The organism is Sphingobium sp. R-21, assembly GCF_049913335.1.
GTDB lineage: Bacteria > Pseudomonadota > Alphaproteobacteria > Sphingomonadales > Sphingomonadaceae > Sphingobium.
In genome coordinates this window covers 57,672-115,342 of sequence record NZ_CP184374.1, presented here as the reverse complement: position 1 = coordinate 115,342, position 57,671 = coordinate 57,672, and the positions used below count along the sequence as shown (strand labels likewise).

The following is a 57,671-nucleotide window of genomic DNA, read 5'->3' as shown; positions in this document are numbered from 1 at the left end:
TTCATCGACGCGATGGTCGATACGCTGCTGGAGGCTTCCGCGCGGGATCGCCGCCCGGAATTCGTTACCCGCGCCATGCTCGGCAAACGCCGCCAGTTCGAACGCGATATTGCTGTGATGCACGACATGGCGGATGCGCTGATGGCCACGCGGCGGAAAGAAGGTCGGGTCGGGCAGCGCGGCGATCTGCTGGATTCGATGTTGACCGGTATCGATCCGGTGACCGGTGGACGCTTGGCTGATGAAAATATCCGCCACCAGCTTGTGACCTTTCTGATCGCAGGGCATGAAACGACCAGCGGCCTTCTGTCGTTCGCAACCCATTTGCTGCTGGAAAATCCGGATATTCTGGAAAAAGCGCAGCAACTGGTGGATTCCGTTCTGGGTGATCGTGATCCAAATCTCGATGATCTGGCGGATTTGAAGTTCATCGAGCAGATATTGATGGAATCGCTGCGCCTGTGGCCCACGGCACCCGCATTCGCCGTCACACCGCATGCGCCCACCATGCTCGCCGGTCTCTATCCGCTCAAGCCGGGAGATGAACTGCTGATATTGCTGCCCGCGCTGCACCGCGATCCGGCAATATGGGGAGAGGATGCGGCGCTGTTCCGGCCGGAACGCTTTGCGGATGGTATGGCAGAACGCCTGCCGCCCAATAGCTGGAAGCCTTTCGGCAATGGGCAGCGCGCCTGCATCGGCCGCGGTTTCGCGATGCAGGAAGCCCTGCTGGTCCTGTCGATGATGTTGCAGCGGTTCGACATAAGCCGCGCCGATCCGGATTATCGGCTCAAGGTCGCAGAAACGCTAACCATGAAGCCGGAAGGATTGCGCATCCGCGCGCGCCGGCGCCAGCCCCCAGGCATCGTGCCCGTGCTGCGAACGCCCTCCGAAACCAGCACCGCTGCCCAGGCGCGGCAATATCTCGGTGCGGACGGGACGGATACACCGCTGCTGATATTATATGGAAGCAATTCCGGATCGAGCCTGGCCTTCGCCCGTCAGATCGTGACTGATGGCGCAGCGCGCGGCTACCGGCCCCGTCTGGCCGCGATGGATGAAGCGGTCGCCGACCTGCCCAAGGATGGCGCTGTCGTGATCGTGACGGCATCTTATGAAGGATTGCCGCCCGACAATGCCAGGCAGTTCGTTGCATGGCTCGATCAGCTGGAGCCGGGCATGCTGACGGGTGGGCGCTTCGCGGTATTGGGCTGTGGCAACAGGCAATGGGCGCGTACCTATCAGGCGATCCCCTCACGGGTCGATGACGCGTTGGAAAGGGCAGGCGCAAGCCGTCTTGTCGAACGCGGAGTCGCGGATGCCGCGGGCAATTTCGTGGAAGCGGCGGAAGCGTGGATGGCAGGATTATGGCCTGCCCTTGCCGAAGCCTTTGGTGGCGGGGAATGCCTGCGGTCTGTGGAGCCGACAATCGAAATGCTGCCCCCGTTGCGGGGGCGTTCGCTGGGCGGTTTCCGGCCCGGCAAGTGCCTGCGCAATGTTCCGCTGACACGGGGGGGAATGCTGGAGGCCGCCAGCGACAAGCGACATTTCGAGATCGCCCTGCCGCCAGGGCTGAGCTACCAGCCGGGCGATCATTTGTCGGTGTTGGCAAGCAACCCCGTGGAGACAGTGAACAGGGCGTTGCACCGGCTCGGACTGGACCCGGACATGCGCCTGGTCGTTCGTGACGATGCGGGGCTGACCCTGCCTTTGCCCGCCAGCGAAGCGGTCAGCGTGCGGGAACTGCTATCGGATTTTGTGGAACTGGAACAGCCCGCGACGATGCCGCAGCTTCGTCTCTTTGCGCAGTCAACCCAATGTCCCCCCGAACGCGCGCGGGCACAGGCCATGCTGGACCCGGCCGTTTTCGAACGGGAAGTCACCGAATGCCGGCTGGGAACATTGTCGCTTCTGGAAAGCCTGCCGTCCTGCAGCGTTGATCTGGCAGCCCTGCTTGCAGTCCTGCCGCCCATGGCGCCCCGCCGCTATTCCATCGCCTCGTCCCCGCTCGCTGACGCCGGACGATGCGCGCTGACGGTATCGATCGTCGATGCCCCGGCTCGATCGGGCAAAGGCCGTCATCTCGGCGTTGCATCCAATTTCCTGGCGCGTCTGGAGGATGGTGCGCAGTTGGCAGTCGCTCTGCACCCGGGGCCGCGCCATTTCCGGTTACCTGAGGACCCGGCCACGCCGATCATCATGATCGCAGCGGGAAGTGGCATCGCGCCGTTCCGTGGCTTTGTGGAGGAACGGGCGCTGCGGCGTGGTGCCGGGGAAACCACCGGGCCGGCGCTGCTCTTCTTCGGCTGTCGCCACCCAGACAAGGACTGGCTCTACCGTGATGAGTTCGCCGCATGGCAAGCCGATTCTGTGGTTGACGTGCGCCCTGCATTCTCCCGCGCACCCCAGGACGGCCACCGTTATGTGCAAGGCCGTCTGGTTTCGGACGCAGCGGATATTGCCACGCTGATTGGCAGAGGCGCCCATATCTATGTTTGTGGAGACGCCATGACGCTGGTGCCTGAGGTTGAGAGGCTGATCGTTGAAATTGCTGGCCGGGCGCTCGATAGGGATCCGGAGCAAGCCTATCGCCTTCTGGTTGACGAGGGACGTTATGCCGTGGATGCCTTTGCCTGAATTTCCCGGAAGGAAGAACGGCGACAAGACGAAGGGAAGGATCAGGACAAGGCATGATGGAACAGGATAATCTGGCCGACCGTGTCGCACCACGGTCGGCATTGAAACAGGAACGTAGCCGGCAAAGGCAACAGGCCCTGCTGGACGCAGCAGAGGAGATGATCGCAGAGGCCGGGCTTGACGGGCTGTCGATGCGAGAGGTGGGCAGGCGCGCTGGTCTGCCCATTGCATCAGTCTATCATTATTTCCCGTCGGCGCCGGCAATGGTTCGGGAACTGGCCACCCGGCAGTTGGCGCGTCTGGGCGCCCTGGTCGAGCATCGCCTTTCCACAGGAGAGGAGCTGGTAAAATCAAACATCGGCATCCAATCGCTCGCGGGGCATATCGTTTCCGATCTGGCGGCCTATCTGGCCGAGGCAAAGGCCGCGCCCGCGATTTGGAATGCGCTTCGTTCCAACCCGGAACTGCGCCTGCTCGACCGCGCCGACACGATCGAAAATGCCCGCAATCTCGCTCCCTTTCTGACTGCTCTTGATCCGGGCGTGTCTGGACAGGTGGCGGAAGCTCTGGCGATCGTGATTCTTGAAACGGTTGCAATCAATCTGATGTTCGCGATGGAATGTTCCGAACCGCAGCAGGGCGCTCAACTCGCCGCGTTGCGGCTTTTCCTTTCAGCGGCGATCCGGGGGCTGGCGCAGGGAGAGGCGTAAACCAGTCCGGCGCTCGTCAACAGCAGGGTGCGATCAGCATGATGGGGCCTGGCCCTCTATCCTTCAAATGCACCGGGTGTCTGCTCCAGCGAAACTGTGTCCGTTATCATCGACCGAGGCGCAACATTCCCAAAATCGAGCGAACGGCGTGAAGGTGAAGCTGAAGGGCGGCGGGCAAGGAGGTGCGTCAGGGTAACACGACCTTTGGCGACGATACTCATATGCGCCCCGACAAGCGCTTCGCGCGGGCCGCAGCGATATTGTTCGTCGATGCGGCGGTGTGATTGCCGTACGCGAATAATCTGCCAGCTTCGACGCCCCCTGCAGAATTGCCTTGTTCGGCGCGAGGGCCGCGACAAGCCGCTCCAGCCGGGCATCGCCAGGCTCCAACTCCTTTATCCGGCACGCCTGATCGACCTTCAGCCCGCCATGTCCTGGCGCCACGGATGCAGCGCCGGGTCCGGAGTGTGGATTGGAAGGCGTAGGAGAAGCGCTCCGACTGGTGCCTTGACAATTAAGAATAGTAGTGATAGCTACTATATTCTGTTCAACGGTCTGGTGTTCCCATGATTAAGCCTCGCGATATTCGATTCCCGCTTGATTCCGCCCTGAGCTCCGACTGGAATGGGTCGGACTGGTTCCGCACCGCCTTCTTCAATGCGATGTCGATCCTGTTTCCCTATGGCGAGAAGTCGTTCATCGACAGCGTTCGCGCCAACGAGAAGGCAGCGACAAGCCCAGCCCTGAAGGCTGCGGTGCGGGGTTTCATGGCGCAGGAATATGTCCACCGCCGAGAGCATCAGCACTTCAACGAAGAATTGTGCGTCGCGCGGGGTTATAGCCTTGACTGGCTGGAAGCTGCGATCCGGAGCGATTCCGAGGAATTGCAAGATCTCGACCCACTGTTCTGGCTGGCGACGACTGTCGCATATGAGCATCTGACCGCAACGATCGCGGGCGGCATTCTTGGCCGGACAAACTGGCTTGACGGCGCCGATGCCGGGATAGCCAAAATGTGGCGTTGGCATGCGATCGAAGAGATCGAGCACAAGAGTGTGGCCTTCGATGTCTATCTGGCTGCGGGCGGCACCCACGCAATGCTGCGAAAGGCCATGGTTTTGATGAGCTTCGAGTTCCTGGTACGTTTCCAGACGCGCAGCCTGTGGCACATGTATCGGCGCGATCGCCCTCCCCTGGGTCGGACATTGGTGCAGGCTGCAAGGTTCCTGTTTGGCAAGGGCGGGCTGATCCGTGGCAATTGGCGCCACTACTGGGCCTTTTTCCGCAGCGACTTCCATCCCGATCACATTGACGACGTTGTCATCCTGAACCGCGCGATTGCGGCTGACGGTCTGGCGCATACATGATTGCCAGGGGCTGACCTTGCGCGCGCCTCTCCGGAGAGGACAGGATGTATCGATCGACCGATCATGCACTATTGTGCCGTTGGAGAGCTTCGGGTTCGATTTGCGCAACGACAATCCACCCCGCCGCGTCAATGTATCGGCGAGCAGAGCATGTGAGGTGGTCCCGCCATTTTGGACAGGTTTTCGTCTGTTTTGCTTTCGGTCTGATCCGCGACTTAGGGCTTGTTCGTAATCGCTTCGAAGGTCTGGGCGTAGTGATGCTGGAGCAAGGTGATCGCGCGATCGGCGTCGCGATTGATGCATGCATCGACCAGATCGCGATGTTCCTGCAGCTCATTGCGCTCCAGGACCTGCTCCAGCGCGAGAAGACGGTAGCGTTCCGCGGCGTCGAACAACTGGCCGCTGATCCGCTTGATCCACCGGCTGCCGCACCCGCCGATGAGGGCAAGGTGGAAGTCCTTGTGCCGGCTTTCCCATTCGGAACTTTCGCCCTGGCCCGTCTCCCCGCGATGGGTTCGCGACAGATGATGGAGCGCGAGTATGAGATTCTCCTCCCATGCCAGGTCGAACCGATCGATCGATTCACGAATGGCCAGGCCATCGATCCAGCAGCGCGTCTTGACGAGTTCCTTCAGTTCCTCGGCGCTCACCGGCGCGACACGAAAGCCCTTCTGCTCCTCGAGCGCGACGAAGCCTTCTGAAAGAAGCCGGTTGAGCGCTTCCCGAACCGGGCTGCTGGCCGTGTTGAACCGCTTGCGCAGGGCTTCGGCACGGATCTTCTCGCCAGGACGCATCCGCCCGCTGAGAATGTCGGCGCGCAACTGCGCATAGACGGACTGGGTCAACGTCGCCGTTTGCCGCTCGCCAGCCCCCTCCGGCGTGGCGATGGTGTCCACTGCAGAAAGGGCAAATTTGCCTTTCAAAGGCATTCGATCATCTTCTCTTCTGGAAGGAAGCCGGAAAACAGCATGAGACATATTCAGATGGGCCTTGCGGGTTCTGCTCCGCCTGCGTTCATGCGTGCGAGGGCGGTTCGGTGTGCGACGCGATCGAGCAATGTCACCATTTCTTCCAGTTCGCCGGCGGGCAGATCCTGGGTGATGAAGACGATGCGCGTGCGCTGATCCTCGTCGGGCCATTCGGGAAGCCAGGTCAGGTTGTGCAGCAGATGCTGCGCGCCCTGGATGACGGCGGGCTGGCCGGGTTCCTCCCTGACATTCACCAGCCCCTTCACCCGGAGCAGATTGGCGCCGAGATGCTTTTCCAGGGACGTCAGCAGCAGGTTCAGAGCCTCGCGCGGGAGCGGCTCGTCCCGGATCAGGTTGAACGACGCGATGCCACTGTCATGCGCATGCGCTTCATGGCCATGCTCCGCATCCGCCGCTTCATGGGTGGGAGCCGCGCCAAGGGCGGCCTCCATCCAGCTCTTCGCGGCTTGTGGATCCTCTCTCGGATCGGCCATCAGCTTGCGCATCACGCCCACCGGATCGGCCGCCAGGTCATCGCTTTCCAGCACAGGAGCGGTGCGGTTGATCTGGCCCAGGCGGGCGATCAGCGCCGCCTTGCGCGCTGCCCGCTCCGCAGGTTCCAGCAGGTCCGTCTTGGTCAGGAGAATGCTGTCCGCCAGCGCGACCTGCCGCACGGAAACGGGATGATCCGCCAGGGTTGCCTCCGCGTTCACCGCATCGACGGTCGCAACGACCGCGCCCATCCGGAAGAGCCCCTCAAGCGTGGGTTCGGACAGGAAAGCCTGGAGGATGGGGCCCGCCTCGGCCAGGCCGGAGGTTTCGATGACGACATGGTTGAAATCGACCTCGCCGGCCTCACGGGCATGATAGAGCCGGTTGAGGGTCTGGATGAGGTCGCCAAAGACCGTGCAGCACAGGCAGCCATTTTCCAGCACCATGATCGTATCGTCGCTCGCCGTGGTGAGGGCGTGATCGATCCCGATCTCTCCAAACTCGTTTATGATCACGGCGGTGTGCGTCATCGCCGGATCGCGCAGGGCGCGATTGAGCAATGTGGTCTTTCCGCTGCCGAGAAAGCCGGTCAGCACTGTGACCGGCGTCCTCATATCCTGTTTGGGAGTCAGCATGCGCGCGCTCAGGCAGGTGCGCGGTGGTTGGGATACAGCTGCGGGCGAAGCGCGGGCCTGGCCATGCCGTATTTGGGCGCATAGTCGGTCGTCGCGCCGAGTTCCTCGGCCGCGTGCCATGCCCAGCGAGGGTCGTAGAGCGCGTCGCGGCCGATCATCACGAAATCGGCCTTGCCGGAGGCGATGATCTCTTCAGCCTGCTGGGCGCTGCCACCGATGAGGCCGACCGACATGGTCGGGATATCCGCTTCCTTGCGGATCCGTTCGCCGAACGGCACCTGGTAGCCGGCCGCCAGCGGAATTTGCTGACGGTGATCGAGCCCGCCGGTGGTGACGTCGATGAAGTCGCATCCGAGCGCCTTGAGCGCCTTGGCGAACTCGACCGCCTCGTCGGGGTTGAAGCCGCCCTCGACCCAGTCGGTCGCCGACACGCGAATGCCCATCGGCTTGTGCGCGGGCCATTCCGCCCGCATCGCCTTGAACACCTCGAGCGGGAAGCGCATGCGGTTTTCCAGCGACCCGCCGAACTCGTCGGTGCGCTGGTTGGCGAGCGGCGAGAGGAACTGGTGGATGAGGTAGCCATGTCCGCCATGCATCTCGATCAGGTCGAAACCGATCCGTTCGGCGCGCGCGACGGCCTGGCGGTGGGCTTCGATCAGGTCGAGCATCTCGGCCCTGGTCAGTGCGCGGGGCGCCGGAAAGTCACCGAACGGGATGGCCGATGGTCCGACCGTTTCCCAGGCGCCTTCCTCTGCGGTCAATGCCTTGCCGCCCAGTGCCGGCGGCTGCTGCGATCCCTTGCGCCCGGCGTGCCCGATCTGGATCCCCATCTTTGCAACGCCATAGGTGCGGCAGAAATCCACGACCCGCTTCAGCGCGGCCTCATTCTCGTCCGAACACAGGGTAGCGCAGCGCGGCGAGATCCGGCCGTCCAGCGCGACGTTCGTCATTTCGACCATGACCAGGCCCGCGGCGCCCATCGACAAACCGCCCAGATGGGCCAGATGCCAGTCATTGGCAGAGCCCTCGTTGGAATTATACTGGCACATGGGCGAGACCACGATGCGGTTGGAGAGGGTGAGTTCGCGCAGCGTAATCGGCGAAAAGAGCTTGCTGGTCATGGGTTGAAGGCTTTCTCTTGATGGTTGAGCAGATAGGATTGGGTTGAAAATCAGGCAAGTCCGCTGGCGCGGGCCTGGGCGAGGGCCATGACGATCCAGTCCCGCTCGGCATCGCCATCGGCGATCGCGCGCACCAGTCGCTCGCGGCAGACCTCGGCGCTGGGCAGGGGAACGTCATTGGCAGCGCCCGTGGCGAGGGCGAGATCGACATCCTTGAGGGCAAGGGTTGCGGTGAAGCCGACATTATCCCAGCTGCGATCCAGGATCGCGCGCGAATAGCCGCTATAGGCCGGACCGGAAAACAGACCCTCGATCAGAATATCGCGCATCGCTTCGGGATCGGCCCCGGACTTCTCGACCAGGCTGAACGCCTCGCCCATGACCTCGATCGCGCAGGCCAGCACCATATTGTTGGTGAGCTTGAGCAGCGAGGCGGTGGCGGGATCGGACCCGGCGGCGAAAGTCCGCCTGCCGATGGCGTCGAACAGCGGTTGCGCGTGCGCGACGGCGTCGGCGGGTCCAGCCGCGATGATGCCGAGCTGCCCGGCCGCCACGGCGGTAGGCCGGCCCAGCACGGGCGCTGCGACGAGAATCTGGCCGGCCTTCGCATGCGCGGCGGTCAGGTTGCGGATCGTGTCGCTGCGGTGGGTTCCCATCGCGATGTGCAGGCCGCCGGGCGGCAGGCTCTCGATCAGGCCGCCGGGGCCCTGGGCGACCTGTGCCAGGGCTTCGTCATTGGCGAGCATGGTGATGACAGGCGCGCCAAGCGCGGCGGCCTGCGCGATCGAATCGGCCTGCGTCGCACCCAGGTCAAGCAGTTCGCGCAGCCGATCCGGCGTGCGGTTCCACACCACAAGGTCATGGCCCGCATCCAGCAGCCGCCGGGCCATCGCCTGCCCCATGCGTCCAAGACCTATGAAAACTACCTTCATTACAAAACTCCGTGTCCACCGCGCCCGTCCATCAATGCGAGCCGTAATAACCGACAACCGCCGTCATGCGATGACCAAGCTCGTCGACCAGTCCTTGCGCATGATGTCCATGACAGTAGGCCGGAGGGCGCACGAATTCTGATCAATGCACCATCATATCAGGCGATGCACCAAGGCTGTCTCATGCAAACCTGGCATAGATCCAGCCGGCAGCCGCCAGAACTGCCGGCGGCCGCTTGCATGGTGCGGCTTAACGCTCGACCAACGCCAATACGCGCAAAGGACTGCCCGAACCGTCCTTGATCTTGAGCGGCGGCGTGATCAGCATTGAGCCAGTGGGAGGCAGGAGATGCAGGTTTGCAAGGCTCGACAGGCCAAATTTATTGCTTCCATGCATGTAGTGATGGCAAGGATTCGGCTGGGAAAAGGTGGCGCCCTGACCAGCATCCGTTCCAACAGGTTCGGTACCGATGCCGATAACATCGCGCTCATGCGCCAGGAATTTTGCAACATCGGGGTGGTTGCCCGGCCAGTGACCGCCATCCTCGCGCATATTGAGAAACCGATCGGTATAATTGCGGGATGACCATCCCGTACGGATGAGGGCCCAAGAACCGGCGGGAATACGGCCATGTTCGGCTTCCCATTTCTCAATGTCGTCCATGGTGGTTACAAATTCTTCGTCCTCCCCCGCGCGCTCGGAAACGTCGATCACGCAGGCGGGAGCCATGAACTTCCTGACCGGAATCGTGTCGGTCGCGCCATCTTCGTAATGCCGGCCAGAAATCCAGTGCACCGGCGCGTCGAAGTGCGTCCCGGTATGTTCACCACAGTGAATATTGTTCCAGTACCAGTCCGGCCCGCGCTCATCGAAGCGGGAGATTTCCTCCAGTCGGAAAACCTGAATTTGCTGGGCGAACTGGTCAGGCAGTTTGAAGATCGGTGTGCGCTCCTCCAGCGTATGGGTGAGGTCGATGATCTCCACCGACCCGCTTGAGAGAGCCGTAGCCAATTGGTTCAGTAATGACATGGATATTCTCCCTTGATATTCGGTCGATCTGTACAGCTTTTCTCAATCAGCTTCGAGGTCGTCAGGAGACCTGGCTTGGAGACGCTGCGGGGGCGCCGTCCAAAATAGTAACCGGATCATCAATGGCCTCGGGAAGGTGGCCAGACCCCCTCCCCGTCGGCTTCAGGACGGTTGTGCGCAACAGCGGATAGAGCAGGATCGAGATGATGAGGGTCGTTATCGCCTGGATCGGCAAGATGCTCGCGAGGACATAGTGGGCCATGAAGGCGGAGACGAGCAATGTCACGACCCCTGCCCAATTCACATTCTCCGGCTCTTCCTGAACAGCCTTCGGCTCTCTTCCGAGCAATGTTTTCACAATATAATAGTCAGCAACGACAATTCCGGCAAATGCCGTCACCAGCACTCCCAATATCGTCACCCAGGAATCAATCAGTTCGAGAATGCTTCCATAAAGCATCAGGAGCCCAATGACGTTTGCAAGGACGACAAAGGTCAACCGCCCCATTCGCAAATTAAGTGCATCGAACAGGTTGGAAAGGGAAAGCGAAGCCGCGTAGTTGTTCAAAACCTGCGTCTTGCCTTGCGCGAGAACCAGGAGCCACGCCCCCATCGCCCCTCCCAGCACCACGAAGGCCGCTACAATGCTGTCCGGGCTTTCGAGCGATGCTCTCTGCGCTGCCTCATGGGTCATTCCGGCGGTCTGCGTGTAGAAATCAACAAGTGCAGGGCCGCCAGCATACATGATGATGCCGCCAAGCCAGAGCATCAGGATATCCAATGACAGGAGACCAATCAGCGTTGAAATCCCGACATCCTTCGATCGGCGGGCATATCTGCCGATGTCCGCGCCGAACATCGCCATCCCTCCCGCTGATCCGATCAGGACATTTATCGCAAAGATGAACCTGCCCGCGGGACTATCGGCGCCCATGCCCTTGAGAACATCGTGGGAGAACTGGGGACCGAACGAAACAAGGCTTTCGACCGACCGGTCGCCGTTGGAGACCACGAGGTAAGTGATATAAGCCAGCACCACCAGTGATAAAGTGAGGGTTATGGACGATGCGCGGGCGATCAGCTTGAACCCGTAGGATGTCAGGACAATCCAGAGAACCGTCATCAACCCATAGATCAGGATCTTCGTGGTCAACGTATCGGAAAGCTTGAAGTAGAATAAAAATCCTCGATACAGCAGTGCATTCTCAAGAGCGAGAAAGCCGATGATCATGAACGAATATATGATCGAGGATATTATCGACCCTTTCTTGCCGAACCCGAAATATCGCGACATGACCGTGCTGGAGAGGCCAGTACGATAGGCGACATGGGAACTCGCCCAGCTCAGGGGCCAGCAAATCAGCATCACGATCAGGCCCGCGACAAGTGCGGCCTGGAACCCCGCGACAAATGTCACCAGCGCGCCAAAGAACAACTGCACCAGCGAAACCACCACGCCCGCCGTATTCCACGTCAATGCCAGCCATCCCTGACGCTGATCGTCGGGCACCCGTTCCAGGGCATGGTCCTCGATGGTTTCGGAGAGACTGTTGTCACTCATGGCCGCATTCCTTCGGGCAGGGTTGCTCTTTCATATCGCATATCTCTTAGCGGACGAAACCACAGGCTATTGGTCATCCTGATCACGAGACATGGCCAGCCGGCTTCCCCTTCACTGCGCGGCATGCGCGGTCAGCTTGAGCGATTTGTAACCGCGCAGGACATTGTTCGAGATGCGCTCCGCCTCGTGCAGGTCGAACCGTTCGACCCGGCGGATCAGGGCAGAGAGCAGCGCCGAGATTTCCATCCGGGCGAGATTGGCACCCATGCACATGTGGATGCCGTGGCCAAAGCCCAGCTGCTCGTTCGCGCGACGCGTGATATCGAACCGCTCGGGGTCTTCCCAACGCCGTTCGTCGCGATTGCCCGACGCATACATCACCAGGACTCGCGCACCCTTGTGAAGGCGCTGGTCTTCCACCGAAAAATCATCCGTCAATACGCGGGAAAAGCCCTGTATCGGACTTTCGACCCGGATCGCTTCATTGACCGCATTGGGGATCAGCGTCGGGTTCGCGCGCAGTTTGTCCCATTGATCGGGGTTCTGGGCAAACAGGGCGATCGCACTGCCCGTGGCAAGGATGGTGGTATCCAGGCTCGGCCCCAGATAGTCGCCCATCACCGGCCCGACCTGCTCGGGCCTGAGTTCGCCGGCCTCGACCGCTTCGTAGAGTTTGGCGACCCAACTGCCCGGCTTCACCCGATCGGCGGTGCAACCGCGGGCATAGGTCACCATTTCGTCCACTATCGGGAGCGCGGTTTCCGTCAGTTCCAGACCCCGTGGTCCCAAGGAGTTGAACACCGCGCCGGCCCATATGAGCATCCGTTCACGCCCTTCCTCGGGCAGGCCGACGAGTTCGGAGACCACCGTGACCGGAAGATATGGCGCAAGTTCGCTCGCGGCATCGAAATCGCCCTTGGCCACCAGGCGCTCGACCAGATTTTCGGCGAGATCGTAAAGTCCCTGACGCAACTCGGTCAATCGGGCGGGGGTAAGCGGCCGGCTGACGATCGAGCGCAAGGTGCTGTGGTAAGGCGCATCCGTATGAAGCGTGCTGCCCGCAATCGCCTTGTTCATCAGGTCGTTCATCGCGACGCCGTCCCCGGACGCGAACAAGGTGTTGTTCTTCAGCGCCCCCTGCACATCCGCAAACCGCGCCATGAGATAGAGGTCGTATTTGGGAAGGCGCACGATCGGGGCCGTGTCCCGGAAAATACGATAATTCTCGTATGGATTGGCAAGCGCCTCCGCCGAGTAGATATCGATGTCCACGTCAGGAATATTGAATGCCATGTCGTTACTCCGGGAATTACTTAGGGGTGTCAACGATCTGCCCGGCTCGGCGATCGCCTCCACGCCTTATGCCGGGCTGTGAAGCGCGACGATGATGCAGCACAAGCCCCAGAACATGTGGAACTCGCAGCCGCCCAGGTTCCAGAACCAGCGCCCCTTGGAGACTTTGAACGCCGCCAGCCCCGCGCAGATCATGAAGATTCCGCCCAGCCACGCCGCGTAGAATACATAGATCCCCAGCACCATGCCGAGCAGCGCGAGCGTCTGAACGACCAGCGCAGTCCGCACAAAGATCCATGCAGGCTTGAGCCCGGCGGTCTCAAAAAATGCGAAGACGGCGTCCTTGACGGTAAACTGCCCAATAATATGCGGAATGAAGAGGAGGCCGCATATAATGCGAAGCTGAACTATGGCGTCAGTGAGATCCGGAAAAACGATGGCGTTCACGATACCCTCCCAGGCATGACATCAAAAGCAGGATCAAAATAACAATGTTCTCGATCTCCAGAAGCTCTCCGGCGCACAGCCTCAACTTGGCAACATCAAGGCTTCACCTGCTTCCGATGCCTGCATTGCCCCCGACCGGCATGTTTGCGGCCAGGGGCAATGCAAAGCGATCAATCGACCTTCGCCGCGATGGCTTCCATCTCTACGACCCAGTTGGGATTGGCGAGCGCCGACACCACAACCCAGGTCGAGGTCGGCAGGTAACCTTCAGGCAGATACTTCTTCCGGTGCGGGCCGACAAAGCGGATGGCGCTTGCATCGGTCGAATAGACGTTGAGGTGAACCAGGTTTTCCGGACCCATGTTCGCTTCGGCGAGAATGGCCAGAACGTTCTTCCAGATTTCCTCGTGCTGCGCCTCGAAGCCCTCAGCCAGCGTTCCATCGGGCCGGATGCCGGCCTGTCCAGCAATCGACAGGATGCGCGCTCCGGCCGGAATCTCGACCGAATGGCTGTATGGCCCCACCGGGTTGGCGATCGACTGGGGATTTCTAACTACAAACATGATATCCGTCCTTTGCAAAATGAAGGGTTTGGGATTGAAGATCGGGTTTAGTTGCCGTGCGGTCGTCCTCTAGCCACCTGACAATGGGACCAGGTGAATTGCCCTCTCCCCGCAACGGCCCCCAACGATCTCTGGAATAGCAATCAATATGTTGATCAGCGAGCGGCTGATCAACGGGTTTCCAGGGCGGGAAACCATCGCCGTTCAAGGAATCGCGGTAACTAAAAGATCTAAAGCGGCGATCTGACTCAGTCGGATCAAAAGCAGCTTCAGGTGCCAAGGGCGCGATGATCCAGCGGCCCAGACCGAGGAACCCGAACCCCCTACCCTTCCATTCGGAGGCAGGATCAGAGCTGTCAGTCGGGGAGTGCACCATGGCATATCCTTGCTAATCCCGGCACATCATCATGTCCCGACCGGTCCGGTAACCGGCCGGGACATTCGCCGAAGTCAACTACACACTAAGGCGAGACCCCATATGCATGAGGTAATCAAAAATTGTACCGCGCACCGAGCTGGAAGAAGCGGGGCGGCTTGTAGGAGACCGCGTTGCAACCGCACAGGGTCGCCAGGTCGAAGCCCACGACCCCAGGGTTCACGTTGGTCAGGTTCTTGACACGGAAGTTCAGCTCCCAGTTGTCGTTCGACCAGCCGATCCCGGCATTGACCATCACCGCCCTGCCGAACTTGTCTCCGTCGAAATTGCGGAGGTTGTAGTAGAATGGGTCGGTATAGCTCGCGTCACTCTGGACCGACAGCTTGCCGCCGAAAGCCTGCCATTCATATCGTACAAAGGCATTGCCCTGCAGTGGCGGCGCATAGACCGGCTTGACATCGCGCACGATCGGACCTCCTGCCCGAAGCGGCACATCCTTCACCTTCGCATCGAAATAGGAAACGGAAAGACCGACATCGAGGCCCCTGACAGGCGATGTAGCGAGGCTGGCCTCGCCACCGTAGGTTCTGTCATCGGCATTGATGACGACGCCACCGACGCCCGCGAAGAGGAATGCCTGATAGTCCTTGTAATCATAATAGTACACGGATGCATTGAAACGCGTTACCTGATCGGGGAACGTATATTTGAAGCCGCCCTCGTAATTGGTAAGAATTTCCGGCTTATAGGGGATGAGGCTTAGAGGCACCGGATAGGCACCGCCTGGATTGGTGGCGTTGTAGCTGCCCGCCTTCACACCACGATTGACGCCTGCATAGATGAGCAGGTCCGGATTGACCTGGAAATCGAGCTGGACCTTGCCGGCCCACAGTGTCTTGCCGGACTTGTCGGCGTAAGGCATCGGTCCATTCGGGCCAAATACTGGGCCGATGACGATCGGCGTCCCGCTCTGAGGCTGCAGCGCGGTCTGGACGGGCCAGATACCATGGAAGAAGTCGTATTTCTTCTGCTCGCGGATGATCCGCGCGCCCGTGATCAAGGTCAGCCGCGGGGCGATGTGCCAATCCAACTGTCCGAAGGCCGAGTAGGAATTGGTTATCAGGTTCGCGTCGACACCAACATCGAAAGGTGCCGGCGTCGACGCAACACCGCCGGGCGGGAACCTCAGCGCCGAGTTCGAACGGCTCGTGATGTGAAGATAGTAAAGACCGCCTGTCCAGTCGACAAGGTCGCTCTTTCCTGTCAGCCGGACTTCCTGGCTGAACGTGTAAGCGCTAACGCCATTATAACCGCCAACCAGGTTAGTCGGGCTGCCTTCGATATCCAACAAGCTGAACTTGAAGAAGTGCTTGTAGTCAGTCACCGACGCCAACGTGACGCCGTCGCTCAAGTCGAACTCGCCGTTGAGGTTGACGCCCCAGGTCCGGATGTGATTTCCCTTACGGAATGAAAAGTCTTGCGAGGTGAGTGGCCCTGAGCCGTCCGGATCCTTGTAGCCGAAGAAATCTCCGCCAGCGGCCGCCCGACCGAAACTGTCGCCAAAGACGCCGTCGTTGTTGAGGTCCGATCCATAATCCTGACCGTTCGCGCCAATCGAGGCGCGAGTCTCTGTGGGCGAAGCGTCGATCGTGTTGATCTGCTCTCCACCAGCGTTGAAAACTCCAATCGTAGGCTTTGATTGATAAGGGGACGTCGCCTGAATGGTCCTTGCCCCATTCACCGAGAGTAGCACCCGTACCCCGTCATTGGGCTCGAACAAGGTGGTCATACGCCCGGCCAGCGTGTTGTCGTCGCCCAGATTGGCGCCCGCGCCGGGGCCCGGCGACCCGCCGACGGCGTCGAGCGGATAACGGTTGCGCACATATCCTTGCGCCTTGTTCCACATGACAGCGAAGCGCGTCGCCAACGTGCTGCTGATAGGCACGTTGATCGCCGCTTCACCATGGAATGCGCCGGGCGATCCCGGAGAATCATACATCCCGTAATTGACGTCGACAAAGCCTTCGAACTTGTCCAGATTGGGCTTGCGCGAGATGTAGCGGACAAGCCCGCCGGTTGCGTTGCGGCCGAACAGCGTACCCTGCGGCCCCTTCAGCACTTCGACGCGGTCGATGTCGAACAGGGCGAAAGTCTGGCCCTGGCCGATCGCGATGTAACCATCGTCGAGATAAACCGCGTTCGGCGCTTCGGTGATGTCGCTGAAGTCATTCTGGGTCACGCCGCGGATCGTGTACTGGCTGTTCTGGCCGCCAAGCGCGCCGCCGATGTGCACGCCGGGCGTAATCGCTGCGATCTGGGGAGAATCAGTCACATTGAGGGCGCGCAACTGGTCGCCGGAAAAGGCGGTGATGGCGATGCCCACCTTCTGGATGCTCTGCTCGCGACGCTGCGCCGTTACGATGATCTCGCCCGACAAGGCCGAGCCGCCCTTGTCGGCGTGAGTTGATTGATCCTGCACGGCAGAGGCGGCCGGTGCATCCTGCGCCAGCGCAGGACTGGCAAGCGCACCAACCGCAACTGCACAAAGTAAGGTTGCCCGGATTCCAAGATCTTTCCTCATTATTATTCCCCTTGATGACGATAATAATATGCAACTCAGCCCTGCAAGATCCTTTTTTGTTCTAATTACCTATCCATCAAATCAGATACTTCACTCCAAACCCGTCAGATCACCTCGCCGCCGGGCAACTGGATCTCGTTGACGCCCTTGGCAAAGCTGTGACCGTTCCAATATTGCTGCCCGGCCACCAACAGATCCTGCGCCGGAAACTTCGTCAGAAGCCGCGGACCATCCTTCGTGACATGGATCTCTTCCTCGATCCGGGCCGCGGTCGTTCCGTCTTCGGAAGGCCAGTAGGTCTCGATCGCAAAGACCATCCCTTCCTCGATCGTGATCGGGTGTTCGATCGAGTGATAGCGGCTGATCAGCGGCTGTTCCCACAGGCCAACGCCGATACCATGCGCATATTGCAGCCCGAACGCTTCCTCCTCGTTCGCCATGCCGAATTCCTGGGCGGCCGGGAATTTCTTGGCGATATCGGCCGAAGACGCGCCCACCTTGATCTCTGCAATCGCTTCGTCGAGGATTTCACGCGTCTTCTTGTACACGTCCCGCTGCTTGCGGGTCGCGCCGCCAATATTGATCGTGCGGTAATAGCAGGTGCGATAGCCCATATAGGAGTGAATGATGTCGAAATAGGCCATGTCGCCCGGCCGCATGTAACGGTCCGAGAACACATGGGGATGCGGCGCGCAGCGTTCGCCCGAAATCGCGTTCACCGCCTCCACATTCTCCGAACCCATATTGTAGAGCACATGGTTGACGACGGCGACGGCCTCGCTTTCCTTGACGCCCGGGCGCAGCACGCGGAACAACTCGTCATAGGCGGAATCGACCAGACACGCAGCGGTCTCCAGCAACGAGACCTCGTCGATCGACTTGATGACGCGGGCGCGTTGCATCAGCCCTTCTGCATTGACGATCGTCACCCCTTCGGCCTCCAGCGCCCGGAGCACCGGAATTTCAACGACATCTATGCCCAGCGGCTCGTTGATGAGGCCAGCATCGCGCAGCACGTCCGCGATCCGCTTCGCGTTCGCCTTCTCAACGCCAACCTCTTCCATGATCGAGCCGCGCCAGCTTGATACCACCGGGCGCCAATTTTCGGGGCTGATCCAGGGATTATGCTTCTGATGCTGCTTGGCGGCCGAGCCGATATCCCACATGATCGGTTCGCGATCGCGCATGATGAGCGCACAGCGAAAATATTTGTCGCGCGCCCAATTGCCGATGTGCGCCGCAGTCGTATAGCGGATGTTGTTCATGTCGAACAACAGCACCGCGCCCATGTTCGACGTCTTCAGCTGGTCCTGAACGCGCTTGAACCGATATTTGCGAAGCCGGTCGAAATCGACCCGATTCTCCCAATCCACGGCCATGATCGCATTTTGCGAAGCACCCCGCTTGAATTCCTCCGGCAGCATCTCCGGAGTACAATGGATGTGTTGAGGGTGGCTACACATGTCGCTCTCCAATGGTCCTATTAAACAGGTGCATATTCGTCGGCAGACGCCGTATCAAAATGCGCGCGCGGCGGATCGCCCTCCAGGCCAAGACCTGACCACACAGCGCGAAGAACCGCCGCTATGTCGAGATCATATTTCGCAAAAAGATGCTCGCGACTCCCAGACTCGGCAAACCGGTCCGCAATCCCAATCCGACGAAGCGGAACAGCCAAGCCCGCCTCAGCAAGGGCTTCGGCAACTGCCGAGCCCAAGCCGCCGATGATCGAATGATTTTCTGCCGTCAGGATCAGCCGGGATCCGCGCGCCGCCTTCAAAATGGTGTCGCTATCCAACGGCTTGATCGACGGCGAATTGACGACGCCGACCGAAAGACCGTGCTGCTCCAGCGTGGATGCGGCAACGAGCGCGGCCGGGACCATCATGCCCGATGCCACGATGGTAACGTCCGACCCCTCACTGAGTATATGCGCCCGACCGAATTCCAGCTTATGATTGTCGTCGAAGATCCGCGGAATCTCTCCACGCTTGAGGCGCAGGTAGACCGGCCCCTTGCGATCCGCCGCAATCGTGACCGCCTGGCGGATTTCACTCGCGTCGGCCAAATCGAGCACCGCCATATTGGGCAAAGCGCGCATCAGCGCCATGTCCTCGATCGCCTGATGGCTGGGGCCACCTGGACTCGATAGACCTGGCATAAAGCCCGCTATGACGACGCTGAGGTTAGGATAGGCAACCGCCATCGCAAGCTGATCGAAGCAGCGCCGGGTTGCGAATACGCCGAATGTATTGACGAACACTGTGTGCCCCGCCCGCGCCAGGCCACCAGCGATGCCGATCATATTTGCCTCGGCCATGCCTACATTGACGAATCGATCGGCCAGTTGGTCGCGGAAAAGGTCGGTCTCGGTTTGTCTGGTTAGATCTGCTCCAAGGCAGATGATTTCGCTGCGCTGTTCAGCAAGAGCGACGAGCGCCCTGCCATAGGGCTTGGTCTCGATCTGATAGGGAGGCAGATGGGTGCTGCTCACTGATTGTGCGCGCGATGCCTCATGAAATGTCATGCCCAAATCCCCTTCACGATACCCGAATTTCCGTCGCGGCAGCCACGACCCAAACGGGTTAACTGGCACGGAGGATAAGAGTCATCGATCGCAGCAGTTAGGATTGGCGGCTTGATCGCTTGAACTGCACGTTCCGCTTGATCGTTTCCGGCTCCGGCGGCCGGCCCCGGAGGCCGTTGTTCGGGCAGCCGGTTGCAATGATCGCCTCAGCTCATCCCGCAGGCGGGTAGTGGAGCCATTCCGTTGCGTCCCGGATGACGCCGTGGTGACCTGGCCATCCCTCAGCCCCGATGGATCGTTCGCTATCTCCTGTCGGCCGCCGTGGCATCGTGGCTCGCCCCGCTGGTCTGCGCGCTTGGCTTCGGTCAGATCACCAGGGCGACTACAATAGCCGCAACTCTAACCGTTCCCGGCACCCGCCCGATGCGGCAGGCCATATTGTTGCGAGCTTTCCAGGCCGAGTTCGATCTCTGCCCTGATGGGAGCAAGATGGGCAGGCTCCCATTATGAGCGCTTGCACGGTGAGAAATCCGGTGCCGTGCTAAACTAGGCGATGTTGACAAAAGAGGTTTTCATTTGGGCTGAGTTCTGATTCAAGGCTGCTTTTTTGGGGCAGCGATGTTTCGGGGCGATTTGTCGGATGAAGAGTGGGCGGTGATCGGCGGACTTCTGCCGCCCGAACGCGGCCGGTGGGCACGGCCAGCGGGTGACAATCGCCTCTTTCTCAACGGCATGCTGCATGTTTTGCGGATAGGCTGCCCTTGGCGGGACATGCATGAACGCTATGGAAAGTGGAACTCGGTCTATGTTCGGTTCCGGCGCTGGGCCGAACAAGGCGTCTTGGACGCGCTATTGCAAACGCTGGTCGATCTGGGACTGACTGACGACTGGCAGCACATGATCGACAGCACCACGGTTCGCGGCCATGTATCGGCAGCGGGCGCTAAAGGGGGACTCATAAGGAGGCTTTTGGTCGATCACGCGGCGGCTTTACGAGCAAGGTCCACGCCCGCTGTGACAATCGCGGCCGCCCTCTTGGTTTTGTCCTCACGGGTGGGGAAGTCTCGGACTACAAGGCCGTTGACGACCTGATGGCTATGCCTGCGCCCAAGCCAAAAGCGCTGCTGGCCGACAAGGGATATGACGGCGACGATCTGCGGGCAAAACTGCTCATGACCAATATCCTGCCCATCATCCCGCCCAAGGCAAACCGCCGCGATCCTGCCCCATGCGATTTCCGGCGATATCGAGACCGCAACCGCATCGAGCGCATGTTCGGGGTCATGAAAAACCAGCGACGCATCGCCACCCGCTATGACAAGACCGCGCTCTCCTTCGCCAGCTTCCTTAACCTCGCCGCCGTGCGCCTATGGCTGAAATCTTTTGTCAACATCGCCTAGGGCTCCTCGGCAAGAACAGGTTTGCGCGGCGCAATTGTCTGTTCCTCGTCTTTCATGTTGAGGTCTGGCATCAGGGGCATCAGAAGGCCCGCGAGCAGGAAGAAGACTCCGCAAAGCGCGATGCTGACTGACAAGCTGAAGGATGTGGCGATTTCTCCCAACGCAAAAGGAGCAAACGCGGAGATGCCACGGCCGACATTGAAACAGAATCCAGCTCCGGTTGACCGAATATGCGCCGGGAACAGTGCAGAGAAATAGGCTCCAAAAATCCCGAAATAAGCAAAAAACATCGCCATGAGTGGTCCAAACCACAAAAGCAGCGTCAAATCCCTGATCAAGGCGTACGCCGGCAACAAGATAGTTGTTGCAGCGAAGCAGAATAGGATCGTCTTTTTGGAACCAATGCGGTCCGCAACGAAGCCGAATATCTGATAACCGATGAACATGCCGATATTCATGACGATGAGAAACGTCGTCATTGCCGCAGGTTCCAATCCCCGTTCCTTGACGAGATAGGTCGGAAGCCAGGTATTCGCACCCCAATAGCCGGTCAGGGCGCACGCGGCGATTAATGTTGCCAGCACCGTGCGACGCCACCGACCTTCGATAAATATCTCGCTCAATGAGACCGTCTGTTTACCGCTGGCCATTTGTCGCTGTGACTTCCCTTCCCGCCATTGGCTGGATTCGGGCACGAAAAGCGCAACGAATATGATTGCGAAAAGCGCGGTTCCTCCTGAAAGGAAAAGCGCCCGCCATCCATAATCCGGTAACAGGGCATGGGCCAACAAAGCCGCGAGAACGAATCCGGCGGGCCCGGCACTGAGTACGAAGGCACTGGCCCGGGCGCGCAGATGGGGAGGCCAAGTTTCGTTGATCAGGGCCGACACGATTCCCCATACGCCGCCCAGGCCCAAGCCGGCCAGGAATCGCAGAAGCAGCATGTCCCACCACCCGCGCGCGACGGCTATTGCCATGGTGAACAGTGCAAAGATCAGCACGCTAACAATCAGTGCCGGTCGGCGGCCGTAATTATCCGCGTACCATCCTAGCAGCAAGCTGCTGAGGCCAACTCCAATCATGCCGGCAGTGCCGATCAATCCAGCCTCGCCAAGGCTGAAGCCAAAGTCAGTTACGATCGCCGGAAGGGCCAACGCCAGGATCATGAAATCCACTGCGTCAAAGCAGTAACTTAAAAAGCATCCCGCAAGAGTGATCCAGCGAGCGTCCTTGTGTGAGCTGCCGTCGTGGAAGATGACTTTCTGCGGATCCGCCATCGTCACTGCCTGCTCTATCCTATCCACCTTTTGTTTATCGCACTGACCGGAAAGCATCAGGGACACTGGCCTGCCCCAGGCGGGTCCGGTGGCAGGATCATTATAACACCGTCAGGCCACACAGCTAAATCGGATATCTCTCCCGCCGGCCCGGCGCGGGCAAGAAGATGACGGTGACGACGTAGGGAAATAACGGGGGGTCGCCTGTACGTTTAGGTGTGGATGATTTTTTGGGCAGAGACAGTTGGGCGCCGCGACGTATCGTCGTGACGCAGATTTACCTCGGCGATCTGATTTCCACTTGGCGCCAGCCATGACGAGTGACGTTCATAGATCAATGGATCATGACCTGGAACGAGGTGATCGAATTTGTTCTTCAGCAGATCGCGAATTTCGCGATAGGCCTTGATTTGGTTGAAAGTGTTGCCCTGGCCGTAGCCCGGAGGCCACATGCGCTCGATGTTCGAATACCAATAGACCGTGTCTCCGACGACAGCGAATGGACCGTTGCGCGTCTGCACCTCGAACCATTGCGTGCCGAAGGTGTGGCTTTCCTTCGCCAGGTGTGCCGTGATGCCGGGCAGCACCTCCTCATCACCGCGAACGAACTTTACGCGGCCTTCGGAAATGCCCTGTGCGGCTCTGATGAGATCCTGCGGGTCGAACGAAGAAAAGACCCAGGCCTTTTCTTCCTCGGTTTCCATCTGGTGAGCGGCGCACACTGCGTCAGACCATCCGAGATACTCGTCCAGCTGGATATACAGCTTGGCATTGGGGAAAGCCTCGAAATTCCCGATGTGATCAAAATGCATGTGCGTCACGAGGATTGCTTCGACATCTTCTGGCTTGAAGCCGACCCTGCCAAGAACGTCGACCGGTTCCTCCCAGCTTGAAAACGCGTACTTCGTCAGCCAATGATCATTGCGAAATCCGCAATCGACCAAGGCGACGTGTTGCTTGCCGCCGACTTCACCACCTACCAACAAGGTATAAAGCATGGGGAGACGAACTGTACCAGCATTACTGAACAGACCAGACCCGGCAACAAAATCTATCGGCATGTCAGATTGACAGTACGCTAGAGGCCAAATCGAATAATCAGTATCCAGCTTGGTATCGAGACCTATAATCGATGGGCCGACCACTGCATAACTCCTAGTGATGTGTCGTAGAATAGTACGCACGTCTGGAAATTAGTATATAAGGCACAAACTTCCTCGTCACTGGTTGAGTCGCACCTGAGACGCGGTAAACAGCATTAGAGCAGAATGTTCTCATTTGCTAGGATTGACGGCTTGATCGCTTGAATTGCTTTCGACGGCATGGCCTCGCCGCGAGACGAGAGTGGGGCCGTCGAGTTTTTCCGGTATGAGGCGGCGGACCCACGGTGTTCTGGTTCAGCATCATTCGACGCAGCGATATCGTCCAGAGGGTAATGCCCGGCAAACAGCGTGACGGCCGACATCATCGTGCTGCTCCCGACCGGGTCTGGAGGACCGGCCGGGATGCTCGTAGACGCTGCTCGCACTGCATTGTCGTTAGCCTTCATGATAATCAATGCGATCAGAAGTTGTAGCGCGCGCCGAGCTGGAAGAAGCGAGGCGGCTTGTAGGAAACCTCGTTGCAACCACACAGGGTCGCGAGGTCGAAGCCCTGGACACCCTGGTGCACGTTGGTCAGGTTCTTGATGCGGAAGTTGAGCTCCCAGCTTTCGTTCGACCAGCCAAGGCCGGCATTGACCATCACAGTCCTGCCGAACTTGTCCGCGTCGAAATTGCGGAGGTTGTAGTAGAAGGGATCGGTATAGCTGGCGTCGCCCTGAACCGACAGCTTGCCGCCAAGGGCTTCCCATTCATACCGGATGATAGCGCTGCCCTGAAGCGGCGGCGCGTAGACGGGCTGGACGTCGCGACTGATCGGACCTCCGGCACGAAGCGGCACATCCTTCACCTTCGCATCAAAGTAGGATGCGGAAAGACCGACATCGAGGCCCCTCACAGGCGAGGTGAACAGGCTGGCTTCCCCACCGATTGTTCTCGCGTTCGCGTTGATGACTATGCCGCTGACCCCGGAGAAGAGGAATGCCTGATAGTTCTTGTAATCATAGTAGAATGCGGATGCGTTGAACCGTGTCTTGCCGTCCGGGAACGTATATTTGATGCCGCTCTCATAGTTGGTGAGAGTTTCCGCCTTGTAAGGGATGGTGCTTGTCGGCACGGCTATGCCACCTGGAACTGCGGCATTATAGCTGCCCGCCTTCACGCCGCGATTGACGCCTGCATAGAGGAGCAGATCCGGGTTCACCTGGAAGTCGAGCTGGACCTTGCCTGCCCAGAGCGTCTTGTTGGACTTGTCCGTGTAAGGCGTGGGTCCATTCGGACCAAATAGCGGGCCAATGACGATCGGTGTGCCAACCGCGGCCTCACGCGAATCCGTGGTACCCCATATTCCCTGGAGGAAGTTGTGGTTCTTCTGTTCCTGGATGATGCGCGCTCCGGTGATCAACGTCAGTCGCGAAGCGATGTGCCAGTCCAACTGGCCAAAGGCCGAATAGGAATTGGTTTTCAGCGTTGCGTCTGCTCCCAGATCGAACGGCGCCCCTGGAACCACGCTGCCAATGGGAAACTTCAGCCCAGCGAGCGAATGGGCCTTGATGTGGAGATAGTAAAGCCCGGTCGTCCAATCGACAAGATCGCTCTTTCCTGACAGGCGGACTTCCTGGCTGAAGGTGGAAGCACGAACGCCCAGATAACCGCCAGCCTGGTTACCCGGACCGGCATCAACATCCAGGAAGCCGATCTTGTAGAAATGCTTGTAGTCGCTCACCGCCGCCAACTTGACGCTGTCGCTCAAGTCGAACTCGCCGTTGAGGTTAACGCCCCAGGTCCTCACGCGCCCATGATCGCGGAAGGCAAAGTCGCTCGACGTGCGAGGGCCGCTGCCATCGGGATCCTTGTAGCCGAAGAAGTCGCCGCCGGGGACCGGACGGCCGAAGGGAGCACCGAAGCTGCCGGTGTTGCCGGTGTCCGAACCGCCATCTGAACCGTCAGCCGCAATCGAAGCGCGCGTTTCGTTCGGGCCGGCATTCAGGACGTTCACCAGTTCGCCCGCAGCATCGAACACACCGATCGTTGCCTTCTGCTGATACGGCGCCGTTGCCATCCGGGTTCTCGCCGCATTGACGGACAGCAGCACTCGGGCGCTGTCATTGGGCTCGAACAAGGTGGTCATGCGTCCTGCGAGCGTATCGTCATCGCCCATATTGGCGCCGGCGCCCGGACCAGGCGAACCGCCGACCGCGCCCGCCGGATATTCGTTGCGCAGCCAGGGCTGAGCCTTGTTCCACATGACGGCGAAACGAGTTGCCATCATGCTGCCCATCGGCAGGTTGATCGCCGCTTCACCGTGGAACGCACCGGGCGTGCTCAGGGAGTCATAGAGCCCGTAATTGACGTCGACAAAGCCCTCGACCTTGTCCAGATTGGGCTTGCGCGTGATGTAGCGGACAAGCCCGCCGGTCGCGTTGCGGCCGAACAGCGTGCCCTGCGGCCCCTTCAGCACTTCGACGCGGTCGATATCGAACAGGGCGAAAGTCTGGCCCTGGCCGATGGCGATGTAACCATCGTCGAGATAAACCGCGTTCGGTGCCTCGACGATATCGTTGATGTCATTCTGGGTCACGCCGCGGATCGTGTACTGGCTGTTCTGGCCAGCAAGCGCGCCACCGAGATGCACGCCCGGCGTAAGCCCCGCCAGTTCGCGTGAATCAGTCACATTGAGGGCGCGCAACTGGTCGCCGGAAAAGGCGGTGATGGCGATGCCCACCTTCTGGATGCTCTGCTCGCGACGCTGCGCCGTTACGATGATCTCGCCCGACAAGGCCGAGCCGCCCTTGTCGGCGTGAGTTGATTGATCCTGCACGGCAGAGGCGGCCGGTGCATCCTGCGCCAGCGCAGGACTGGCAAGCGCACCAACCGCAACTGCACAAAGTAAGGTTGCCCGGATTCCAAGATCTTTCCTCATTATTATTCCCCTTGATGACGATAATAATATGCAACTCAGCCCTGCAAGATCCTTTTTTGTTCTAATTACCTATCCATCAAATCAGATACTTCACTCCAAACCCGTCAGATCACCTCGCCGCCGGGCAACTGGATCTCGTTGACGCCCTTGGCAAAGCTGTGACCGTTCCAATATTGCTGCCCGGCCACCAACAGATCCTGCGCCGGAAACTTCGTCAGAAGCCGCGGACCATCCTTCGTGACATGGATCTCTTCCTCGATCCGGGCCGCGGTCGTTCCGTCTTCGGAAGGCCAGTAGGTCTCGATCGCAAAGACCATCCCTTCCTCGATCGTGATCGGGTGTTCGATCGAGTGATAGCGGCTGATCAGCGGCTGTTCCCACAGGCCAACGCCGATACCATGCGCATATTGCAGCCCGAACGCTTCCTCCTCGTTCGCCATGCCGAATTCCTGGGCGGCCGGGAATTTCTTGGCGATATCGGCCGAAGACGCGCCCACCTTGATCTCTGCAATCGCTTCGTCGAGGATTTCACGCGTCTTCTTGTACACGTCCCGCTGCTTGCGGGTCGCGCCGCCAATATTGATCGTGCGGTAATAGCAGGTGCGATAGCCCATATAGGAGTGAATGATGTCGAAATAGGCCATGTCGCCCGGCCGCATGTAACGGTCCGAGAACACATGGGGATGCGGCGCGCAGCGTTCGCCCGAAATCGCGTTCACCGCCTCCACATTCTCCGAACCCATATTGTAGAGCACATGGTTGACGACGGCGACGGCCTCGCTTTCCTTGACGCCCGGGCGCAGCACGCGGAACAACTCGTCATAGGCGGAATCGACCAGACACGCAGCGGTCTCCAGCAACGAGACCTCGTCGATCGACTTGATGACGCGGGCGCGTTGCATCAGCCCTTCTGCATTGACGATCGTCACCCCTTCGGCCTCCAGCGCCCGGAGCACCGGAATTTCAACGACATCTATGCCCAGCGGCTCGTTGATGAGGCCAGCATCGCGCAGCACGTCCGCGATCCGCTTCGCGTTCGCCTTCTCAACGCCAACCTCTTCCATGATCGAGCCGCGCCAGCTTGATACCACCGGGCGCCAATTTTCGGGGCTGATCCAGGGATTATGCTTCTGATGCTGCTTGGCGGCCGAACCGATGTCCCACATGATCGGTTCGCGATCGCGCATGATGAGCGCACAGCGAAAATATTTGTCGCGCGCCCAATTGCCGATGTGCGCCGCAGTCGTATAGCGGATGTTGTTCATGTCGAACAACAGCACCGCGCCCATGTTCGACGTCTTCAGCTGGTCCTGAACGCGCTTGAACCGATATTTGCGAAGCCGGTCGAAATCGACCCGATTCTCCCAATCCACGGCCATGATCGCATTTTGCGAAGCACCCCGCTTGAATTCCTCCGGCAGCATCTCCGGAGTACAATGGATGTGTTGAGGGTGGCTACACATGTCGCTCTCCAATGGTCCTATTAAACAGGTGCGTATTCGTCGGCAGACGCCGTATCAAAATGCGCACAGGGCGAATCCGCAGGGGCGAATCCAGAGCCTGATTTCGGTCAGATAGTTAGGTGGCCGCTGCCCACCGGTCGCGCGCAATGCTTCATGAAATGCCATGCCCAAATCCCCTATCTTCAGGCTCGTCGCGTATTTCAGTCGCTACGCCGAGGACCCACACTCGGCGAACTTTGTAAGAGAATAAGGGCTGAATGGCCGTCGCCGTTAGGATTGAAGGCTTGATCGCTTGAACTACTTTGTCTGCTGCACAGCGTGCAAAGTAACTTTCTAGAGCGGGTTTCGATCTGATTGAATCAGATCGCCGCTCTGAATTCTTTGGCTTCCGCGATTTCTTAACCAGCGATCGGTTCCGATCGCTTGGAAATCACTCTATTCTTCGATCGCGACGTGATCTTTGGTATTCTGAACATACTTCAGCGGATTGTATCGCACCTCCGGTGCGGAGACGGGGGGTGTCGCCGCACACATGGATAGAACCGTCATCACCTGGGGATGATAGCTCAATGTAGACAACCAATACCCCCAGCCCGAGACGCAAATATATTTAAGTTCACAACGGTCATCGAAACGTGGCGAAGTTTTCCGACCCAGTTCCAAATGCTCGATACCGTAATGGCGGCATGATCGGCCTCCGCAGCACCGAGATCGAGTACGCGCCGACAACCGCGCAGGTGATGGGCTGGATCGTCCACATCGATCCAGCCCATCACCGGACACTTCAGCCATCGATCAGACACGCGTCAGATCGGTAGGCTTAACAGTGGTCAACAGATCCTGATCACGCCGGCTCGGCGGACAGTTCCTTGAGGACGTCCCGGGTCAATTCGGGAGTGAGCTTGATGAAATGCCCATCGACGGTCGGCGGAAAAGATGTGAGCCCGCCCAATATGTCGGTCTTCGCCAGGATTACCGTCGGCCGATCCGACGCAAGCGCATCATCCATGCCCTGCCGGAGCGCATCAATGTCATGGCCATCGCATTCGACGACGTTCCATCCGAAGGAACGCCATTTGTCAGCAATTGGTTCGACCGTGGTGACGAAGGTGATCGGCCCGTCAACCTGGGAATTGTTGACGTCCATCACCGCAATCAGATTGTTGACCTTGTGATGAGCGGCGAACATGGCCGCTTCCCAGGTCTGTCCTTCCTCCATCTCGCCATCGCTGATCAGCGCGATCGTTCGTCCGCTCTCGCCAGCAAACCTCTGGGCGAGCGCCAGGCCAATGCCGCCGGAAAGCCCCTGCGCCAGCGAACCGCAGGTGATGTCGACAATCGGCGTGCGTTCCGTACTGATCGCTTCCAGCAATGCTTCGTCCTTGCCATAGTCGGCCAGCGCCTCGCGCGGGAGAAGGCCGATCTCCGCGGCGACGGCATAGAAAGTAATGGCATAGTGCCCCGGCGACAGCACGAAGCGGTCCACGCCCTGCCGCCAGTAATTTTCGCCGAAGATCACTGCCATGATCTCCGCCGTGCCGAGCGCCTGGCCCAGATAGCCGAAGCCCTGAATATCAACCATATTAACGGCGTTGACGCGAATCCGTCGGGCGAGATCTTCGGTGTTGTTGGACTGTGTCATGCCCCATACTCCTTGCAATATTCAAACTTCAGCGAAATGGGGGCCTGTTGGCCGCCCTCACCAGGGGAACAGACCGGCTGAAAGCAACTTCCCGAACAGATCAACTATCGGCTGGCTTCGCCACCCTCCCCCAATCAATGGCGCTGGGCGCTGATCGCAGACAAATCGATCTCCGATAGCTGCCGACGCCGGAATTCGAGTGGCGACATGCCCAGATCCTGCCGGAACCGCCGCGAGAAATAGGCGTGATCGTCGAACCCGCATTCAAACGCCACCTGGGACACCCGCCTGTCGGTATAGATCAACAACTCACGCGCATGCTGCAGCCGCGCCTTGAGCAGAAGCTCGCCGAATGTCTGCCCGGTCACCCGCTTGATGCGGGCGGCCAGGCAGCTGGAAGAGATTGCAAGGTGGCGGGCCGCTTCGTGGATCGACAGGCGCTCGGCCAGATTGGCGTCAATGAACTGACGCAACTCGTCGATCTTGTCCGAAGCACCTTCATGCTGCTCCATCTCGGCCACCTCGACGATCTCGCTCTCAAATGCCTCCACCACCTCAAGCAGCAGGATGGAAAGCTGCGCGCGCGCATATTGCTCAGCGCCCAGGCTTTGCGAGCCGTTGCGTTCGATCAGCGAGGTCCAGATCCCCTGGAGCTTCTCCGTCAGGCAGGGATCGCATTCATAGCGCATCTGCTTCTGCGCTACGAAGGGCAGAAGTTCAGGGGCCGCGCTCAGCGTACTGGGGTGCGACCACAGGCGTTGGGCATCCGCCGGCAGTTCGGGATGCAGGAATTTCAGATTGAACTGGATGGAAAGGCTGGCGGTGTGCCCGACGATGGTCGCGCCATGGCGCAGCCCTGGCGGGGTGAAGATCAGGCTGCCGGGATTGGCTTCAATCTCCGAACTGCCATAATGCTGCATGCGGCGACCAGAGAGGATCAGCAGCGCTTCGAAATGATCGTGCGAATGGACAGGAAATACGCCGCCGCGATGGCTTTCCTGGCGCGCCATGAAATATTCCGCAGTGTCGCCCCAGGTAGCCGATGCCGATAGATCGTTCATCATTTCCCCTCATTGCGGAGTCGAAGGACCGTGCTGTCGTACTGGAGCTAAGCATGCCAAATCGAAAGCCGTTAGGATAGCCAACTTGATTATTGGACGAATTGGCCGTCAGCGCCGGCAGCTGAGGAGGTCGAAAGAGAATGGGTGTCCCGCGCCAGCCCATATTGATCGACAATGACGTGGGAGCGATCGCGTGCGTCAGAATCTCGGCGTGGATGTCGATGACGCCCTTGCATGAAGCATGATCATCCCGATGTCTTCTGCGCGACGCTGCTCAACGCCCAGCCCCTCCTGCTCTTAGTGCCAAGAGACTTAGGCGATGTTGACAAAAGAGGTTTTCATTTGGGCTGAGTTCTGATTCAAGGCTGCTTTTTTGGGGCAGCGATGTTTCGGGGCGATTTGTCGGATGAAGAGTGGGCGGTGATCGGCGGACTTCTGCCGCCCGAACGCGGCCGGTGGGCACGGCCAGCGGGTGACAATCGCCTCTTTCTCAACGGCATGCTGCATGTTTTGCGGATAGGCTGCCCTTGGCGGGACATGCATGAACGCTATGGAAAGTGGAACTCGGTCTATGTTCGGTTCCGGCGCTGGGCCGAACAAGGCGTCTTGGACGCGCTATTGCAAACGCTGGTCGATCTGGGACTGACTGACGACTGGCAGCACATGATCGACAGCACCACGGTTCGCGGCCATGTATCGGCAGCGGGCGCTAAAGGGGGACTCATAAGGAGGCTTTTGGTCGATCACGCGGCGGCTTTACGAGCAAGGTCCACGCCCGCTGTGACAATCGCGGCCGCCCTCTTGGTTTTGTCCTCACGGGTGGGGAAGTCTCGGACTACAAGGCCGTTGACGACCTGATGGCTATGCCTGCGCCCAAGCCAAAAGCGCTGCTGGCCGACAAGGGATATGACGGCGACGATCTGCGGGCAAAACTGCTCATGACCAATATCCTGCCCATCATCCCGCCCAAGGCAAACCGCCGCGATCCTGCCCCATGCGATTTCCGGCGATATCGAGACCGCAACCGCATCGAGCGCATGTTCGGGGTCATGAAAAACCAGCGACGCATCGCCACCCGCTATGACAAGACCGCGCTCTCCTTCGCCAGCTTCCTTAACCTCGCCGCCGTGCGCCTATGGCTGAAATCTTTTGTCAACATCGCCTAATCCATTTCCGCCTTCCACCGATGAAAGGACGGAGATTCGCAGGGATAGCGCGCCGGAAATAGTATGAGCCGCCGTCGCGCCTAAGGAGATATGTCGACAAGAATCGCCTGCTACGTTTGCAGCAGAAAGTCGTAACAAACCCTATTTTGCGGATTTTCTCTAACAAATTCAATGTGTTAGAGTTAGTGGTGCCGCTTACGTGACTCGAACACGTGACCCTCGCATTACGAATGCGATGCTCTACCAACTGAGCTAAAGCGGCATTGGGGCGGGCAGATAACAGCGCTTGACGGGAAGGACAAGGAGGCAAATGCGATTTGCCGGTCCTGTTCGTCATCAGACCGCTTCGGATCATCATTTTGTCCCGCCTTTACGTCATCTTTACCATCCCGTGGCACCGTCGATTCTCAAGGAAAAGCTTTACCTGAACCAAGGACCGATGGAATGGACACTCTGCGGGGGCATGAAATCGCCGATGACGAGGATGATTTCGGTCCTGCCGACGACGCGGCTATCGAAACGCCGCCGCTTGTCGGCGCGGATGAGCGCCGGATGCAGGTGCGCGCCTATAATTATTGGGCGTCGCTGCTCGGCGACCGCAGCCTGCCGTCCATTGAGGATCTCGCGCCTCAGGATCTGGAGGATTTCGGCCCTTACAGCGTCCTGCTGGATTTCAGCACCGGGCTGGAGAATCCCGCCATCGTCTATCTTGGCACCGCCTTGCGCGAGGAGTGCGAGATCGAGGGCTCCATCCAGTATATCAATGATGTGCCGGCCCGATCGTTGCTGTCACGGCTGACCGATCATTATCTGCAGATCATCGCCAATGCCGCACCCATCGGGTTCGAGGCCGGCTTCATCAACCAGCGCGGCGCTGAAATCCTCTATCGCGGCATTTTGATGCCCTTCTCCTCCGACGACGAGACGATCGACTTCGTCTTCGGCGTCATCAACTGGAAGGAAGCGGCAAGCCAGGCCGTCACGGCCGAAATCGATCGGGAGGTGGAGGCCGCCCTGCTATCCAGCCCCGCCGCGCCGCCCGTCGCACCGATCTGGGCGGACGGTCCGGCGGTCGACGGGTTCGACACGCTCGACCTGGGCGGCATGGAAAGCCCGAATGAGGACGCACCCCTTGCCGACTGGCTGGCCCTCGCCCGCGACAGTGCGGAGCAGGCACGCACCAGCGAAGCGCGCAGCCATGCGGCGCTCTATCGCGCCATCGGCCTCAGCTACGACTTTGCGCTGGTCACGCTTGCCCGGCCCGACGAATATGCCGAACTGCTGGAGGATAGCGGCCTCAAGGTCCAGGCGCGCGCGCCGATGACAGCTGTCGTCAAGCTGGTCTTCGGCTCCAGCTACGACAAGACGCGCATCACCGAATATGCCACGGCCCTGGAACATGCCCGTGCCAACGATGTCGCCTTGGGCAGCTTTGGCGATTATCTCGCCAATTATGATGGCGGGCTGAAAGCACTGGTCCGCAACGAACGCGCCCAGCGCCGCACCGACGGTCCGGCCCGACCCGATCGCCAGCAGACCGCCCGCGCGGCGATGAGGACGGCGGCCGCGCTTGATCCCTTCGCGATCGCCACCGACGGCGACGGGCTGGCCGTGGTAATCGCCCGGCGGGAAAGGGACGGATCGCTCGCCATCGTCGGCGCTCTGCCGGAAGGATCGGAAATCAGCCAGCGCGCCATTACCGCCGCTGCCGGTTGAACACGCGACCCGCGACGTCATCGATCCACCCGGTTCGTTCGAAACCCGTCGCCTCCCGACGGGTTTTTGCCAGCATGGCCTTCGGGCGATCTTCCCAAGCCGCAAATGGGTTCCCATCGCGGCTCAAGCCCTGTCCATCGGCAGAAACCGCCGCGGCAGATTGACAGAACGGGATCATGCCCCGATTTCCTGACTTATCCTCACGGGCCATCCGCCCCATGCTGCACCGCACATAATATTTCAATTTTATGTAACTTTATTTCTTATTCTGGGTTGAGCCTCCGGATGCAGTGGCGCATAGTGGACGGCATCGGTTTGAGAAGTCGCGCGGCGGTTCTCCGGCGTCTTCTCCGTTGACAGAAGCGGGACTGAACCCGCGGGCAAGAGGCAGGCGCATGACGGCATTGGCTGAATCGAAGCAAGTTGATCGGGGCATAAGCGACGCGCTGGAGGCAGCGCTGGCACGAGGCACATTGCCTGGCGAAAGCGAAGGCTTCGACCAGCACGCGATGCTGTCGGCAGCCGCCTTCATCGCCGGCACTGCAGCGACCCGCCGGCCAGGCAACGTCGCCATCGCCATGGAAACGCTGGGCGAAGGGGCGAATGGCCGCTACATGCGCATCGCCATCATCAATGACGACATGCCGTTTCTGGTCGATTCCATCGCAAATGCGCTGGCAGCAGCCGACATCATCATCCACCGCCTGCTGCATCCCGTGTTGTCGGTCGAGCGGGACGGCAACGGCCATTTGAAGGCGATCCTGGACAATGACGCCGCCGGCGCGCGTCGGGAATCAATGATCTATATCGAGGCGGACCGCGCCGATGCGAAGGCTCGCCGGGCGCTTGAGAAAGCGTTGGAGGAAACGCTGGCCGATGTTCGCGCCGCGGTTATCGACTGGCCGAAGATGCGGGAGGCGATGGCCGCCGACGCCGACGCAGCGCCAGACGAGGAAGGCGCGGCGCTGCTGCGCTGGTTCCTTGCCCGTCACTTCACCCAGATCGGCCATGAAGTGCGTCATCGCGACGGGAAGGCGGGCGCACGCATCGGCGTCTGCGGCCTGCGCGACCGGCCCATGCTGGCACCCGCCACGCTGGAGGCGGCGTTCAACTGGTTCGAGGAAGGCAGGCGCGCGCCCCTCATCATCAAGTCGAACCGCCTCTCTCGGGTCCATCGGCCCGTCCTGCTGGACATGATCATCGTGCCAGTGCGGGAGGGCAAGCAGGTGACGGCGCTGTCCATCCACGCTGGCATGTGGACCAGTGCCGGGCTGGCGACGACGCCTGACAAGGTGCCTCTGCTGCGGTCGGCCCTGTCGGCGCTGATGGACAAGTTCGATTTCGATCCGCACGGCCATGCGGGCAAGGTGCTGACCCATGCGCTGACTGCCCTGCCCCACGACATCCTCATCGGCTTCGACCGCGAGACCCTGGAACGGCTGGTGCTGACCTTCATGTCGCTGACCGACCGGCCGCGCCCGAAGCTGGTGCTGGGGACGAGCGCGCTCGCCCGCCATCTCTACGCCTTCGCCTGGTTGCCGCGTGAGGAACTGACCACGGCGCGACGCGTCGCGGTGCAGGACATGTTGAGCCAGGCCTGCAACGGCCCGGTGCTGAGTTGGTCGATCGCGCTGGAGGAAAGCGGCCTGGCGCTGCTGCGCATCACGCTCGATCTGCGCGACGGTGGCGTGGTGCCCGATGAACAGCCGCTCGACCGGCAATTGAAACAGATGGTGCGGGGCTGGCTGCCCGCCGTCGAGGAGGCATTGGCCGAAAGCGAGGAGGCGGGCCGCGCCGCAACGCTGGCGCAGCGTTACGCTCCCGGTTTCCCCATGGGCTATCGCAACGGCGCCGGCCCGGCGGAGGCAGCCATAGACATCCGTCTGCTGCACAGCCTTTCGGGGCCTGGCGACAAATCGATCCGTATCTATCGCAATGAAGAGGATGGGCCCGAGCGGCTGCGGCTGAAGCTCTACAGCCATGACGCCATCGCCCTGTCCGAAGTGGTCCCCGCCTTCGAGAATTTCGGTTTCCGCGTCATCGACGAGATGCTGACGGCCGTTGATGCCAAGGGGCAGGAAGGTGCGCTTGGCCATGTCCAGCGCTTCGTCCTGGAACTGCCGGCGGGGGGCGATGCCGAAGGCGTGATCGCCCGCGCTAACGTCGTTACGGAGGCGATCGCCCAAGTCACAGAGGGCGTGGCGGAAAATGACCGCTTCAACGAGTTGATCGTCACCGCCGGGCTTGACCAGCGATCGGTCGTGCTGCTGCGCGCCCTGTTCCGCTATCTGCGGCAGACCGGCATGGCCTATGGCATGGCGACATTTGCCGAAACGCTGCGGCGGGAGCAGGGCATCGCCCGCCAGCTCATCGAACTGTTCGAAGCGCTGCACAATCCCGAGGCGAAGGATGGCCCCGCCCGGGCCGCCGCCGCGCAACGGGAGATCGAGGCGGGACTGGAGAAGGTCACCGCCATCGATGAGGATCGCGTTCTGCGCCTGCTGCGCGCCGTGATCGCCGCAACCCTGCGCACCAATTTCTACAGCGCGGTCGCGCAGGAGGCGCTAGCGTTCAAGCTCGACAGCGCGCAGATCCCCGGCCTGCCCGCGCCGCTGCCATGGCGCGAAATCTGGGTCTATTCGCCACGGGTGGAGGGCATCCATCTGCGCGCTGGCCCCGTTGCGCGCGGCGGGCTACGCTGGTCCGACCGGCGGGACGATTTCCGCACGGAGATCCTGGGTCTCATGAAAGCGCAGCGGGTGAAGAACGCCGTCATCGTGCCGACCGGCGCGAAGGGGGGCTTCTATCCCAAGCAGCTTCCCAGTCCGCAGGTCGATCGCGACGCCTGGTTCGCCGAGGGCACGGAAAGCTATCGCATCTTCATCCGCGCGCTGCTGTCGGTCACCGACAATATCGTCAAGGGCAAGGTGAAGCACCCGGCGCAGGTCGTCATCCATGACCGCGACGACCCCTATTTCGTCGTCGCCGCCGACAAGGGCACCGCCACCTTTTCCGACGTCGCCAACGCCCTGGCGCTGGAGCGGGACTTCTGGCTGGGCGATGCCTTCGCCAGCGGCGGCTCCAATGGCTATGACCACAAGGCGATGGGCATTACCGCAAAGGGCGCGTGGATCAGCGTGAAGCGTCATTTCGCGGAAATGGGCGTCGATGTGCAGAGCGAACCGGTCCGCGTCGTCGGCTGCGGCGACATGTCGGGCGACGTGTTCGGAAATGGCATGCTGCTCAGCCAGGCGATCAGGCTGGTCGCCGCCTTCGATCATCGCCACATCTTCCTCGATCCCGATCCCGATCCGGCGAAAAGCTGGGAGGAACGCAACCGCCTGTTCCAACTGCCCCGCTCAAGCTGGGACGATTATGACAAGAAGCTGATCTCCAAGGGCGGCGGCGTCTTCCCGCGCAGCTTGAAGAGCATTCCCCTTACTGCGGAAGTGCAGGCGATATTGGGCGTCACCGACACGGAAATGGAGCCTGGTGCGCTCATCTCCGCGATCCTGAAAAGCCCCAACGACCTGCTCTGGTTCGGCGGCATCGGCACGTATGTGAAGGCCGCTGCGCAAAGCCATGGCGACGTGGGCGATCCGGCCAACGACCGCCTGCGCGTCAATGCCGAGCAGCTTCGCGTGAAAGTCGTGGGCGAAGGAGCCAATCTGGGCGTTACCCAGGCGGCGCGCATCGCCTTTTCGCTGCGCGGCGGTCGGATCAACACCGACTTCATCGACAATTCGGCGGGCGTAGACTGTTCGGACAATGAGGTGAATATCAAGATCGCGCTCAACAAGGAAATGGCGGAAGGCCGCCTGACCTTCGACGACCGCAACAAGCTGCTGGTCAGCATGACCGATGCCGTGGCCGACATCGTGCTGGAGGACAATCGCCTCCAGGCACTCGGCCTGTCCATCGCGGAGGCGGGCGGCGCGGCGGAGCTGGCGAGCTATGTGCGGCTGATCGAAACCTTCGAAGAGTCAGGCCGGCTCGATCGGCAGGTGGAGGGCCTGGCCGCCAACGACCAGTTGCTGCGGCGCGGGCAGGAGGGGCTTGGCCTCACCCGGCCAGAACTGGCGGTGCTGCTCTCGACCGCCAAGCTGGCCCTGCAGGACGCGATCGAGCATGGCAACCTGGCCACCGACCGCAGCATGGACGACGAACTCGCCCAGGCCTTCCCACCCGCCATGCGCAAGAAGGAAGCGGACGCCATCGTCGCCCATGCGCTGAGGAAGGAGATCATCGCCACCAAGGTCGCGAACCGGATCGTCAACCGGCTGGGCCTTATCCATCCTTTCGAACTGGCGGAGGAAGAAGGCTGTTCGCTGGCCGACCTTGCCAGCGCCTTCCTGATCGCGGAGCGGCTCTACGACATCCGCCAGCTATGGGAGGATATCGACGCGGCGGAGATGTCCGAAGCGGCGCGCCTCGCGCTGTTCGGCGACATCGCCAATGGCATGCGGGCGCAGATCGCAGACATTCTCCGCAGCCTCCCGTCCGGCGCCTTGCCGCAGGCAGGGCATGGCGCACTGGCCAAGGGCGTGGACAAGCTGGCGAAGCGGGTGGACGACCTGCTCACCAGCGAAGCGCTGCGCCGGGTCACGGCCGTCTCCGACCGCCTGCTGTCCCTGGGCGCGCCAGAGGCCCTGACCCGCCGCACCGCCGGGCTGTTCAAGCTGGATGGCGCGGTCGGCATCGCCGCGCTGGCCGGACGCCTGTCACTCGACGAGGTCGCCCTCACCCGCGCCTTCACCCATCTGGGCGAAGCGGTCGGCATCGACTGGGTCCAGTCCACCGCCGCGCGCATGGCCCCGTCCGATCCATGGGAACGTCTGCTGATTTCCGGGGTGGCGCGCGACATGCAGCAGGTGCGGCTCGACTTCCTCGCCCAGGGGTCAGGCAAGGATATCGCCCATCATGTCGAATCCTGGCTGAAGGCAAAGGGTGCGCGGATCCAGCAGTTCCGCGCCCTTGTCCAACGCGCCAAGGGGGCAGCGACGCCCAATGTCGCGATGCTGGCGGAAATTGCCGGCCAGGCGCGCGGATTGCTGGGGCGGTAAAGCGCTTTCCCTCGATTGCCGCCCTTCCGCAAAGACAGGAAGGGCGGCAATCGAAGAGACTTATTCGGCCGCGTCCGGCTCGGCCGTCACCGACCCTTTGCCCATTCCCGGCCCATAGACCGGCGTCAGCGGCTCCACCACGCGCCCGTGCAGCGCCTCGATCTCGGCCTTGCGCTGCTTCAGATATAGTTCGCGATAATAGGCGTAGGGATTTTCCTCGTCGCGGATCTGCTGGATCGTCTCGTCAAAGGCGGCGCGTTCGCCAAGCTGGTTCAGAATCGTCGCGGGGATGACATATTTGGGTTCGTTGAACGGCTTGCCGATGGCAAAGGGCACGATCATCTTGTCGACCGTGTCGCCGATGATGTCGCGCAGGGTCGTGGGGCCGACGATCGGCAGATACATGTAAGGCCCCGGACCTACCCCATAATAGCCGAGCACATTGGCAAGGCCGTTGGGCCGATAGGGCAGGAAGAAGGGCTTGCGCTTCGCCACGTCGAACAGTCCCGCCACCCCCAGCGTGGTGTTGATGGTGAAGCGGCCGGCCGTCTCCACCGCCTTGCCCGGCTTGAATTCGAGCAGATAGGCCAGGAAGACCACAGGCTCCTGCAGGTTGGAGAAGAAATTGCGCAGTCCCTTGCGCGCAGGCTTGGGCAGACCCTTGTTATAGGCCTTGGCAACCGGCTCCACCACGGCCTTGTCGACGGACTGCACCGCCTCGAAGCTCTTTTCGTTCAGCCGCTCCAGCGGATCGCCCGGCGGCGGCCGGGTGTGGCCAGTCACCACGATCTCGCCCGGCTGCGGCGCTGCCGCCGCGGGTGCGGTGCTGCCCGGCAGGTTCGGCATGACCGGCGGAGGCGGTACGACCAGCACCGGCGACGCACCATCCTGTGCCGCCTGCGGGTCCACGGAGGCTCCGGACGCCGGTGCAGCGATCGCAGGGGGGGCGACCGCTGGGGCGGTGGACACAGGGGAGGCCGGCGCCATCGTCCCTTCCGGTCCCGCTTGTACCCCCATCATCAGCATTCCAGCGGCTATGGCCGGCGTCAGCATATCGTCATTCCTTGCAGGCAGGCCTTTGCGACTGATGACATTTTCCGTGTCACGCTCGTCATCAAAGGCGGCTAGTTGCCAAGGGGTCACGCGTCAATAGCATGACGTCGCCCCCTGCGCCGGACCGCCGTTCATCGGCAATGATCCGGTCGCATACATTTTGATACAAATTTGCCGCGCCCCCTGTTTGCAATTGCGAGTCGTTCGCGTTATGGAGGCCACCTCTTCTCTACAGGACTCGTCCCGCTTCCGATGCACGCCCCCGTCCGCACTCAGCCGAACAAGAAGAAGAGCCCCAAGGCCTTCTGGCTGAAACAGCTTCATACCTGGCATTGGATGAGTTCAGCGATCAGCCTGCTCGGACTGCTGCTGTTCGCCTTCACCGGCATCACGCTGAACCACGCCGCCGATGTGGAGGGCACGCCGCAGACGGTGAGCAAATCCGCCATCCTGCCGCCTGCCCTGCGCGGGCAGGTCGCACCCGACGATGCGCCCGACGCCAGGAAGCCGCTGCCCGCTCCGATCGCCCAATGGGTGGAGAAGACGATCGGCCAAAGCGGTGCGGGCGAAGCGGAATGGTCAGCGGACGAAGTCTATCTTGCCTTGCCGCGCCCCGGCGGCGACGGCTGGATATCGATCGACCGGCATAGCGGCGAGGTCACCAGCGAGGCGACCAGCCGCGGCTGGATCAGCTATCTCAACGACCTGCACAAGGGCCGCAATGCCGGCGATGTCTGGAAGTGGTTCATCGACATCTTCGCCATTGCCTGCTTCCTCTTCGCCCTGACCGGCCTGCTGCTGCTCTGGCTCCACGCCAGGAAGCGCCCGACCACCTGGCCGCTGGTCGCCGCGGGCCTCGCCATTCCGGCCATATTGGCCGTCATCTTCATCCATTAAAGGGGGAGTTCCTCACCGCATGCAGATCAACCACAAGATCGTCCTGACTGGCGCAGCCATGGGCGCGAGTGCAATCGCCCTGCCTGCGGCCGCGCAGACGCTGGACGTCACGCTCACCCTGCCGCGCCTGTCGGTGGCGGAATATCACCGCCCCTATGTGGCGATCTGGCTGGAGAAGGAAGGTACGCCCGCCCGCACCCTGTCCGTGCTCTACGATGTCGACAAGCGCAACAATGGCGGCGTCAAATGGCTGCGCGACATTCGCATGTGGTGGCGCGCCTCCGGTCGTTCGCTGACCCTGCCTGCCGACGGCATATCCGGCGCCACCCGCGCACCCGGCACCCATAAGCTGAGCTTCCACGCTGGCAAGGGCGGCATGCCGGCATTGTCCCCCGGCAAATACACGCTGGTGGTGGAGGCCGCGCGCGAATCCGGAGGACGCGAGGTGGTTCGCGTCCCGCTCAACGTGACGGCGGCCGGCGCCAAGGGCAGCGGCAGTGGGCAGTTCGAGCTGGGCGCGGTCAACGCCGTGCTGTCGCGCTGAGGGGAGGAAGCCATGATGAAGTTCCGCAAACCGCTGTTCCTGCTCGCCGCGACGGTCGCCATGGCTCTGCCGCAAATGGCGGGCGCGGCGCGGCCCTGGATGCTGCCCTCCGAAACCATGTTCGCCGGCTCCGGCAATGAATGGGTAACGGTGGACGCCGCCATTTCGAGCGATCTTTATTATTTCGACCATCCGGGCCAGGACTGGCAGCCGGTGGTGACCGCACCCGACGGCAGTGCAGTCCAAGTGGAAAATCGTAGCGTCGGCAAGTTGCGCCAGACCTTCGACCTGGGCATCAAGACCAAGGGCACCTACAAGATCGCCATCGTCAACGAGATGCTGATGGGCAGCTACATGCTGGATGGCGAGCGCAAGATGCTGCCCCGCGGCACCACGGCCGCGACGCTGGCGACCGCCGTGCCGCAGGGCGCGACAGACGTGCAGACGGCGACGGCGCGCACCCGGATCGAAACCTTCGTGACAGCGGGCGAACCGGACCGAAAGGTCTTCGCAACGACCGGCACGGGGCTGGAGATGGTGCCCGTCACCCATCCCAATGACCTTGCGGTGGGTGAACCCGCCACCTTCCAGTTCCTGCTGAACGGCAAGCCGGCAGCCGGCATGGATGTCGTCGCCATTCCGGGCGGCATCCGGTATCGGTCGGACCTCGGGCAGATGGACGCGAAAACCGACGCCAACGGCAAGGTCAGCTTCACCTGGCCGGAAGCAGGCATGTATTGGGTCAGCATCAGTTCCGGCGGACGGCGCGGACCTGGTCCGGGTGCGGGCGGTACAGGCAATGCGCCCGGCGCGGGGCGGCCGCAGGGTCAGGCGCAGGGTGAAGGCGGCCCCCGCCCGCTCATGGGTCCGCCCCAAGACCGCGCCACCTATGCGATGACGGTAGAGGTGCAGGGCTGATCCCCGACGCGATCCGCATCGCCATCCCGCCCGGCCTCTCGCCCGCCCTGTTCGAATCGAGCAATCGGGCGGGCAGGATCAGCGCCCTTTGCGGTCCGACCATGGGCACAAGCTGGTCCGCCCGCATCGTGGACGCACCCCCCGACAGCAGAGCTGCGATAGAGGCAGTGCTGGGCCGGGTCATTGCGCAGATGAGCAATTGGGAGGAGCATTCCGCCATCAGCCGCTTCAACGCCGCGCCGGTCGGCGATTGGATGCCGCTTCCCCCTGACATGATGACCGTGCTGCGCGCCGGGCTGGACATGGCCCGGATATCGGGCGGCGCCTTCGATCCGGCGGTGGGCCGGCTGGTGGAGAAATGGGGCTTTGGTCCCAACGGGCCGACGGGCCTTTCCGTCGTGCCCCATCACCCCTCCCCCTGGAGCGTCATCGAGATCGAAGGCGGCAGCGCCCGGCGGATGGCTGATGTGACATTGGACTTTTCAGGCATCGCCAAGGGCTTTGCCGTGGACATGGTCGCCGATACGCTACGCGAGTTGGGCGCGGCACATTTCCTCGTCGAAATCGGCGGCGAATTGCGCGGACAAGGCGTCAGGCCTGATCTTCAGCCCTGGTGGGTGGATGTGGAGGCCCCTCCCGGTCTTTCGCTGCCAAGCCTCCGCATCGCTCTTTGCGGCCTGTCCGTCGCGACATCCGGCGATTATCGCCGCTTCCGCGAGGAAGGAGGCGCTCGCCTCTCCCACAGCATGGATCCCGCCCGCGGCGCGCCGATCGCCAACGATGTCGCCTCGGTGACGGTGCTCCACGACAGCGCGATGTGGGCCGATGCCTGGGCCACGGCGATCACCGTCCTTGGCCATGACGCCGGCATGACCCTCGCCACCCGCCACGGGATCGCTGCCTGCCTGATCCGAAGGCTGCAAGGAAGGGGGCAGGAATATATGACCCCTGCCCTTGCCGCCATGCTGGAGTGAATGGCGGATGGTCGGATCCTCCTCATCGCAAGACAAGGAGGATCGCCCGGCTCAGTTGCAGACCCGCACCTTCACGCGACGGTCGCGATAATGGTTGTAGCGCCACTCCGTCCAGCAACGCTGGCGATAATGCCCGCGCCAGTAGCGCCGGTCGCCGCGCCAGTGACGGCGGTCGTCATCGCGCCAGTCGCGCCTGCCGTCCCAACGGCGGTCATCCCAACGGTCGCCGTGATATCCGTCGCGATAACCGTAGCCGCCATAATATTGCGCCTGTGCAGGGCCTGCACCGACCCCCATGGCGGTGATCGCCAGGCCCAGAGCCGCCGCACCCTTCCACAAGATATTCATGTCCGTCTCTCCTCAACATGGACACCCGTCACCGGGCCATGGTGGGAAGATGCGCCGACCTTACTGAACCGTCCGGGAACGACGTCGTCAGCCCCCGTTCATGGATTCTCAGCGGCCGCGCAGGGCGCCTTCCGCCTCCAGCATATAGTCGCGCGTGATCGGCAGGCTGCGGCGGTCCCGGACATATTGGACCTGGTAATTCACCATGCTGCCATGCTCGAACACCGTGGCGGCACCCGCCAGATAGAAGGTCCAGAGGCGGAAGAACCGCTCGTCATAAAGCGCGATGATGTCGGCCTTGTGCGCCAGGGTCCGCTTGTACCATTCGCGGATGGTGAGGCCGTAATGCATCCGCAACACCTCCACATCCGTGACCATCAGCCGCGTGCCCTCGCTGCCCTGGATCATCTCCGACAGGGCGGGGATATAGCCGCCGGGGAAGATATATTTCTGGGTGAAGGCATCGGTGATCCCCGGCCCGTCGACCCGCCCGATGGTGTGGATCAGCATGACCCCGTCGGGCGTCAGCAGGTCGCGGCATTTGTTGTAGAAGGTGCGGTAATCCTTGGTCCCGACATGCTCGAACATGCCCACCGACACGATGCGGTCAAATGGCCCCTCTATGTCGCGATAGTCGATCAGTTCGAAACGCACATGGTCGGCCACGCCCAGGTCCTGCGCCCGCTGTCGCGCGACTTTCAACTGCTCTTCCGACAAGGTGATGCCGGTCACGTCGACGCCGCAGGTGCGATGCAGGTACAGCGCCATGCCACCCCAGCCGCAGCCTATGTCCAGCACCTTCATCCCCGGCTTCAGGTGCAGCTTGGCCGCGATATGGGCCTTCTTGTCCTCCTGTGCCTGTTCCAGGCTGATGCCCGCCTCATTGTCGGCATCGGGGAAATAGGCGCAGCTATATTGCCGGTCACGGTCAAGAAAGAGCGCGTAGAGCGCGCCCGACAGATCATAGTGATGCGCGACATTGGCCTTCGCACGGGAACGGTGATTGGCCGCCCACAGCTTCCGGCGGATCGCCTTGAAACCACGCTTGACGGAACCCAGGTCGCTGATCGACTTGCCCGTTTCCCACGCATTGTTCATGCGGATGAGCGAGATCAGTTCCATGATCCCGCCGCCCTCTATGGTGACCCGCCCGTCCATGAACGCCTCGGCCATGCCCAGGCGCGGATCCTTGATGATGTCGAACGGCACCCGCGCATCATGGAATTTCAGCGCCAGCGCAGGAAAGCCGGGTTCGGCGACCCCGACCGTGATCTTCCTGCCGTCATGATAGTAAATGTCGAGCTGGCCGCGCGTGACGAGCCGTTTGATGACGCGATCGAACAATTTCATGGGACCACCCTGTCAGGTCATTTCGTTCGCGTCAAATGCCTGCATACCAATCATAGCCGGCGCGGTCCTCCCAATAGCCGCCCTTCCCTCCTGCTATGCCGTGGAGACTTGCAACCGCTTCAATCTTCATCAGATATTTCGCCTGCTTGTAGCCCAGTTGCCGCTCCACCCTCAGCCGGAGCGGCGCGCCGTTCGCCACGCGCAGGGGCCGGTCGTTCAGCGCGAAGGCCAGGATGGTCTGCGGGTGAAAGGCGTCCACCAGATCGATGCTCTCATAATAGCCGCCTCCGCCGCCCATGTCGTCGGCGCAGTGAAAGACGATGTAGCGTGCCCCATCCCGCAGCCCCGCCGCGTCCAGAATCCGCTTCAACGGCACGCCCCGCCATTTGCCGATGGCACTCCACCCCTCGACGCAGTCATGGCGCGTGATCTGCTCGCGATGGGGCAAGGCCCGGATCTGCGCCAGCGAAAGGGACAGCGGCCGTGCCACGAGTCCGGCTACATCCAGCCGCCAGTCGGCAAAATCGCGGCGCCACAGCGCCTTATATTCGGGCGTGTTCGGATTGGCGGTGCCGTTGGGCCGGAAAAAGGGCGAAATCTGGTCGGGGCGGAACTCCCGGGCCAGCGCGTCGCGCGCCATCAGGCTGCGCTGCGCCCATTTGTGGAAATTCGCGGCGGAAAACAGCGTCTCGCGGACTGTCTCGTTCTTCGCAAGCCGATCGCATCCCACAAGCGTCGCAGCGGCGCCCAGCACCAGGCTGCGCCGGTTGAGGATCAGGCTCATCGCCGCACCTCGGGCAGGCGGTATCGACCGCTGATCATCGAGCGGATTTCGTTCAGGGGGCCGGCAAGCAGCACCATCAGCATATGCACCAGGAAGAAAGCCACCAGCGTGAAGGCCGCGATGAAATGGATCGAGCGCGCCGATTGCCGACCGCCGAACAGGTCGACCAGCCAGGGCCATGCCGCGTTCATCCCCGGCGCCATCGTCAGCCCGGTCAGTATCACGAGCGGCAGCAAGACGAAGATCACGCCGATATAGCTTCCCTTTTGCAATACATTGTACCGCAGCGCCGCTTCGCCGGTCGGGAAGCGCAGCCGGGCATGGTCCCGGATGTCCTGCCAGATGTGGCGGGGCGCCAGCTCCCCCCGCCGGAAGGCGAGGTCACGCCCCAGATGCCCGCCGAACAGGCTCCAGAGCATATAGAGGAGCAGCGCAAAGGCAAAGATCGGCGCGGCGGTCAGATGCCAGTGCCGCGACATCGCCAGATCATAATGGGCGGGCAGGGTCAGCCAGCGTCCGAACCGCCCAAGTTCCAGCCAGGGCCGGTCGAAATTCGCGCCATATTGCCCCCAATAGAGCCGGGGATGCGCGTTGAAGATGCCAAGCCCGCTGGCGAACAACGTGTAGAGCAGCAACGCATTCAGCCAATGCCACAAACGCGTCGGCCACCGGTGGCGCAGCACCAGCTTCGGTTCGGCCGATCCTGCCTGGGATGAGAGACGGTCCATGGGCAACTGTTACCCCTTTGCACCAGCAGCGTCAAAAAGGATGGGCTGCCCTGCCCCATGAATCATTTTTCATGCTTCCATTCATGTGGGAGCCAGATTTCGGGTCCATAAGCACCCTGCCGGGAACAAGTCAATTTCCCGGCTTTTGAAGCTTCTATGGATCGATGCCCTGTCAATTCAAGAGGGACGAAATGGAAAATATTTTACAACTCAGTCTCTTTTAAAAACCGATTGAGAACATAAATCGATCTCACCCGGTTCAGGGTATAGAACAAGTCAAGAGGAATACCATGAAAACTGCGATTTTCGCAGCGATTGCTGCTGCCACCGTTTCTGTTCCTGCCTTTGCTCAGGATGCTACACCCTTTACTGGGCCGCGCGCTGGCGTCACCATGGGTTATGACAAGGTCCATGGCGGCGACGGCTTCAGCTACGGTGTATCCACCGGCTATGACCTGGCCGTCACCCCCCGCGTAACTTTCGGTCCGGAAGTGTCGTTCAGCGATTCCACGGCCAAGTTCGGCGGCGTCGATGCGAGCCGCGATCTCGCCGCATCGGTGCGCCTGGGCTATGTCGTGACGCCGCAGGTGCTGGCGTTCGGCAAGGTGGGCTACGCCAACAGCCGCTTCGAAATTCCCGGCGACCACCAGACGCTGGAAGGCGTCCGCTATGGCGGTGGCCTCGAATATTCGGTAACGCCGCGCACCTATATCTCGGCCGAATATCAGCGGACCGAATATGAAAATAATTTTGGCGGTCGGGACGCGGGCGTAGTGGGCGTCGGCTTCCGCTTCTAGAGCGGGTTTCCCGCGATTTCCTAACCAGCGATCGATTCCGATCGCTTGGAAATCGCTCCAGGCGAGACGCGATTCAAAAATGGGGCGGCCCCAGCGGAGCCGCCCCATTTTCATGCAAAGTCAGACTGTTGCGAAAAAGCATCATACATTTGTAAAGTTCATATCCATGTTGCAACAATGACAATCTCGTTACATATGCGCGTCGTCAGCGATCAGTTTCGCTGCATGCAGGACGGGAGGATAGGCCGGTCAATATCGGCGTTCCAGATGACGATCAAATAATGACATGTAACGTCATCCCGTAAAAAGAACAAACGACAGTCCAAATTACAGGACTATTCGTTTCTGATGATATGAGGATTTTATGAAGACTGTGATTTTCGCAGCCCTTGCTGCTGCCGCCATTTCCGCTCCCGCTTTCGCTCAGGACGCCGCGCCCTTCACTGGCCCGCGCGCGGGCGTCATCGGCGGCTATGACAAGCTCGGCGGTAACGACGGCTTCGCTTATGGCGTGTCGACCGGCTACGACCTGGCCGTCACCCCGAACATCACCTTCGGCCCGGAAGTGTCGTTCAGCGACACCACTGTCGGCGGCAATGGCACGGAAGTCAGCCGTGACCTGGCTGCTTCGGTCCGTCTGGGCTACATCCTGACCCCGCGCGTTCTCGCCTTCGGCAAGGTCGGCTATGCCAACACCCGCCTCGAAGCGTCGAACAGCAACTTCGGTGGTTCGATCGAAGGCGTTCGCTACGGCGGTGGTATCGAATTCGCAGTGACCGGCAACACCTACATCTCGGCTGAATATCAGCGCAGCGAGTATGAGGACAATGTCAGCCGTGATGCCGGCATCGTCGGCGTCGGTTTCCGTTTCTAATCCCTCTCGGATGGAACAGGGAAAGGGCGGTCCTGACGGGCCGCCCTTTTTCTATGCCCAAGGCAGGGGTTTCAGATCCGGCGCCATCCAGGTCCGCCGCGCTTCCGCCGACATCAACCGCTCACGCGACCAATAGGCAAACGGCCAATCCTTGTCGGCCATGGGGGAGGCCATCAGCGCGGCAAAGGCTTGCCCTGGCGACACGCCTTCCGGCAATCCCGCCAGCACCGCCCGCGCCGCACCCAGCGACGCCTGTGTGATCGTCTCATGATAGCCGGACGTATCGCTGTTCACGCCGCCCACGCTTTCATTATAGGCCGCGATCATCCCCGGCATGTCGCGCTCCGGCACCAGATCAGGCCGCCGCAGCATCAGCCATAATGCCATCGCAAAATGGGCCCTGTGGGTCCACTCCTCCTTGGGGAGCGTTCGCGCGCAAAAGCCCGTCGCGATCCATTCAATCTCTTCGTCCGTCATTCCCATTCACCCTTCTTCATGCCGCCCGGACGAAGGGCCAAAGAAAAACCCCGCCGTTCCGGGCGGGGTTTCGTTTCTCGTGCCACTTGGGCGCGCACCATCAGCCCCGCTCTATCCGAGCGCGGCTTGCTTCTCCGCCGCCAGCCGGTCGAGTTCTGCGCGACTCTTCTTCTCGCTCGCGGACTTGAGCTGCCCGCAGGCCGCCATGATGTCCCGTCCGCGGGGCGTGCGCACCGGCGCGCTGATCCCGCCCTCGAACACGATGTCGGAAAAGCGCCTGATGCGTTCGGGCGTCGAACATTCATAATCCGTGCCCGGCCAGGGATTGAACGGGATCAGATTGACCTTCGCCGGCAGCTTGTACTGGCGGAGCAGGCGGACCAGTTCCCGCGCATCCTCGTCGCTGTCGTTCTTGTCCTTGATCATGACATATTCGAAAGTGATGCGCCGCGCATTGTTCGCGCCCGGATAGTCGGCGCAGGCCTGCAAAAGCTGATCGATGCCGAACTTCCTGTTGAGCGGCACCAGTTCGTCGCGCACATCCTTGGTAACGGCATGCAGCGACACGGCAAGGTTGACGCCGATCTCTTCGCCCGCCCGCGCCATCATCGGCACGACGCCGGAGGTGGAGAGGGTGATGCGCCGCTTCGACAGGGCGAGGCCATCGCCGTCCATCACGACCTTCAACGCGTCGCGCACATGGTCGAAATTGTAGAGCGGCTCGCCCATCCCCATCATCACGATGTTGGTCAGCATGCGACCGTCGGTCGTATATTGCGAGGCGTCGTCGGCCTCATCGTCATTGGCCGACGCCATGCTCCCCTTGGGCCATTCGCCAAGGGCATCGCGGGCCAGCATGACCTGACCCACAATCTCGCCCGGCGTCAGGTTGCGCACCAGCCGCATCGTGCCGGTATGGCAGAAACGGCAGTTGAGCGTGCAGCCCACCTGGCTCGACACGCAGAGCGTGCCCCGATCCGCGTCCGGGATGAACACCATCTCATAATCCTGGCCATCATCGGAGCGCAGCAGCCACTTGCGCGTGCCGTCGCTGGAGACCTGCGCCTCGACCACTTCCGGGCGCCCTACGACGAAACGCCCCGCCATCCAGCCGCGCATCGGCTTGGCGAGGTCGGTCATGGCGTCGAAATCGGTCTCGCCGCGATGATAGAGCCAGTGGAAAAGTTGCTTGGACCGCAGCTTCGCCTGCCTGGCGTCGAGCCCGGCCTCTTCCAGCGCATCCTTGATCTGCGGCCGCGACAGTCCCATCAGGTCGATCCGTCCATCCTCACGGGGCGTAACGGCGCGGGGCACGGGCACAGGGTCGATAGCGCCGGGAATCGGCATCAGGGGGTTGGCGGCTGTCTGCATGGCCGCGCCCATAGCGGATTTTGGGGGAATTTGGAAGGGCGACCGCATGAACCCCGCCCACTTCCACCCGGCTCACCGCAATCGCGCGCATCCCAGTGCCGCCGCATCGATCGCCGTGGCCGCGCCGCGCAACGCATAGGTGTCGGCAAAGCCGCGCCCGCGCCCGTCCCGCGTTTGCACGCTCATGCTGGTCGCGGAGCGCATCGCAGCGACGATCGCGGCATCCACCCGCGCATCGGGCGCCCAGGCATCGACCTGCCCCGCCACCAGTGAAAAGCGGCGATCCCCCACATTCAGGATCACCGCCGCATCGCTCGCCCGCATCCGGCTCAGGCGGAAATGCACCTGACCCCGCACCCGCTGGCGCGGCCAGCTTCCCACCGCGGCAAAGCCGTCACCGCCGGTCGCCACCGGCACGGACAGCGCATAGCAGCGCGGACCATTGGCATCAGGAAGGGCAGGATCGCGAAACGCGCCCCATGCTTCGAAAACGCCCAGCGAATCCCGCGCCTCGGCCGCGACGCCAGTCATCATGAAGGGCAGGACGAGGAGCCATGGAGCTTTCACATCACCGGCAAAGCGCATGCTGATCCCTTTTGCAACCCTTTGCCAAACGAAACGATCACCCAGCGCTTGCAGGGGCCGTCACAGCGGCTATGAAGGACCATCCATCATTGTCGCCCGGATTCGACCGAGTTCGGGCTTTGCGCAGAAAAGAAACGGACAGAACAGGGACATGAAGGCCACCATCGAACGCGCAACGCTGCTCAAGAGCCTCAGCCACGTCCAGTCGGTGGTGGAGCGGCGCAACACGATTCCGATCCTGTCCAACGTGCTGATCGAAGCATCGGCGGATGGCGCGATCAAGCTGATGGCGACCGATCTCGACCTCCAGATCGTCGAAAGCGTCGCCGCGCAGGTCGAACAGCCTGGCGCGACCACGATTTCCGCGCACACCCTGTTCGACATCGCTCGCAAGCTGCCCGAAGGATCGCAGGTCTCGCTCCAGGCGGCCGAGGGCAAGATGCTGATCCAGGCGGGGCGCGCCCGCTTCAACCTGTCCACCCTGCCGCGCGACGATTTCCCGGTGATCGCGGAAGGCGACCTGCCGACCAGCTTCGAACTGCCGGCCGAAACGCTGAAGCAGATCATCGACAAGACGCGCTTCGCCATCTCGACCGAAGAGACGCGCTATTATCTGAACGGCATTTATTTCCATGTTTCCGACGAGGGGCAACCCGTGCTGAAGGCGGCCGCGACCGACGGCCATCGCCTCGCCCGCGTCACCGTGCCGCGTCCGGATGGCGCCGACGGCATGCCGGGCATCATCGTGCCGCGGAAGTGCATCGGCGAACTGCGCAAGCTGCTCGACGAGGTCGAAGGTTCTGTGCAGATTTCGCTCTCCGCCAGCAAGATCCGCTTCGGCCTGGGCAACGCGATCCTGACCAGCAAGCTGATCGACGGCACTTTCCCGGATTACAGCCGGGTCATCCCGACCGCCAATGACAAGCTGCTCAAGATCGACCCGCGCAGCTTCGAGGAAGGTGTTGACCGCGTTGCCACTATCGCCACGGAAAAGACGCGCGCCGTCAAGATGACGCTGGACCGCGACAAGATCACCCTGTCCGTCACCAGCCCGGAAAACGGCACCGCGGCCGAAGAAGTGCCCGGCGCGTTCCAGGGCGAAGGCTTCGACATCGGTTTCAATGCTCGCTATCTGCTCGACATTCTCGGCCAGATCGACAGTGAGCTGGTGGAACTGCATCTCGCCGACGCCGCCGCGCCGACGCTGATCCGGGAAGACGACCGCAGCCCGGCGCTCTACGTACTGATGCCGATGCGCGTCTGAGGATCGGCCGCGCGCTTCGAAAGCGCGGCTATTCTCAGCGCTTGCCGATGTCCTGATCGACGCTATGTCCAAGCTGTTGATCGGAGCGGGAAATGGCATGGGCCCAGTTGTCGGGAAAATCATGAGGGGATTGGGCGCGGCGCTGCTGTTTCTGGCGGTGACGCTGTGTCTGGCGGTTACCATCGTTCCACCCTTTCTCGACCGCATCTATTATGAAGGGCCGGTCAGCCGCCATTATGACGGCGCGCGTTTCTTCAATCCCGATGGGGAAAGGCGCTATCCCGCGCCGCCGGGCCATAACCAGCGCGGCTTGGTGGCCCGCTGGCTGCTGCGGCAGGACGACCGACCCGCATGGCCCGACAGGGTGGCGGTAAAGCCCTCCCGCCCTCCGGCCTTCGCCGCGCCACGCGGCATGGTCGCCACCTGGGTGGGACATGCGACCGTGCTGGTTCAGGCGGCCGGCCTCAATATCCTGACGGATCCGATCTGGTCCGACTATGCCAGCCCCTTCCCGCCGCTGGGTCCGAAGCGGGTGACGCAGCCGGGCGTGCGCTTCGACGATCTGCCGAAGATCGACCTCATCCTTCTCAGCCACAATCATTATGATCATATGGACATTCCCACCCTGAAAAGATTGTGGGAGCGGGACAGGCCGAAGATCATCACCAGCCTGGGCAATGACATCATCCTGAAGGCGAACGGCATTCCTTCAACGGCGCTGGACTGGGGCCGTTCGACAAGCGGCGCTGCGCTGAACGGCCTGGGCGAGAATAGCGTGATCCAGTGCGAGAATTATGAGCATTGCCCGGATTATCGCGTCCATGTGGTGCGCAATCATCATTGGAGCAGCCGCTGGGGCACCGACCGAAACCGGGCGCTCTGGTCTGGCTTTTTCGTCAGCACGCGAGCGGGCAATATCTTCTTCGCGGGCGACACCGGCGCAGGCGACATGACATGGGCAGAGGAAGCGGCGCGGCTTGGGCCGATCAGGCTGGCGCTGATCCCTATCGGCGCTTTCCGCTTCTGGCCGGGACAGATGCAGTCGGACGCGCATATCGGACCGGAGCAGGCCGTGACGCTGTTCAAGACGCTGAATGCTTCAACCGCGATCCCCATCCACTGGGGGACCTTTCATCTCTCCTACGAGAAATGGGACACGCCGCCCAAATTGCTGGAACTGTATCTGCGCTGCGCCGGCATCGACCGTCAGCGTTTCGCGCCCTTGAAGGCGGGGCAGGCGATCCAGGTTCCGGCCTGGTCGTCCGCGCGGATCGGAAAGCGGCGCTGCGACGCGGACGCAGTTGCGCGGCTGGAATAGTCGGGCATGGCGTGCCGCCCTTCTCCCATTCCTGTCGCGATCAGGCGTCTGCCCACCGCCGCAACAGATTGTGATATACGCCAGTCAGCCGGATGACCTGCGCATCCTCATGCCCCAGCGTGCTGGCTAGCGCCTGAATGCTGCTGTCGAGATCGAACAGCATCTGGCGCGCCGCATCGTCCCGCACCATCGACTGGAGCCAGAAGAAGCTGGCCACCCGGCGTCCGCGGGTCACAGGCTCCACCCTGTGCAATGACGATGATGGATAGAGCACGGCATGGCCCGTCGGCAATTTCACCTGCTGCACGCCGAAATTCGTCTCGATCGTCAATTCCCCACCGTCATAGCCGCCGGGCTCTTCCAGAAAAACGGTGATCGACAGGTCGGATCGGACGCGAAAGCCGGTACCCGCCTGTATCCTGACGGCATTGTCCACATGGGTGCCGAAGGCCTGCCCGCCCGCATAGCTGTTGAACAGTGGAGGGAAGACCTTGAGCGGCAGCGCGGCGGCGATGAACAGGGGCGATCGACCAAGGGCGTCCAGCACGATCTGCCCGGCCTGCTTCGCTTCGGCGCTATCCTCCGGCAATTGCAGGTTGTGCTTGGCGAGCGCCGACTGATGTCCGGAAGTGACGTTGCCGTCGACCCATTGCGCCGCGTCGATCAATGCGCGGACGCGCGTGACGGCCTGGTCGTCCAGCAGGTCGGGGATGACGGTCAGCATGCCGATGAAGAGATCCGGGCACGAAGGATGCAGGCCATGTCTCTCACTCTACTCCGCTGCGCAGGACGAACGGGATTTCGACCACGCCCTTGACCCGCACGGGCTGGCCGTCGCGCATCACGGGCTTCCAGCGCCAGCCGCGTACCGCGTCGCGCGCGGCATTGTCCAGTCGGGCAAAACCACTGCTCTGCGCGATGGAGAGGCTTTCCACCGCGCCATCCAGACCCAGCGTCAACGCAAGAAGGACGGTCCCCTGCTCACGCTTGCGACGGCTCTCCACCGGATAGCGGGGCGGCTTGCCCGCAATCATCTGCGTGCCCAGGTCGCCGCCCTGAACGATGCTCGACCCCACGGAGATGGCGGGCGGCGAAGGTGGCGCGGGGACTGCCAGCGGCGGCGCGGGTGGTGCAGGAGGAACGATGGTCGGCGTGGTCGCCACGGTCGGCGCCGGCGCCGGAGGTACTTTCACCAGCGGCGGCGGCGTGACGATCCTGCTCTGCGGCGGGGGCGGCGGAGCCTTCACAGATGGAGGCGGCGGCGGCGGCATGAGATTCACGACCGACAGCCGGGCTTCCCGCATCCGATGCACATGATGGCGGGCATGGACCAGCGCGGCGATGATCACGGCATGAAGCAGGAGGATGACAAGGATGGCGGGGACGTTCACCCCGCTCCGGGCACCATAGCGGGCCGGAGCAGCGTCGAGTTGAGCCGGCACGCTGGAAAGGGATGGCCGCGCGGCAGACAGGGGGACAACCCCATTTTCCCCACCCTCTTCCACAAATCTATCTGCTACGCGAAGCATGCCAGATCCCCTTTGCCGCCGTGCAGGCGAAGGCCGTCCATAACGCGAATCCTAATGCTACTCAATCGCATCTTTATATGGGATCGGGCGGGTGGCGACCCGAGGAGGATAGGAGTGCATCGCCACCCGCCCGTGTCCCCCGGCAAGGGACGATTGCCGGGGGACAGGATCGTCAGAACATGTAGTTGAGGCTGAACACGGCCGATCGGGTCGGGGCCGGCTGCGCCCAGCTGTTGTTGATGTTGGTGCGAACGGTGGTCACATATTTCTCGTTGGTGAAGTTCTGCACGTTCACCTGCGCCTTCAGCTTTTCCGTGATCGGATAGGACGCCATGAAACGGTGAATGGTGTAGCTGGGCACCCGGTAGCCGACATAGCTGTTGGCGACGAGCTGGGCGAGACTAGGCTGGTTCATCAGGAAGCTGCCCTGATAGGTCAGGCCATAGCCCAGCTCCAGCCCAAAGCCGAAGCGGTAGGTGGTGAACAGGCTGCCCGAATGCTTCGGCGTGTTGGTCAGCGAATAGCCCGCAGTCGGATCGGGGAAGGCAGTGCTGTTCGCGCAGGTGCCGGCTGCCGGATCGGTCGCGCCGGGATGGGCAAGGCAATAGTCGGAGACGCCCTGCTTGATCTTGCTCTTGAGATACATGTAGTTGGCCGAAATGGTCCAGTTGCTGGTGATGTTGCCCGACGCGCCGAAGGACAGGCCCTGCACCCGCTGGAAACCGTCCGTCGCCTGATCAGGCAGAAGCGGATCGCCTGACACGACCTTGATCTGGTTGCGATCATTGCGGAACAGCGCCAGCGTCAGCAGCAACTGCTTGTCGAAGAGGTCCGCCTTCGCGCCGATCTCGTAATTCTTCGTGGTCTCGGGCCTGACATTGCAGGAGCCGCCACCGCCGGCCACATTGTCCGCCGTACAGCTGCCGTCGACCGACGATTTCGATGGCAGCTTGGAGTTGCCGAAAGCGACATACAGGCTGGTGTCCGGCGTCGGCTTCACGACAGCGCCCACGCGGAAGGAGAAGAGATTGTCATCGATCTCCAGCCGGTTGCCGACCGTGCTGATCTGGCCGAGCTGCGCCGACCCGCCGGTCGTGTTGTAGGTGAAGGTGCGGTTGAAGCCCCGGACCTTCTCATAACGGATACCGCCGTTGATCTCGAACCAGTCGGTGAACTTCATCGTGTCGAACAGATAGGCGGCATAGCTGGTCTGCTCGCCCACATTATGCGTGCCGAGGGTGAAGTTGACGGGGCCGACATAATTGTTGCTGCCATAGGCGCGCGCCAGGCCGGTGGTCGCGGCCGGGCCGACGATGCCCGACGACGGATCGGCTATGTTCACCAGCGGCAAGTAGAAGCCCAGGCTGGCGGCGGCATTATAGGCCGGGTTGGCCGCACCCGCGCCGGTTGCCGGGGCCGTAAAGGGCGCGGCATAGGGATCGAAGCCGTTTGCGGTGCGGCCCAGGCTGCCCTGCAACTGGTCGTAACGCTCCCACAAGGCAGAGCCGCCGATGACCAGCGTATGGCCGATGCCGCCAGTGTCGAAATCGGCGCTGAGGTCGATCTGGTTATAGGCGGTCTCATTGGTGATGAAACGCTGGTTCCCGCGACCGCCCGTCGGTACATAATAGCCCACCGGAATGGTCAACGTCTCGCCCGCCGCTGTTGTCCCGATGCGCTGGGTGCAGGCGCCGCCGGTGTCCGGATTGAAGCCGGCCGCCGTGCCGTTGTCGAGGCAGAAGACGCCGTTCGGCTGGCTGGTCACCGTATCCTGGCGGATATGTTCGTAGCGCGTCAGGTTGCGGACCTTGACGGTATCGCTGAAGGCATGGCTGAAGATCGCCTGCAACGACTTGGTCTTGCTGTCCTGCCGGTCCAGATTGGCGAAGCCGTAATAGCCGGAACGGTCGAACTGCTTGAGGATGCCGCCCAGCGCCGGGAAATAGCGGATGCCATATTGCGGCATCGCCTTGTCATCCAGATATTCCCCCTGCAGCGTCAGGCTGGTCGGGCTGTCGATACCGATCGTGATGGCGGGCGCGACGCCCCAGCGCTTGTAATCCTCGACATCGCGACCGGGCACGTCATTGGCGTGATAGACGGCATTGAGGCGCACCGCGATCAGGTCGTTGACACGCTTGTTCGCATCGATGGTCGCGCGATAATAGTTGTCGGTGCCGATCCCTGCATTGAGGATGATCTGGTCGTCGGCCAGCGGGCGCTTCGTAACCAGGTTGATCGTGCCGGCAACCGAACCGCCACCGTTCATGACCGAATTGGCGCCGTTGGTGACTTCAACCTGCTCGATATTATAGACTTCGTTGCGGTTCAGGAATGCCCCGGATCGCACGCCATCGACCGTCACGTCGTTCTTCGCGTCCTGCCCGCGCAGGATGATGCGATCGCCATAGCCGAAGCCGCCCTCGCCAGCGCCAAAGGTGATGCCTGGAACCGTGGACAGCACTTCGCGCAGCGTCAGCAGGTTCTGCTGCTGGATGGTTTCCTTGCCGATCACGGTGATGGTCTGAGGCGTATCGAGCAGCGGGCGAGTATATTTGGGCGATTCGGCCTTCTCTACCTTGACGGGGGATTCGTCGATCGCCGTATCGGTGACCGTCATCCCGCCGAGCCTGGGCCCCTGCGCATTATCCTGGGCTTGGGCGGACGATGCGAACGCCATGGCGCCGACGCAGCTCAGCGCCAGGAAGGAAGGCCGTGACAGTGCTTTGGACATGAAAACAGAACCCCTTTCTTGAAACTTGAGGGGCCTGCTATTGCGACTTGTTCGCAGAGTCAACGCTATTGCGAATAATTATTATTTTATGATCGTATAGTATCGTCGAAGAGCCAGCACCTTATGGCGCTGCCAAGGTTGGGTGGGTCGGCCGCCGCCATGCGGGCCACATCTATGCGCGCGATCAACGCGTTTACCGGCAAACCCTCTCGCGCAGCGGCCGTGCGAAGGGCTTGCCAGAATATCGGCTCAAGGCTGATCGCGGTCTGATGGCCCGCAATGGTCACGCTGCGCTTGACCGGCGGAGCGAAGGGCGATGTCGCCGACGCCGAAGCGCCTTGGGAACGCCCCTCCTCTTCCATCAGTACATGTGCTGGCCGCCATTGATCGACAGCGTGCTGCCGGTCACGAAACCGCCGTCCTCGCTGCAGAAAAAGGCGACCCCACGGGCTATTTCCTCGGCGCGGCCCAGGCGGCCGACGGGAATCTTGGCCACGATCTTCTCCAGCACCGGCGGCGGCACCGCGGCAACCATGTCCGTATCGATATAGCCCGGCGCGATCGCGTTGACGGTGACGCCATATTTTGCGCCTTCCTGCGCCAGCGCCTTGGTGAAGCCATGGATGCCCGACTTGGCGGCGGCATAGTTGACCTGACCATATTGGCCCGCCTGGCCGTTGATCGAACCAATATTGACGAAACGGCCCCAGCCGCGTTCCCGCATTCCCCCGAAGGTCGCCTTCGCCATGTTGAAGCAACCGCCCAGATTGATGCGCATCACCTCGTTCCAGTCGTCAAAGCTCATCTTCGCCAGCACGCCGTCGCGCGTGATGCCGGCATTGTTGACCACGACATCGATCGGTCCCAGCGCCTCTGTCACCTGCGCGCAGCCGTCCAGGCAGGCCTGGTGGTCGCCCACGTCCCATTTGAAGGAGGCTATGCCGGTCTTTTCCGAAAAGGCCTGCGCCTTGGCGTCATTGCCGGCATAGTTGGCCGCGACCGTGAACCCCATCTCCTTGAGGGCCAGGCTGATTGCCTCGCCAATTCCACGTGTTCCGCCCGTGACGACTGCAAC

The 57,671-nt window shown here is 61.5% G+C and carries 45 protein-coding genes, 1 tRNA gene and 2 pseudogenes (2 of these 48 cut by a window edge); 15 read left to right on the top strand and 33 right to left on the bottom strand.

The genetic code is table 11. The features are described 5' to 3' along the window. From ACN9MX_RS00470 to ACN9MX_RS00460, 3 genes are all read left to right on the top strand, one after another. Positions 1 to 2,637 carry the 3' portion of a bifunctional cytochrome P450/NADPH--P450 reductase gene (locus ACN9MX_RS00470; protein WP_363828150.1) on the top strand. Its footprint begins 519 nt before the window's first position, so the window shows 2,637 of its 3,156 coding nt (coding positions 520-3,156); its start codon lies off the left edge, out of view; it ends in the stop codon at positions 2,635 to 2,637. Between the two features lie 53 nt (positions 2,638 to 2,690). Next, entirely contained in the window at positions 2,691 to 3,347 is a 657-nt protein-coding gene (locus ACN9MX_RS00465) for a helix-turn-helix domain-containing protein (RefSeq protein WP_363828153.1), read from the top strand. A gap of 566 nt (positions 3,348 to 3,913) precedes the next feature. Beyond that, complete coding sequence (locus tag ACN9MX_RS00460; RefSeq protein ID WP_363828156.1) at positions 3,914 to 4,714, top strand: metal-dependent hydrolase; 801 nt, start codon at positions 3,914 to 3,916, stop codon at positions 4,712 to 4,714. Positions 4,715 to 4,929: 215 nt separating this feature from the next. Here ACN9MX_RS00460 and ACN9MX_RS00455 read toward each other — a convergent pair whose 3' ends face one another. The 12 genes from ACN9MX_RS00455 to ACN9MX_RS00400 form a co-directional block, all read right to left on the bottom strand. Then, entirely contained in the window at positions 4,930 to 5,643 is a 714-nt protein-coding gene (locus ACN9MX_RS00455; RefSeq protein WP_363828159.1) for a GntR family transcriptional regulator, read from the bottom strand. A 50-nt stretch (positions 5,644 to 5,693) separates the two neighbouring features. Next, positions 5,694 to 6,809 (bottom strand): CobW family GTP-binding protein, encoded by a 1,116-nt coding sequence (locus ACN9MX_RS00450; protein WP_363828162.1) that lies wholly within the window; start codon positions 6,807 to 6,809, stop codon positions 5,694 to 5,696. 8 nt (positions 6,810 to 6,817) lie between these two features. Continuing rightward, positions 6,818 to 7,930, bottom strand: coding sequence for an NADH:flavin oxidoreductase/NADH oxidase (locus tag ACN9MX_RS00445; RefSeq protein ID WP_426387211.1), 1,113 nt, complete (start codon positions 7,928 to 7,930; stop codon positions 6,818 to 6,820). 50 nt (positions 7,931 to 7,980) lie between these two features. Further along, positions 7,981 to 8,862, bottom strand: coding sequence for an NAD(P)-dependent oxidoreductase (locus tag ACN9MX_RS00440; protein ID WP_363830491.1), 882 nt, complete (start codon positions 8,860 to 8,862; stop codon positions 7,981 to 7,983). A 250-nt stretch (positions 8,863 to 9,112) separates the two neighbouring features. Next, positions 9,113 to 9,892, bottom strand: coding sequence for a cyclase family protein (locus ACN9MX_RS00435; protein WP_133655153.1), 780 nt, complete (start codon positions 9,890 to 9,892; stop codon positions 9,113 to 9,115). Positions 9,893 to 9,953: 61 nt separating this feature from the next. After that, entirely contained in the window at positions 9,954 to 11,453 is a 1,500-nt protein-coding gene (locus tag ACN9MX_RS00430; protein WP_363829557.1) for a purine-cytosine permease family protein, read from the bottom strand. 111 nt (positions 11,454 to 11,564) lie between these two features. Further along, a complete protein-coding gene (locus ACN9MX_RS00425; protein WP_363736929.1) occupies positions 11,565 to 12,746 on the bottom strand; it encodes a cytochrome P450 in 1,182 nt (393 codons plus the stop codon). Between the two features lie 66 nt (positions 12,747 to 12,812). Continuing rightward, a complete protein-coding gene (locus ACN9MX_RS00420; RefSeq protein ID WP_166666496.1) occupies positions 12,813 to 13,193 on the bottom strand; it encodes a DoxX family protein in 381 nt (126 codons plus the stop codon). A 170-nt stretch (positions 13,194 to 13,363) separates the two neighbouring features. Continuing rightward, positions 13,364 to 13,756 carry a RidA family protein gene (locus tag ACN9MX_RS00415; RefSeq protein WP_133655157.1) on the bottom strand — a complete coding sequence of 131 codons (393 nt, stop codon included), beginning with the start codon at positions 13,754 to 13,756 and terminating at the stop codon, positions 13,364 to 13,366. 491 nt (positions 13,757 to 14,247) lie between these two features. Continuing rightward, positions 14,248 to 16,713 (bottom strand): TonB-dependent receptor, encoded by a 2,466-nt coding sequence (locus tag ACN9MX_RS00410; protein ID WP_426387210.1) that lies wholly within the window; start codon positions 16,711 to 16,713, stop codon positions 14,248 to 14,250. Between the two features lie 104 nt (positions 16,714 to 16,817). Continuing rightward, entirely contained in the window at positions 16,818 to 18,176 is a 1,359-nt protein-coding gene (locus ACN9MX_RS00405) for a M24 family metallopeptidase (protein ID WP_426387208.1), read from the bottom strand. Between the two features lie 20 nt (positions 18,177 to 18,196). After that, entirely contained in the window at positions 18,197 to 19,240 is a 1,044-nt protein-coding gene (locus ACN9MX_RS00400) for a transketolase family protein (RefSeq protein ID WP_363736937.1), read from the bottom strand. Between the two features lie 618 nt (positions 19,241 to 19,858). On the opposite strand from ACN9MX_RS00400, the pseudogene ACN9MX_RS00395 reads away from it, so the two are divergent. Then, positions 19,859 to 20,640 (top strand): annotated as a pseudogene (locus tag ACN9MX_RS00395) (IS5 family transposase). Here ACN9MX_RS00395 and ACN9MX_RS00390 read toward each other — a convergent pair. From ACN9MX_RS00390 to ACN9MX_RS00365, 6 genes are all read right to left on the bottom strand, one after another. Next, positions 20,637 to 21,974, bottom strand: a complete 1,338-nt coding sequence (locus ACN9MX_RS00390; RefSeq protein ID WP_363829562.1) for an MFS transporter — start codon at positions 21,972 to 21,974, stop codon at positions 20,637 to 20,639. The pseudogene ACN9MX_RS00395 and the gene ACN9MX_RS00390 overlap by 4 nt on opposite strands. A gap of 155 nt (positions 21,975 to 22,129) precedes the next feature. Continuing rightward, entirely contained in the window at positions 22,130 to 23,062 is a 933-nt protein-coding gene (locus tag ACN9MX_RS00385) for an N-acyl homoserine lactonase family protein (RefSeq protein WP_363736936.1), read from the bottom strand. Positions 23,063 to 23,480: 418 nt separating this feature from the next. Further along, positions 23,481 to 25,940 carry a TonB-dependent receptor gene (locus ACN9MX_RS00380; RefSeq protein ID WP_426387209.1) on the bottom strand — a complete coding sequence of 820 codons (2,460 nt, stop codon included), beginning with the start codon at positions 25,938 to 25,940 and terminating at the stop codon, positions 23,481 to 23,483. 104 nt (positions 25,941 to 26,044) lie between these two features. Next, a complete protein-coding gene (locus ACN9MX_RS00375) occupies positions 26,045 to 27,403 on the bottom strand; it encodes a M24 family metallopeptidase (protein ID WP_426387208.1) in 1,359 nt (452 codons plus the stop codon). Positions 27,404 to 28,247: 844 nt separating this feature from the next. After that, positions 28,248 to 29,045 carry a transketolase gene (locus ACN9MX_RS00370; protein ID WP_133655087.1) on the bottom strand — a complete coding sequence of 266 codons (798 nt, stop codon included), beginning with the start codon at positions 29,043 to 29,045 and terminating at the stop codon, positions 28,248 to 28,250. A gap of 134 nt (positions 29,046 to 29,179) precedes the next feature. Then, complete coding sequence (locus ACN9MX_RS00365) at positions 29,180 to 30,109, bottom strand: helix-turn-helix domain-containing protein (protein ID WP_426387207.1); 930 nt, start codon at positions 30,107 to 30,109, stop codon at positions 29,180 to 29,182. Positions 30,110 to 30,490: 381 nt separating this feature from the next. Between ACN9MX_RS00365 and ACN9MX_RS00360 the strand changes: the two are divergent. Continuing rightward, positions 30,491 to 31,272: pseudogene (locus ACN9MX_RS00360) on the top strand (IS5 family transposase). Here the strand turns inward: ACN9MX_RS00360 and ACN9MX_RS00355 are convergent. Both ACN9MX_RS00355 and ACN9MX_RS00350 read right to left on the bottom strand, forming a co-directional pair. Further along, entirely contained in the window at positions 31,259 to 31,372 is a 114-nt protein-coding gene (locus ACN9MX_RS00355) for a DUF6538 domain-containing protein (RefSeq protein ID WP_426387206.1), read from the bottom strand. The pseudogene ACN9MX_RS00360 and the gene ACN9MX_RS00355 overlap by 14 nt on opposite strands. An 86-nt stretch (positions 31,373 to 31,458) precedes the next feature. Beyond that, positions 31,459 to 31,534 (bottom strand) — tRNA-Thr (locus ACN9MX_RS00350). 182 nt (positions 31,535 to 31,716) lie between these two features. On the opposite strand from ACN9MX_RS00350, the gene ACN9MX_RS00345 reads away from it, so the two are divergent. Both ACN9MX_RS00345 and ACN9MX_RS00340 read left to right on the top strand, forming a co-directional pair. Beyond that, positions 31,717 to 32,988 (top strand): PAS domain-containing protein, encoded by a 1,272-nt coding sequence (locus ACN9MX_RS00345; protein WP_363830882.1) that lies wholly within the window; start codon positions 31,717 to 31,719, stop codon positions 32,986 to 32,988. 395 nt (positions 32,989 to 33,383) lie between these two features. Next, positions 33,384 to 38,051: an NAD-glutamate dehydrogenase gene (locus ACN9MX_RS00340; protein WP_363830885.1), complete on the top strand. Its 4,668-nt coding sequence runs from the start codon at positions 33,384 to 33,386 to the stop codon at positions 38,049 to 38,051. Positions 38,052 to 38,111: 60 nt separating this feature from the next. On the opposite strand, the gene ACN9MX_RS00335 is transcribed toward ACN9MX_RS00340, so the two are convergent. Further along, positions 38,112 to 39,104, bottom strand: coding sequence for an MlaA family lipoprotein (locus ACN9MX_RS00335; RefSeq protein WP_363830888.1), 993 nt, complete (start codon positions 39,102 to 39,104; stop codon positions 38,112 to 38,114). A 252-nt stretch (positions 39,105 to 39,356) separates the two neighbouring features. On the opposite strand from ACN9MX_RS00335, the gene ACN9MX_RS00330 reads away from it, so the two are divergent. The 4 genes from ACN9MX_RS00330 (at position 39,357) to ACN9MX_RS00315 (ending at position 42,437) form a co-directional block, all read left to right on the top strand. Continuing rightward, the gene (locus ACN9MX_RS00330) at positions 39,357 to 40,001 is read left to right on the top strand and encodes a PepSY-associated TM helix domain-containing protein (RefSeq protein WP_363830890.1); all 645 of its coding nucleotides are present in this window, start codon (positions 39,357 to 39,359) and stop codon (positions 39,999 to 40,001) included. 19 nt (positions 40,002 to 40,020) lie between these two features. Beyond that, complete coding sequence (locus tag ACN9MX_RS00325) at positions 40,021 to 40,545, top strand: DUF2271 domain-containing protein (RefSeq protein ID WP_363830892.1); 525 nt, start codon at positions 40,021 to 40,023, stop codon at positions 40,543 to 40,545. 12 nt (positions 40,546 to 40,557) lie between these two features. Then, complete coding sequence (locus ACN9MX_RS00320; RefSeq protein WP_363830895.1) at positions 40,558 to 41,463, top strand: DUF4198 domain-containing protein; 906 nt, start codon at positions 40,558 to 40,560, stop codon at positions 41,461 to 41,463. Positions 41,464 to 41,564: 101 nt separating this feature from the next. Next, on the top strand, positions 41,565 to 42,437 hold the full coding sequence (locus tag ACN9MX_RS00315) for an FAD:protein FMN transferase (protein ID WP_363830897.1): 873 nt from the start codon (positions 41,565 to 41,567) through the stop codon (positions 42,435 to 42,437). Between the two features lie 51 nt (positions 42,438 to 42,488). Here the strand turns inward: ACN9MX_RS00315 and ACN9MX_RS00310 are convergent, their stop codons facing one another. The 4 genes from ACN9MX_RS00310 to ACN9MX_RS00295 all read right to left on the bottom strand — a co-directional run bounded on the left by ACN9MX_RS00310 (position 42,489) and on the right by ACN9MX_RS00295 (position 45,647). Next, positions 42,489 to 42,785: a hypothetical protein gene (locus tag ACN9MX_RS00310; RefSeq protein WP_363739506.1), complete on the bottom strand. Its 297-nt coding sequence runs from the start codon at positions 42,783 to 42,785 to the stop codon at positions 42,489 to 42,491. 108 nt (positions 42,786 to 42,893) lie between these two features. Then, positions 42,894 to 44,135 (bottom strand): cyclopropane-fatty-acyl-phospholipid synthase family protein, encoded by a 1,242-nt coding sequence (locus ACN9MX_RS00305; protein WP_363739504.1) that lies wholly within the window; start codon positions 44,133 to 44,135, stop codon positions 42,894 to 42,896. Between the two features lie 31 nt (positions 44,136 to 44,166). After that, complete coding sequence (locus tag ACN9MX_RS00300) at positions 44,167 to 44,919, bottom strand: molybdopterin-binding protein (RefSeq protein ID WP_363830900.1); 753 nt, start codon at positions 44,917 to 44,919, stop codon at positions 44,167 to 44,169. After that, positions 44,916 to 45,647 carry a cytochrome b/b6 domain-containing protein gene (locus ACN9MX_RS00295; protein ID WP_363739500.1) on the bottom strand — a complete coding sequence of 244 codons (732 nt, stop codon included), beginning with the start codon at positions 45,645 to 45,647 and terminating at the stop codon, positions 44,916 to 44,918. The genes ACN9MX_RS00300 and ACN9MX_RS00295 overlap by 4 nt, the downstream gene beginning before the upstream one ends. 290 nt (positions 45,648 to 45,937) lie before the next feature. Here ACN9MX_RS00295 and ACN9MX_RS00290 point away from each other — a divergent pair, with 290 nt between their 5' ends. Next, entirely contained in the window at positions 45,938 to 46,444 is a 507-nt protein-coding gene (locus ACN9MX_RS00290; protein ID WP_363739498.1) for a porin family protein, read from the top strand. 364 nt (positions 46,445 to 46,808) lie between these two features. Continuing rightward, positions 46,809 to 47,318: an outer membrane protein gene (locus ACN9MX_RS00285; RefSeq protein WP_363739496.1), complete on the top strand. Its 510-nt coding sequence runs from the start codon at positions 46,809 to 46,811 to the stop codon at positions 47,316 to 47,318. 51 nt (positions 47,319 to 47,369) lie between these two features. Here the strand turns inward: ACN9MX_RS00285 and ACN9MX_RS00280 are convergent, their stop codons facing one another. The 3 genes from ACN9MX_RS00280 to ACN9MX_RS00270 form a co-directional block, all read right to left on the bottom strand. Then, the gene (locus ACN9MX_RS00280) at positions 47,370 to 47,795 is read right to left on the bottom strand and encodes a hypothetical protein (RefSeq protein WP_363831230.1); all 426 of its coding nucleotides are present in this window, start codon (positions 47,793 to 47,795) and stop codon (positions 47,370 to 47,372) included. Between the two features lie 111 nt (positions 47,796 to 47,906). Beyond that, positions 47,907 to 49,166 (bottom strand): 23S rRNA (adenine(2503)-C(2))-methyltransferase RlmN, encoded by a 1,260-nt coding sequence (rlmN, locus tag ACN9MX_RS00275; RefSeq protein ID WP_363830903.1) that lies wholly within the window; start codon positions 49,164 to 49,166, stop codon positions 47,907 to 47,909. A gap of 72 nt (positions 49,167 to 49,238) precedes the next feature. Beyond that, on the bottom strand, positions 49,239 to 49,751 hold the full coding sequence (locus ACN9MX_RS00270; protein WP_133653353.1) for a hypothetical protein: 513 nt from the start codon (positions 49,749 to 49,751) through the stop codon (positions 49,239 to 49,241). Between the two features lie 151 nt (positions 49,752 to 49,902). Between ACN9MX_RS00270 and dnaN the strand changes: the two genes are divergently transcribed. Together dnaN and ACN9MX_RS00260 are read left to right on the top strand one after the other, a co-directional pair. Next, on the top strand, positions 49,903 to 51,015 hold the full coding sequence (dnaN, locus tag ACN9MX_RS00265) for a DNA polymerase III subunit beta (RefSeq protein WP_133653354.1): 1,113 nt from the start codon (positions 49,903 to 49,905) through the stop codon (positions 51,013 to 51,015). Positions 51,016 to 51,112: 97 nt separating this feature from the next. Then, positions 51,113 to 52,333, top strand: coding sequence for an MBL fold metallo-hydrolase (locus tag ACN9MX_RS00260; RefSeq protein ID WP_363830905.1), 1,221 nt, complete (start codon positions 51,113 to 51,115; stop codon positions 52,331 to 52,333). A gap of 40 nt (positions 52,334 to 52,373) precedes the next feature. On the opposite strand, the gene ACN9MX_RS00255 is transcribed toward ACN9MX_RS00260, so the two are convergent. The 5 genes from ACN9MX_RS00255 to phbB form a co-directional block, all read right to left on the bottom strand. Further along, positions 52,374 to 53,057: a Fe2+-dependent dioxygenase gene (locus ACN9MX_RS00255; protein ID WP_363739488.1), complete on the bottom strand. Its 684-nt coding sequence runs from the start codon at positions 53,055 to 53,057 to the stop codon at positions 52,374 to 52,376. A 43-nt stretch (positions 53,058 to 53,100) separates the two neighbouring features. Then, positions 53,101 to 53,862, bottom strand: coding sequence for an energy transducer TonB (locus tag ACN9MX_RS00250; protein WP_363830908.1), 762 nt, complete (start codon positions 53,860 to 53,862; stop codon positions 53,101 to 53,103). A 172-nt stretch (positions 53,863 to 54,034) separates the two neighbouring features. After that, positions 54,035 to 56,596, bottom strand: a complete 2,562-nt coding sequence (locus tag ACN9MX_RS00245) for a TonB-dependent receptor (protein WP_363830910.1) — start codon at positions 56,594 to 56,596, stop codon at positions 54,035 to 54,037. A gap of 86 nt (positions 56,597 to 56,682) precedes the next feature. After that, on the bottom strand, positions 56,683 to 56,958 hold the full coding sequence (locus ACN9MX_RS00240) for a ribbon-helix-helix domain-containing protein (protein WP_363739482.1): 276 nt from the start codon (positions 56,956 to 56,958) through the stop codon (positions 56,683 to 56,685). Next, on the bottom strand, positions 56,958 to 57,671 hold the 3' portion of the coding sequence (phbB, locus tag ACN9MX_RS00235) for an acetoacetyl-CoA reductase (RefSeq protein ID WP_363739480.1). 9 nt of this gene lie beyond the right edge of the window; 714 of the gene's 723 nt are visible here — the last part of the coding sequence; its start codon lies beyond the right edge, outside the window; it ends in the stop codon at positions 56,958 to 56,960. The genes ACN9MX_RS00240 and phbB overlap by 1 nt, the downstream gene beginning before the upstream one ends.

Excerpts from the sequence above, each read along its gene's own strand:
- ACN9MX_RS00465 (WP_363828153.1), top strand. The coding sequence starts at position 2,691 with ATGATGGAACAGGATAATCTGGCCGACCGTGTCGCACCACGGTCGGCA.
- ACN9MX_RS00460 (WP_363828156.1), top strand. The coding sequence starts at position 3,914 with ATGATTAAGCCTCGCGATATTCGATTCCCGCTTGATTCCGCCCTGAGC.
- ACN9MX_RS00455 (WP_363828159.1), bottom strand. The coding sequence starts at position 5,643 with ATGCCTTTGAAAGGCAAATTTGCCCTTTCTGCAGTGGACACCATCGCC.
- ACN9MX_RS00450 (WP_363828162.1), bottom strand. The coding sequence starts at position 6,809 with ATGCTGACTCCCAAACAGGATATGAGGACGCCGGTCACAGTGCTGACC.
- ACN9MX_RS00445 (WP_426387211.1), bottom strand. The coding sequence starts at position 7,930 with ATGACCAGCAAGCTCTTTTCGCCGATTACGCTGCGCGAACTCACCCTC.
- ACN9MX_RS00440 (WP_363830491.1), bottom strand. The coding sequence starts at position 8,862 with ATGAAGGTAGTTTTCATAGGTCTTGGACGCATGGGGCAGGCGATGGCC.
- ACN9MX_RS00435 (WP_133655153.1), bottom strand. The coding sequence starts at position 9,892 with ATGTCATTACTGAACCAATTGGCTACGGCTCTCTCAAGCGGGTCGGTG.
- ACN9MX_RS00430 (WP_363829557.1), bottom strand. The coding sequence starts at position 11,453 with ATGAGTGACAACAGTCTCTCCGAAACCATCGAGGACCATGCCCTGGAA.
- ACN9MX_RS00425 (WP_363736929.1), bottom strand. The coding sequence starts at position 12,746 with ATGGCATTCAATATTCCTGACGTGGACATCGATATCTACTCGGCGGAG.
- ACN9MX_RS00415 (WP_133655157.1), bottom strand. The coding sequence starts at position 13,756 with ATGTTTGTAGTTAGAAATCCCCAGTCGATCGCCAACCCGGTGGGGCCA.
- ACN9MX_RS00410 (WP_426387210.1), bottom strand. The coding sequence starts at position 16,713 with ATGAGGAAAGATCTTGGAATCCGGGCAACCTTACTTTGTGCAGTTGCG.
- ACN9MX_RS00405 (WP_426387208.1), bottom strand. The coding sequence starts at position 18,176 with ATGTGTAGCCACCCTCAACACATCCATTGTACTCCGGAGATGCTGCCG.
- ACN9MX_RS00400 (WP_363736937.1), bottom strand. The coding sequence starts at position 19,240 with ATGACATTTCATGAGGCATCGCGCGCACAATCAGTGAGCAGCACCCAT.
- ACN9MX_RS00390 (WP_363829562.1), bottom strand. The coding sequence starts at position 21,974 with ATGCTTTCCGGTCAGTGCGATAAACAAAAGGTGGATAGGATAGAGCAG.
- ACN9MX_RS00380 (WP_426387209.1), bottom strand. The coding sequence starts at position 25,940 with ATGAGGAAAGATCTTGGAATCCGGGCAACCTTACTTTGTGCAGTTGCG.
- ACN9MX_RS00375 (WP_426387208.1), bottom strand. The coding sequence starts at position 27,403 with ATGTGTAGCCACCCTCAACACATCCATTGTACTCCGGAGATGCTGCCG.
- ACN9MX_RS00370 (WP_133655087.1), bottom strand. The coding sequence starts at position 29,045 with ATGACACAGTCCAACAACACCGAAGATCTCGCCCGACGGATTCGCGTC.
- ACN9MX_RS00365 (WP_426387207.1), bottom strand. The coding sequence starts at position 30,109 with ATGATGAACGATCTATCGGCATCGGCTACCTGGGGCGACACTGCGGAA.
- ACN9MX_RS00345 (WP_363830882.1), top strand. The coding sequence starts at position 31,717 with ATGGACACTCTGCGGGGGCATGAAATCGCCGATGACGAGGATGATTTC.
- ACN9MX_RS00340 (WP_363830885.1), top strand. The coding sequence starts at position 33,384 with ATGACGGCATTGGCTGAATCGAAGCAAGTTGATCGGGGCATAAGCGAC.
- ACN9MX_RS00335 (WP_363830888.1), bottom strand. The coding sequence starts at position 39,104 with ATGCTGACGCCGGCCATAGCCGCTGGAATGCTGATGATGGGGGTACAA.
- ACN9MX_RS00330 (WP_363830890.1), top strand. The coding sequence starts at position 39,357 with ATGCACGCCCCCGTCCGCACTCAGCCGAACAAGAAGAAGAGCCCCAAG.
- ACN9MX_RS00325 (WP_363830892.1), top strand. The coding sequence starts at position 40,021 with ATGCAGATCAACCACAAGATCGTCCTGACTGGCGCAGCCATGGGCGCG.
- ACN9MX_RS00320 (WP_363830895.1), top strand. The coding sequence starts at position 40,558 with ATGATGAAGTTCCGCAAACCGCTGTTCCTGCTCGCCGCGACGGTCGCC.
- ACN9MX_RS00315 (WP_363830897.1), top strand. The coding sequence starts at position 41,565 with ATGGGCACAAGCTGGTCCGCCCGCATCGTGGACGCACCCCCCGACAGC.
- ACN9MX_RS00310 (WP_363739506.1), bottom strand. The coding sequence starts at position 42,785 with ATGAATATCTTGTGGAAGGGTGCGGCGGCTCTGGGCCTGGCGATCACC.
- ACN9MX_RS00305 (WP_363739504.1), bottom strand. The coding sequence starts at position 44,135 with ATGAAATTGTTCGATCGCGTCATCAAACGGCTCGTCACGCGCGGCCAG.
- ACN9MX_RS00300 (WP_363830900.1), bottom strand. The coding sequence starts at position 44,919 with ATGAGCCTGATCCTCAACCGGCGCAGCCTGGTGCTGGGCGCCGCTGCG.
- ACN9MX_RS00295 (WP_363739500.1), bottom strand. The coding sequence starts at position 45,647 with ATGGACCGTCTCTCATCCCAGGCAGGATCGGCCGAACCGAAGCTGGTG.
- ACN9MX_RS00290 (WP_363739498.1), top strand. The coding sequence starts at position 45,938 with ATGAAAACTGCGATTTTCGCAGCGATTGCTGCTGCCACCGTTTCTGTT.
- ACN9MX_RS00285 (WP_363739496.1), top strand. The coding sequence starts at position 46,809 with ATGAAGACTGTGATTTTCGCAGCCCTTGCTGCTGCCGCCATTTCCGCT.
- ACN9MX_RS00280 (WP_363831230.1), bottom strand. The coding sequence starts at position 47,795 with ATGACGGACGAAGAGATTGAATGGATCGCGACGGGCTTTTGCGCGCGA.
- rlmN (WP_363830903.1), bottom strand. The coding sequence starts at position 49,166 with ATGCAGACAGCCGCCAACCCCCTGATGCCGATTCCCGGCGCTATCGAC.
- ACN9MX_RS00270 (WP_133653353.1), bottom strand. The coding sequence starts at position 49,751 with ATGCGCTTTGCCGGTGATGTGAAAGCTCCATGGCTCCTCGTCCTGCCC.
- dnaN (WP_133653354.1), top strand. The coding sequence starts at position 49,903 with ATGAAGGCCACCATCGAACGCGCAACGCTGCTCAAGAGCCTCAGCCAC.
- ACN9MX_RS00260 (WP_363830905.1), top strand. The coding sequence starts at position 51,113 with ATGGGCCCAGTTGTCGGGAAAATCATGAGGGGATTGGGCGCGGCGCTG.
- ACN9MX_RS00255 (WP_363739488.1), bottom strand. The coding sequence starts at position 53,057 with ATGCTGACCGTCATCCCCGACCTGCTGGACGACCAGGCCGTCACGCGC.
- ACN9MX_RS00250 (WP_363830908.1), bottom strand. The coding sequence starts at position 53,862 with ATGCTTCGCGTAGCAGATAGATTTGTGGAAGAGGGTGGGGAAAATGGG.
- ACN9MX_RS00245 (WP_363830910.1), bottom strand. The coding sequence starts at position 56,596 with ATGTCCAAAGCACTGTCACGGCCTTCCTTCCTGGCGCTGAGCTGCGTC.
- ACN9MX_RS00240 (WP_363739482.1), bottom strand. The coding sequence starts at position 56,958 with ATGGAAGAGGAGGGGCGTTCCCAAGGCGCTTCGGCGTCGGCGACATCG.